The following is a 57161-nucleotide window of genomic DNA, read 5'->3' as shown; positions in this document are numbered from 1 at the left end:
TGGTGCTCCTCGGTGGCGACGTCGAGCTCGCCGGTGCGCTCCCAGCAGCAGTCGATGTCATAGCGGTCGATGGTGTCGCCGATCGCGGCGAGGTTCTCGGCGCCGAGCCGTTCGAGCGTGCGCAGCTCCTCGGGCCAGCGGGCCAGCCCGTTGTGGAACCCGTGCGTGAGCGACGACGCCGCGAACCCGCCGTTGCGGCCCGAGGCCTGCCAACCACACTCCCCCGCCTCCAGCACCACCACGTCGCGCGCGGGGTCGCGCTCCTTGGCCCGCAGCGCGGTCCACAGCCCGGTGTAGCCGCCGCCCACGACCACCAGGTCGGCCATCGTCGAGCCCGGCAGCGGCTCGGTGGCGACCGGCCGGGCAGGGTCGTCCAGCCAGAGCACGCCCGGCGCCGCGTCCGCCAGCGACCGGCGTACGACGTCGGCTGAGGGCATCGCTCAGCCGGCCAGTGCCCTGCGCTGGCGGCTGTTGCGCCACTCGCCCAGCAGCACGATGGTGATCGAGATCAGCAGCATCAGGGTGCCGACCACGTTGATCTGCATCGGCACGGTCTTGCGCGAGACGCCCCAGACGTACATCGGGAAGGTCGTGGTGTTGCCGGCGTTGAGGTTGGTGATGATGAAGTCGTCGAACGACAGCGAGAACGCCAACAGCGCCGCACCCAGGATGCCGGGGAACACCAGCGGGAAGGTGACCTTCCAGAAGGTCTGCTGAGGCGTGGCATAGAGATCCATGGCAGCCTGCTCGAGGGTGTCGTTGAGGCCGGCCAGCCTGGCCCGCACCGTGACCACGACGAACGACAGACAGAACATGATGTGGGCGATCAGGATCGTCCAGAAGCCGAGCTGACCGGCGAAGCCGGCGGCCACGAAGAGCGCCAGCAGCGAGGAGCCCATCACGATCTCCGGCGACGCCATCGGCAGGAAGATCAGCAGGTTCATCGCCGACCGGCCGGTGAAGTCGTGGCGCACCAGCGCGAAGGCCAGCAGCGTCCCGAGGATCGTGGACACCAGGGTCGCGGCCAGACCGATGCCGATGCTGCGCCCGAGGGCGTCGCACATGCTCGGGTCGGCGCACGGGTGGAGCCAGTTGTCGAGGGTGAACTGGTTGAACTTGTAGAGCTTGGACTGCTCGCTCGGCGGCTGGTTGAAGCTCATCATCACGACCACGAAGATCGGGATGAAGGTGTAGACCAGGACCGCCAGGCCGAGGATCAGGACGAGGTTCTTGCGCAACCAGGTCACAGCAGCTCCTCCGTCCCCGCGCGGCGCACATAGAACAGCACCATCGCGATGATCATCAGCATCAGCATCACGGACAGGGCACCCGCCGCCGGGTAGTCGTTGGCGTCGGTGAACAGGCTCTGGATCACCGAGCCGATCACCCGGGTGTTGGTCGAGCCCAGCAGCTCGGCGTTGATGTAGTCACCCACCGCGGGGATGAAGGTGAGGAGCGTGCCCGACACCACGCCGGGCAGCGACAACGGCCAGGTCACCTTGAAGAAGCCGGTGATCGGGTTGGCGTAGAGGTCGTTGGAGGCCTCGATCAGCCGGTAGTCGATCTTGTCGATGCTGGCGAACAGGGGCAGCACCATGAACGGCAGGAAGTTGTAGGTCAGACCGGCGATCACCGCCACCGGGGTCGCCAGGATGTGGCCGTCCGGGCCCAGCAGGTGCAGGGTCTTGAGGGTGTTGACGATCAGGCTGTCATCACCCAGCAGCAGCTTCCACGACAGCGTGCGGACCAGGAAGCTGGTGAAGAACGGTGCGATCACCAGCACCAGCATCAGGTTCTTCCAGCGGCCCGCCTTGAAGGCGATGGCATAGGCCAGCACGTAGCCCAGCAGCAGGCACAGCAGCGTCGCGATGCCGCCGTAGACGAGCGCCCGCACCATCGGCCGCCAGTAGTTCTGCAGCGCGTCGGTGTAGTTCTCGAAGTGGTAGGTCATCGAGTAGCCCTTGACGTCCGACCCGCTCGGGTCGAACAGACTCGCCGCCACCAGGGAGTAGAACGGGATCAGGAAGAAGATGACCAGCCAGGCGACGCCGGGCAGCAGCAGGAGATAGCCGGTCCTGCCGCGTTTGCGGACCAGGTCGCTCACGACGCGTCGACCTTCTGTGCGCCGGCGTCGGCCGACTGGCTGTGGTCGAGGAGGAAGGCGTACTCAGGCCGCCACGACAGCTCGACCGGGTCGCCGGCGCGGAACATCTTGCGGTGGCCGGTGTTCTGCTGGAACACCTGCAGCTCCTGTCCCCAGGGCATCCGCACGAGGTACTGCGTGCTGACGCCCACGAAGCTGGCATCGGTGACGACGCCGCCGGGGATGCTGTTGCCGGGTGCGTCGAGCTCCTCGCCGGGATCGCCGATCAGCACCTTCTCGGGACGGATGCCCACCCAGCCGAGCTCTCCGTCGGCATGCGACCGGTCGGCCGGGATCGACACCGAGATGCCCTGCATGTCGACCGTCACCAGGTCGGCGCTGCGACCGGTGAGGCGCCCCTCGATCAGGTTGGACTGCCCGAGGAAGTTGGCCACGAAGGTGGTGCGCGGGTTCTCGTAGAGCTCGGACGGCGAGCCCATCTGCTCGATCACCCCCTGGTTCATCACCGCGACGGTGTCGGCCATCGTCATGGCCTCCTCCTGGTCGTGGGTGACGTGGATGAAGGTGAGCCCGACCTCGGTCTGGATGCGCTTGATCTCGATCTGCATCGAACGCCGGAGCTTGAGGTCGAGGGCGCCCAGCGGCTCGTCGAGCAGCAGCACCTCGGGGCGGTTGATCAGGGCCCGCGCCAGTGCCACCCGCTGCTGCTGACCACCGGACAGCTGCGCCGGCTTCTTGCGGGCCTGGGTGGTGAGCTCGACGAGGTCGAGCATGTCGCTCACCTGCTGCTCGACGCCTGACTGCTTGCGGCGGCGCAGCCCGAAGGCGACGTTCTCGAAGATGTCGAGGTGCGGGAACAGCGCGTAGTTCTGGAACACCGTGTTGACCGGCCGTTGGTAGGGCTTGTCGTGGGTGATGTCCTTGCCCGACAGCGTGATGGTCCCGCCGGTCGGCGCCTCCAGCCCGGCCACCATCCGCAGCGTGGTGGTCTTGCCGCAGCCGGACGGACCCAGCAGGGCGAAGAACGACCCGGTGGGTACGTCGAGATCGAGTGACTTCACCGCGGTGAAGCTCGCGAACTCCTTGGTGAGCGCCCGGAGCCGGAGCCCGTCGAACGCGCCGGAGTCGGGAGTCGCGGTCATTTCCTCAGCCGCCTTGGACATCGGCCCAGTCCCTTTCGTACGCAGTGGCTGTTGCTTCGTCGAGCGACATGAAGCTGAACGTGTTGGCGAGCGTGTCGGCGTCGGGGAACACCAGCTGGTTGCCGACCAGGCTCGGGTCGACCTTCTCCATCGCCTTCTCGGCACCCTCGACGGGGCAGATGTACCAGTTCCAGGCGGCCAGCTTCGCGGCCACCTCCGGCTCGTAGTAGTAGTTCATCCAGAGCTCGGCGTTGGTCTGGTGGGTGGCGAGGTTGGGCACCAGCATGTTGTCGCTCCACAGCGACAGCCCCTCCTCGGGCACGACCCACTTGATGTCGGGGCTCTCCAGCGAGGCCTGGATGACGTCGCCCGACCACGCCTCGCAGGCAGCGATGTTGCCGGAGGCCAGGTCGTTGAGGTAGTCGTTGCCGTTGAAGGACCGGATGTGCCCGTCGTTGACGGCCTGGCGGAGCCGGTCGATCGCGCTCTCCCACTCGCTCTGGTCGAACTCGTCGGGGTCGGCGCCGACGACCTTGAGCATGAACGCCATGGTGTCGCGCATCTCGGTGAGCAGCGTGACCCGGCCCTTGAGGTCGTCGCGGCTGATCAGCTCCTCGAACGAGCCGACCTCGCCGGTCACCTTCGCGTTGTAGGCGATGCCGGTCAGGCCGCTCTGCCAGGGCACGTGGTAGGTCAGGTCGGGGTCCCAGGCCCGGTCCCGGAGCGGCTGGATCAGCCGCTCGGTCACGTTGGGGATGTTGGCGGCGTTGAGGGGCTGGATCCAGCCGAGGCCGATCATCTTGGCGGCCATCCAGTCGGTGAGCACCATGATGTCGCGGTTGATGGGCTGGCAGGCGGCCAGCTGGTTCTTGACCTTGGCGTAGAACTCGGCGTTGTCGTTGACGTCGTCGGTGTAGTCGACGGTGATGCCGTAGCGCTCCTGGAAGACGTTGAACGTCGACGTCTTCTTCTTGCGCGGGTCGATGTACGCCGGCCAGTTGGAGATGATCAGCCGCTTGTCGGTCTCGGAGACGTCGGTCCCCAGGCACTGCCCGGCCTCCTGGATCGCCGGTGCGACGCCGAAGAACGGCAGCTTGAGAGCCGCCACACTCAGCCCCGCGAAGGCCGCACCGCCGGCCACCTTGAGCACGCCTCGCCGACTCGGCCCGATGGGTGAGTCCGCCACCACAACCTCCCCTGCCACTCGGATCGCACGCAGCCTGACATGACCGATGGGTGAATCACAAGGAAATCGCTTGCCCAAACCTCGATGAACGACGAAATCCGCGCGTAACGGGGCTCACATCTTTGACCTACCCCCGTCCGGCTGCCACGATCCACCCATGACCAGGTCATCTCGCGGGGACCGCACACGTGCGCCACTCGACGACGTCTCGAAGGCGATCATCGAGCAGCTGCAGCAGGACGGGCGGCGCTCCTATGCCGCCATCGGCAAGGTCGTCGGGCTCTCCGAGGCCGCCGTACGCCAGCGGGTGCAGCGGCTGATCGAGGCGGGCGTGATGCAGGTCGTGGCGGTCACCGACCCGCTCGAGCTCGGCTTCGCGCGGCAGGCGATGATCGGCGTCCGGATCAACGGCCCTCTCGAGGACATCGCCGAACGGCTCGCCTGCCTGGAGGAGGTCGACTACGTCGTGATCACGGCCGGCTCCTTCGACCTGCTGGTGGAGGCGGTGTGCGAGAGCGACGACCACCTGCTGGAGCTGATCTCCCAGAAGATCCGCACCGTGCCGGGCGTGGAGTCGACCGAGACGTTCATGTACCTCAAGCTGAAGAAGCAGACCTACTCGTGGGGTGTGCGCTGACGAGCCAGGGGCACTACGCGCGACTGAGCCTCTGGCACGAGGCGCCCGACCGGTCGTGGACCCCGCGTGCGCCGCTGCCCGGCGACCGCGAGGCCGACGTGGCCATCGTCGGTGGCGGCTTCACCGGCCTGTGGACCGCCTACTACCTGGCCCGCGCCGACCCGTCGTTGCGGATCGTGGTGCTGGAGGCGGAGGTCGCCGGGTTCGGCGCCTCCGGCCGCAACGGCGGCTGGTGCTCGGCGCTGTTCCCGGCATCCGCCGACCGGCTGGCCACGGTCTCCGCGGCCGGGCGCGACGGGGCGATCGCACTGCACGAGGCGATGCGCGACACCGTCGACGAGGTCGGCCGGGTGGCTGCGGCGGAGTCGATCGCTTGTGACTACGCCAAGGGCGGGACCCTCGTGGTGGCCCGCAGCGCGACCCAGCTGCAGACGGCCCGGGCCGAGGTCGAGCACGCCCGGTCCTGGGGGCGCGGCGAGGACCAGCTGAGGCTCCTCGACGGTCCTGCCGCACGGCAACGGCTCGCGGCCGAGGGGACGCTGGGCGCGACCTTCACCCCTGACTGTGCCGCGCTGCACCCCGCCCGTCTGGTGCGTGGGCTGGCGGAGACCGTCGAGCGTCTCGGCGTGAGCATCCACGAACAGACCAGGGTGCAGGCCATCGAGCCGGGCCGCGCCGTCACCGAGCACGGCGTGGTGCGGGCCGACGTGGTGGTCCGCGCGACCGAGGGCTACACCGCGTCACTGGCGGGCCAGCGGCGAGCCGTGGCACCGGTCTACTCGCTGGTCGTGGCCACCGAGCCGCTGCCGGCCGAGACCTGGGAGCAGATCGGGCTGCGCGAGCGCGAGACCTTCTCCGACCACCGGCACCTGATCATCTACGGCCAGCGGACCGCCGACGACCGACTCGTGTTCGGCGGCCGCGGAGCGCCGTACCACTACGGCTCGCGGACCCGGCCCGGATTCGACCACGACGAGACGGTCCATGCAGCCATCAGGCAGACCCTGGTCGAGCTGTTCCCGGTGCTGCACGACGCCCGCTTCACCCACGCGTGGGGCGGCGCGCTCGGCGTCGCCCGCGACTGGATGGCCTCGGTCGGGCTCGACCGGAGCACGGGCCTCGGCTGGGCTGGCGGGTACGTCGGCGACGGCGTCGCCACCACCAACCTGGCCGGCCGGACCCTGCGCGACCTGGTGCTCGGCGAGGACACCGAGCTGACCCGGCTGCCGTGGGTCGGACACCGGTCCCGCCGCTGGGAGCCGGAGCCGCTCCGCTGGCTCGGCGCCAACGCGGGGCTGCGGGCGATGACCCTCGCCGACACCGAGGAGCGGGTCACCGGACGCCCGAGCCTGATCGCGCGGGCGATGGCACCGCTGCTGGGCGGTCACTGAGCACGCGGAGCGGACCGCCAGACCGCTCGAAAACCGGTTGCCCTCGCGCCCGACGCGCCGCGACGATGGCCGGGAGGCGCCCGCGGCGGCGCCCAGGTGAGAGGAGGGGACATGACCATCGCTGTCCTTGGCCTGCCTTCGCAGCCCACCCCTCTCTCACCTTCCAGGAGCACCCGCGATGACCTCGCCCTGGGGGCGCCAGCCCTCACCCCTCGACCCGGCACAGCTGTCGGGCCTCTTCCCTGACCTTCCGCCCGACGAGCCCGGTCCCGTCGCCCCGGGCTTCGCCTTCGACTATCGGGCCTACGACGACCTCGACGACCCGTCCCAGCGGTGGTCGACCTGGCTGCAGGTCGAGCCGCTCTCCCGTGGTCCCGAGCCCCGTCCCGACTGGGTGGTGACCTCGCAAGGAGCGATCGACACCGAGCTCGGGATCCTCAAGACCGGCAAGGAGGCCGACGTCTTCCTGCTCGAACGGGCCGACCCACACGACCCCGACGGCGGTGTCGTGATGGCGGCGAAGCGCTACCGGTCGCCGGAGCACCGCGCGTTCCACCGGTCGGCGACCTACACGGAGGGCCGCTCGATGAAGCGCTCCCGCGACGAGCGCGCCCTGAAGCGCAAGAGCACCTGGGGCCGCGTCGTCGCCGCCGGGGAGTGGGCCGTCTCGGAGTGGGACGCGCTCAAGCGACTCTGGACGCTGGGGCTTCCGGTGCCCTACCCGGTCCAGATCGACGGCACCGAGATCCTGATGGAGTGGATCACCCACGACGACGAGACCGCGCCCCGGCTCGCCCAGACCCGCCCGTCGGCTCCCCTGCTCGGGTCCTACTTCGAGCAGCTGCGCGACGCAATGGGCCTGATGGTCGGCGCCGGACTGGTCCACGGTGACCTGTCGCCGTACAACATCCTGGCGGCGGGTGACCGGCTGGTGCTGATCGACCTGCCTCAGGTGGTCGACCTGGCCGGCAACCCCAGCGGCCTGGACTTCCTGATGCGCGACTGCGCCAACGTGGTGCGCTGGTTCCGCGCGCGGGGACTGGACGTCGACGAGCACGAGCTGTTCGGCGACCTGGTGGCGCGGGCGTTCTGACGGGTTGGCGCTTCACCATGTGAAGCAGGTGAACCGTCGCTTCTCGTGGTGAACAGGCCGTGTGAAGCGGCGCTTCGCCCACATAACATGATGAACCTCCACCCACCGGAAGGGAGCGCGCGTGCGGCTGCTGGTGGCGACCGGCCGGACCAACGGCCGCGTCGAGGACGACCTCGACGGCTGCGTCGAGGGTGAGCTGGTGCTGATCGAGGAGCCGGGCGAGGGCCACCTGCACCTCGACGACGACTGCGCCTGCCTCCGGACCTTCACCGGCCTCGGGTCCGGCGCCGCGACCACGACCGCGTTGGTCGTCGACAGCGCACTGGCGGAGTCCGACGCCCGCCTGGCGGTGCGGGGCGCCCTGGAGGACCGTGGCCGGATCGACCCCGACCGCACCACCCGCGACGACGCCGAGCGACATGTCGACGAGGCCCTCGCCCGGGTGGTCGCGGTCGCGGAGCACTTCCCGGTCGACACCGTCGTGGGGCGCCGCGGCGAGCGGGTCTTCCCGCGGATCGGCCGCTAGCTAGCGGTTGGCCCCCGCGAGGTAGGTTGCCGCCATGCGACGCACCCGGGGGCGCTCGATCGAGGTCGAGACGCTGGCGGAGTTCGACCGTCGGGTCGCCGCCGGCGCCGGCTCGCTCTCCGGGTGGCACCTGCAGAACCTCGACCTTCGCGAGCGCGGCGCCGTCCTGCGCGACCTGTCGGTCGGAGGGGCGCTGTTCCTCGGCTGCCGGCTCGAGCCCGCCGACGAGGAGTCGGTGCGCGCCCGCGGCGCGGTCGTGTTCCCCGAGGTGCCCGGCTCACCGGTCGACGTCTACCGCGCCTCGCTGTACTCACCCGAGGACCTCTATGACACCGAGCGCTACGCCGACTCCCTCGACGCCCGCGCCTACGCGTGGTCCCGGCAGCCCTCGACGGTCGACCTGACGCTCGCCCAGGCCCTGCACGACCACGCGGTCGACGACGCCCTGACCGCCTGGGTGCGCGGGCGCCGGCTGGTCGGCGTGATGGGTGGACACGCGGTTCGCCGCGGCGAGCCGGCGTACGCCGACGCGGCGAGGCTGGGCCGCAGGCTCGGCGCGGCCCGCGTCGTCGCCACCGGCGGCGGACCGGGGGCGATGGAGGCGGCCAACCTGGGCGCCTACCTCGCCGGGCGGCCCGCCGACGACCTGGCCGACGCGCTCGGTGTGGTGGCCGGCGTACCCGAGTTCCGGCCGGTCGACGCCTGGGTCGGCGCGGCCTTCGAGGTGCTCCGGCGGTGGCCCGACGGGGATGAGTCCCTCGGCATCCCCACCTGGCACTACGGACACGAGCCACCCAACGCGTTCGCGACCTCGGTGGCGAAGTACTTCCGCAACGCCACCCGCGAGGCGATCCTGCTCGAGGTGTGCGACGCCGGGATCGTGTTCCTCCCGGGCGCGGCCGGCACGGTGCAGGAGATCTTCCAGGACGCCTGCGAGAACTACTACGCCGACGAGTCGTCGGTGGCGCCGATGGTGCTGGTGGGTCGCGAGCACTGGACCCACGACGTGCCGGCCTGGCCGGCGCTGCGCCGGATGGCCACCGGCCTCCCGATGGAGCGGCACGTCCACCTCGTCGACTCCGTCGACGAGGCCGCGGACCTGGTCCTGCGCTGACCGGCCCGCCCAGCAGGTCGGCCCAGCGGGTCGGCCCAGCGGGTCCAGCCCAGCAGGCCGGGAACCTCGGGGGCCGGCTGCTCCAGCCCGCTGCCTCGGCGGATCACCGACTGGTCGGTGATCTGACCGGTGTGCACGAAGCCACGCAGCTGGACCCAGTCGTAGGGACCGTAGGGCTGACCGTCGACCACGACGAAGAACGCCTCCGGCTCGGGCGCCGAAGCGGCGGCCGCGGCCGGACTCGGGCTGCCACGCAGCCGCGGCCGGCTCCGGCTGCCACGCAGCCGCGGCGGGCTCGGGCTGCCACGCAGCCGCGGCGGGCTCGGGCTGCCACGCGGCCGCGGCCGGGATGGACCGTGGAGCGACCCCGCTCGCGGCGGCGCTCGGGCCACCCCCGGGATGAACGCCAGCACCGCCACGACCAGCCCGACGACGACGAAGCCGACATCGAGCGGGAAGCCGAACGGCCAGCTGACGTAGGTGAGCGAGTCCATGTCGAGATAGCCGTTCGACTGGGCGACCGACAGATAGACGACGTTCGCCGCGACGACCAGGAGGCAGCTCACCAGAGCCGCCGCCGCCAGCGCCACGCCCGCCGTGCGGCGCCGTGCGGCCAGGACGACGACACCGGCCACACCGCCGAGGACCGCGATGGCCAGGCCGGCGTACCACATCACGTCGGCCGCGAGGAACGCCGGCGTCTGGTCGCCGAGGTAGCTCCACTGTCGGCGGAGCGCGAACACCGTCGTGAGGAGCGCGTAGACCGCCCAGGCGAGGGCAAGGGCGGCGGCGACCATCGTCGCCGTGCCGGTGGGACGTGCGGTGGACATGGGAGGAGGGTAGCGATGCTCAGCGGGCCGCGGACCAGGCGGGGCGCGGCTCAGCGTGCGGTGGCCGCAAGCTGCCCGCAGGCGCCGTCGATCTCCCGCCCCGGGTGTCGCGGACCGTGGTCGGGACTCCCTTGGCCTCGAGCCGGCGGACGAACTCCCGCTCGTCACGCGGGTCGGAGGCGGTCCACTTCGAGCCGGGCGTGGGGTTCAGCGGGATCAGGTTGACGTGCACCCACCCACGCGGCCCGGCCGCGAGGAGTACGTCGGCCAGCAGGTCGGCCCGCCACCCGTGGTCGTTGATGTCCCGGATCAGGGCGTACTCGATCGACACCCGCCGGCCCGTGGTCGCGAAGTAGTGGGCAGCCGCGTCGACCGCCTCACCGACCGTCCATCGCGTGTTGATCGGCACCAGCTCGTTGCGCAGCTCGTCGTCGGGCGCATGCAGCGACAGTGCGAGGGTGACCGGGATGCCCTCCTCGGCGAGCTGGCGGATGCGCGGCACCAGACCGACCGTCGAGACGGTGATGCCGCGGGCCGACATGCCGAGCCCGTCGGGTGCCGCGTCGGTGAGCCGGCGGACGGCGCCGAGCACCGCCTTGTAGTTGGCCAGCGGCTCGCCCATCCCCATGAAGACGACGTTGGACACCCGGGCGGCCCGCCGGGCACCTCGCCCCGAGCCAGCGAGCGGGCGCCCGCGACGACCTGCTCGACGATCTCGGCGGTCGACATGTTGCGCTGCAGCCCGCCCTGCCCGGTCGCGCAGAACGGGCAGGCCATGCCGCACCCCGCCTGCGAGGAGACGCACATGGTCACCCGGTCCGGATAGCGCATCAGCACCGACTCGACCAGCGAGCCGTCACCGAGCCGCCACAGGGTCTTGCGGGTGGTCCCGGCGTCGGCCTCCAGCGTGTGCACCGGGGTCATCAACGCCGGCAGCAGCGAGGCCACCAGCTCCTCGCGGCCGGCCGCGGGCAGGTCGGTCATCTCGGCAGGGTCGTCGGTGAGCCGGGTGAAGTAGTGGCGGGACAGCTGGCCCGCCCGGAACGCCGGCAGCCCGAGGTCGGCCACGACGGCGGCGCGCTCCTCGGCGGTCAGGTCGGCGAGGTGACGTGGTGGCTTCGTGCGGCCGCGCGGCTCGTCGAAGACCAGCGGCAGGGGTGGACGCTCGCTCATGGTCAGGAGGCGTACTTGATCATCAGCCAGAACACGAACGTGCCGACGCCGACGACCACGGCCAGGGCCACCACGATCCCGAAGATCATGTAGCTGCCGAAGCGGCGCGACTGCGGGAACACGATCATCCCGATCGGGATCACCAGGAACAGCAGCACGAACGGGAAGGCCTCCTCGGCCGTCCGCTCCGCGGTGCTGTCGTCGGCGAAGAAGCGGATGGTCGCCATGAACAGGCCGGGGACCACGGTCGCGAAGGCCAGCCCGGAGAAGAAGCCGGCGATCGCGGTGAACGTCGGGTGGTCGCGGTGCCACCAGTCGGGGTGGGCGGCCGGCTCCGCCGCGTCGGGCTCCTCGCCGACGGTGACGGCCAGCGGCGCCTCGGAGTACGCCGGGGCCTCGGCGTCGTCGGCGACGACGAGCGGGCCCTCGGGCTCGGTGGCGGGACTGCGGTCCATGCCGTCCATCGTAGGTGCCCGGGGGCCGCTGACGGCGAATCCGGACGACGGCGCGGCCGACGCCGACCGGTCGCTCAGAACACCAGGTAGTGCAGCGTCAGCCAGACGGGAGCGACCGTGGCCAGCAGCGAGTCGAGCCGGTCCATCAGGCCACCGTGGCCGGGGACGATCTGGCTCATGTCCTTGATGCCGAGGTCGCGCTTGATCACCGACTCGCACAGGTCGCCCAGGGTGGCCATGCAGACCGCGATCGCTCCGAGCAGCAGGCCCACCCACCAGTCACCATCGAGGAGATAGACCACGCACAGCCAGCCGACCACCAGGCAGGCGACCGCCGACCCGGCGAAGCCCTCCCAGGACTTCTTCGGGGAGATCACCGGGGCCATCGGGTGCTTGCCGAACAGGACGCCCGCGGCGTAGCCGCCGATGTCGGAGGCGATGGTCACCAGGATGAAGGTGAGGATCCCCCGGACCCCGTCGTCCCAGCGGTCGAAGTCGACGGCGCCCCCCTCGGCGAGCAGCAGCCCGACGAAGGAGCCCAGGAACGGCACATAGATCAGCGTGAACACCGACGCGGTGGCGTTCTTGACGTAGCCGTCGACCCCGCGGCGCAGCAGCCAGAGCATGATCACCAACGCGGCCACGCCGGTGGCGGTGACCAGCGCGGGGGCACCGAAGAAGTAGGCGACGAAGACCATCGCCACACCGCCGATCATCAGCGGCTGCTCGGGCAGGTCGATGTCCTTGGCCGCCATGCCCTGGCGCAGCTCCCAGACGGCCACGACCACGGCGGCGGCCACGATCAGCATGAACGCGGTCTTCCAGAACGCCAGCGACGCCGCGATCGCGGCGAGCAGCACCACGGCGGAGCCGACCGCGGCCGGCAGGTTGCGGCCCGCGCGTCCGTGGTCGGTCGCGGGCGGGGTGGCGGTCATCTCGGGGCCTCAGACCTCGAGGAGCTCGGCTTCCTTGTGCTTGAGCAGGTCGTCGATCTTGTCGGTGTGCTGCTTGGTCATCCCCTCGAGCCGCTTCTCGGCCGCGGCGACCTCGTCCTGGCCCGCCTCGCCCTCCTTGTCGAGCTGCTCGAGGTCGTGCTTGGCGTGCCGGCGTACGTTGCGGATCGAGACCCGCCCCTCCTCGGCCTTGTGCTTGGCGACCTTGATGAACTCCTTGCGGCGCTCCTCGGTCAGGTCGGGGAAGACACAGCGGAGCACCCTGCCGTCGTTGGCGGGGTTGACGCCCAGGTCGGAGTCTCGGATGGCCTTCTCGATGGCACCGATCGCGGTCATGTCGAACGGCGCGACCAGGATGATCCGCGGCTCCGGCGAGGTGAACGACGCCAGCTGCTGCAGCGGCGTGGGGGTGCCGTAGTACTCCGCCGTGAGCTTGTTGAACATGCTCGGGTGGGCGCGGCCCGCCCGGATCGCCGCGAACTCCTCACGGGTCGCCTCGACCGACTTGTCCATCTTCTCGTCGGCCTCGTTGAGGATCTCGTTGATCACGACTGCTCCTGCTCTCGTCTCGCCGCCCGGTCAGCCGGCGCTGACCCGCGTCCCGATCTTCTCACCCTGCACCACCCGGAGGATGTTGCCCTCCGGCTCCATGCCGAACACGACCATCGGCAGCTTGTTCTCCCCGCAGAGCGCGAACGCCGTCTGGTCCATGATCCGCAGGCCCCGGGCGATCGCCTCGTCGTAGGTCAGCTCGTCGAACTTGGTGGCGCTCGGGTCCTTCTTGGGGTCGGCGCTGTAGACCCCGTCGACGCCGTTCTTGGCGACCAGGACGACGTCGCACCGGCTCTCCAGGGCCCGCTGCACGGCCACCGTGTCGGTGGAGAAGAACGGCATCCCCATGCCGGCGCCGAAGATGACGACCCGGCCCTTCTCCATGTGCCGGATCGCGCGCCTCGGGACGTAGGGCTCGGCGACCTGCCCCATGGTGATCGCGGTCTGCACCCGCGTCTCGACGCCCTCCTTCTCCAGGAAGTCCTGGAGCGCCAGGCAGTTCATCACGATGCCGAGCATGCCCATGTAGTCGGCCCGCGCCCGGTCCATGCCGCGCTGCTGGAGCTCGGCGCCGCGGAAGAAGTTGCCGCCGCCGGTGACCACCGCGATCTGGACGCCGGACCGGGCGACCGTGGCGATCTCCTTCGCGATCTTCTGGACCACGTCGGGGTCGACCCCGATGCTGCCGCCGCCGAACACCTCTCCCGAGAGCTTGAGGAGGACGCGATGGTAGGTGGTCACGCAGGTTCCCTTCTGGTTGCCGGGGCGGGTGCGGTGGAGGGGTACGCCGTCAGCCGAGAGCGGCCCGTCCGGAGGTAGCGGAAGGGGCCGGCCCGGCAATGATGGTCATCGTCGAACCGGCCCCCTCACGTGGCTAGCGAAGTCTTGCGTGCACCCTACTGGGTCAGCCGCCGACCTCGAACCGGGCGAACCGCTTCACGGTGGTGCCCGCCTCGTCGAGGACGGCCTGCACCGACTTCTTGCTCTCGGTCACCGACGGCTGGTCGAGCAGCGCGACCTCCTTGAAGAAGCCGTTGAGCCGCCCCTCGGTGATCTTGGCGATCGCCGCCTCGGGCTTGCCCTCCTCGCGGGAGGTGGCCTCGGCGAGCTCGCGCTCCTTGGCCACCACCTCGGCGGGCACCTCGTCACGGGAGAGGTACGTCGGCCGCATGGCCGCGATCTGCTTGGCCGCGCCGTCGGCGCCGCCCTGGCTGCCGTCGTACTCGACGAGGACGCCGATGGCGGGCGGCAGGTCGGCCGCGCGCTTGTGGAGGTAGGAGACGACGGGGCCCTCGAAGTAGGCGACCCGGCCGAGCTCGATCTTCTCACCGATGGTGATGCCGAGGTGCTCCACCAGCTCGGCGACGGTGCGGTCCCCGACCGACGCGGCCTTGACCGCGTCGGGGTCGCCGGCCTTGGCCTGGTCGGCGGCGGTGGCGATCTGCTGGGCGGCGGCCACGAACTCCTCGCCCTTGGCCACGAAGTCGGTCTCGCAGTTGAGCTCCACCATGGCGCCGCCGACGACGGCGACCAGGCCGGCGGCGGCGTCGCGCTCGGCACCTCGCTCGGCCATCTTCTTGCCGAGCTTGACCCGGATGAGCTCCGCGGCCTTCTCGAAGTCGCCCTCGGCCTCGACCAGGGCCTTCTTGCTGTCCATCATGCCGGCGCCGGTCAGCTCACGGAGCTTCTTGACGTCGGCGGCGGTGATGTTCGCCATCTGTCTTCTTTCCTCGCAGGGGACGGGACGCCGGGAAGGCGCCCGGTGGCGGCACGGAGCGGCCCGAGGGCCGCACCGCCCGCCGGGTCAGGCCTTGGTCTCGGCGTTGACGAAGCCGGCCGCCTCGGCGGCCTCGGCGGTGCGGAACCACACCTCGGCCTTGGTGCGGGCGTACCACGGGCTGCTGGGGGCGTGGAACTTCATCGAGTCCTTGTTGCCCTTGATCTCGAAGCCCTCGGGAGCCGAGCCGTCCTCGGGCGCGACCGCCGAGTCGGGGCCGAAGCCACCGTCGGCGGGAGCCTCGTCGGCGGCCTCAGCAGGGGGCTCCTCGGCGGGGGCCTCAGCAGAGGTCTCGGCAGCGGTCTCCTCGGCAGCGGTCTCCTCGACCGGGGCCACGTCGGCGAAGGCCGCGGGGGCCGCGGCGGCCTCGGGGGCGGCCTCGGGGGCGGCCTCGGCGTCGGCAGCCTGCGCGGGAGCCTCGGCGGGCGCCTCGGCGGGGGCCTCGGCCGGGGCCGACTGCTCGAGCAGCTCCCGCTCCCACTCGGCCAGCGGCTCCTCGGCGCCGATGGCGGCCTCACCGTCGCCGGTCTTGGCGCCGGAGCGGGCGATCAGGCCGTCGGCGACGGCGTCGGCGACCACCCGGGTGAGCAGCGCGACGGCGCGGATGGCGTCGTCGTTGCCCGGGATCGGGAAGTCGACCTCGTCCGGGTCGCAGTTGGTGTCGAGGATGCCGATGATCGGGATCCGCAGCTTGCGGGCCTCCTCGACCGCCAGGTGCTCCTTCTTGGTGTCGACGACCCAGACCGCGGCCGGCGTACGGGTCATCTCGCGGATGCCGCCGAGGGTCTTCTCGAGCTTGTCGCGCTCCCGCTTGAGCTGCAGCAGCTCCTTCTTGGTGCGGCCGCTGCCCGCGACGTTGTCGAAGTCGATCTCGTCGAGCTCCTTGAGGCGGCTGATCCGCTGGTGCACGGTCTGGAAGTTGGTGAGCATGCCACCCAGCCAGCGCTGGTTGACGTAGGGCATGCCGACGCGGGTCGCCTGCTCGGCGATCGCCTCCTGGGCCTGCTTCTTGGTGCCGACGAACATCACGGTGCCGCCGCGGGCGACGGTGTCCTTGATGAAGGCGTAGGAGCGGTCGATGTAGGCGAGCGACTGCTGCAGGTCGATGATGTAGATGCCGTTGCGCTCGGTCATGATGAAGCGCTTCATCTTGGGGTTCCAGCGACGGGTCTGGTGCCCGAAGTGAACGCCGCTCTCGAGCAGCTGGCGCATGGTGACGACGGCCATGGGGTCTCTCCTGTGTGGGCGGGCCGGACCGCACGGTGGGCACACCGCCGGGCCGCGTCCGCGGCTTTTCAGTTGCTGCCGGTCAGCGGGTGCTGCCGGCCCTGACGCTCACGCGCGACCCGACCCGACCGAGCTGGCTCGGCCTGGACTGAGGATCGACGCCCACGGGCGGTCGGCTCCGACAGGAGTATCCGCGGAACCGTCGTGGTCTGTGTGCGTGCGAAGTCGGACGCCCGGGGGCGACCGCTCCGGCCATGGTAGTCCAGAGCCCGGCCGGTCGCGAATCGCCCGCGGACCGGCGCCGAGGAGACGTCCTGTGCCGGTTTCCGTCCCGGCGGCCGGGCCGGGAGACGCTGTCCACAGCCCGCGTCCGCGCGGGGTGCCCCCGGAGCACCCGACGCGCAGGCTGAGGACATGTCCCGACGCGCTGCCCTCACCCTGCTGAGCCTGCTGCTCGGCCCCGTGCTGCTCTGGCCGGCGCCGGCCGCCGGGGACGGCGATCCCGAGCCCGTCGGCCAGCCTGCCGGCTGGTCCGGCGGCTGGTCTGCCCCGCCGAGCCGTCAGACGACGGCGGTCGGCGAGTGGCCGCTGCGCCCCGAGCCCGAGGTGGTGCGCCGCTTCGACCCACCGTCGTCGCCCTGGGGTCGCGGCCACCGCGGTGTCGACCTGGCCGGTCACGTGGGGCAGGTCGTGAGGACCGCACTGCCCGGTCGGGTGAGCTACGCCGCGCGTCTCGCCGGGCGGGGCGTGGTCGTGGTCGACCACGGCGACACCCAGACGACCTACGAGCCGGTGGTGGCCGACGTCGAGGTCGGCCAGCGGGTGGCCGGCGGCGAGCGGCTGGGCCGGCTCGAGGCAGTCGGTTCCCACTGCCCACCGCAGGCGTGCCTGCATTGGGGCTGGATCCGCGGTGAGGACTACCTCGACCCGCTGCGCCTCGTCGGGCTCGGCCCGGTGCGGCTGCTGCCGCTGGCGGGGTCGGCCCGCTCCCCCACGGCGCGTCCAGGGTCCCCCTGTCAGGCGCGAGGGTGGGCCTGCTGGTAGGCCCGCCGCAGCCGGTCGGTGCTCACGTGGGTGTAGCGCTGCGTGGTGGCCAGCGACGCGTGGCCGAGCAGCTCCTGCACGCTGCGGAGGTCGGCGCCGCCCTCGAGCAGGTGGGTGGCCGCGGTGTGCCGCAGGCCGTGCGGGCCGATGTCCGGCGCCCCCGGCACCGCGGCCACCCGGGCATGGACCAGCGTCCGGACGGCACGCTGGTCGAGCCGGCGGCCACGCACCCCGAGGAACAGCGCCGGCCCCGAGCCGGCGATGGCCAGCTGCGGCCGCCCCTCGCGCAGCCAGGCCGCCAGCGCCGCCGCCGCGGGCGCGCCGTAGGGCACGGTGCGCTCCTTGCGTCCCTTGCCGAAGACCCGCATCACCCGGCGGTCGTGGTCGACGTCGTCGACGTCGGCGCCCACGAGCTCGCCGACCCGCATGCCCGTGGCATAGAGCAGCTCGAGGACGGCCACGTCGCGCAGCCCGACCGGACCGTCCTCGTCGGCCAGCTCGATGGCGTGCGCGACCAGGTCGGTGGCCTCGTCGACCCGGAGCACCGCGGGCAGCGGGTGCCGCGCCTTCGGTGAGCCCAGCGACGAGCCGGCGTCGGTCGCGGCGCGGCCGGTGCGGACCAGCCACGCGGTGAAGACCCGGGCGGCGGTCGCCCGGCGGGCCAGCGTCGTCCGGGAGTGACCGGTGGTCTGCTGCTTGGCCAGCCAGCTGCGCAGGGTGCGCAGGTCGAGCTCGGAGGGCTCGGCCAGACCCAGCCGGCCGGCGTGGTCGAGCAGGCTGTGGATGTCGCCGACGTAGGCCCGCACCGTGTGCGAGGTCAGGTCGCGCTCGACCCGCAGGTGCCGCTCATAGGCCGCGAGCACCCCGGCCATCGCCTCGGGCAGGTCGGGTGAGGCGGCCGCCTGCTCCTCGGCGGCGCCGGCTGACGTCATGGAGGGAGTCTAGGAAGCGGACGCCTCCTGGCGTGGGACCCGCGCGTCGGGGGCCAGCCGCCATCCCTGCGGAGAGCCCACCACCAGCGTCCGGGCGGCGAGTCGTTCGAGGGTGCTGCGGACCTCCACCAGGCCCAGCCCGGCGGTCCTGGCGATCGCGTCGGTCGCCGCGGCCTGCCTGACCGGGACCGCGTCGAGGACCTGCCGGTCGCGGCGCGGCAGGCGGTCGCGGGCGGTGCTCGGTGCCCGCCTCGCCTCGACCAGGTGCTCACCGGCCGGACCGACCAGCTCGAGCACGTCGGCGGCCCTGGTCACCAGAGTGGCCGCGCCACTGCGGACCAGCTCGTGGACGCCCTCCGAGGGGGCACTGGTGACCGGCCCGGGCACGCCCATCACCGGGCGGTGCAGTCGAGCCGCCCAGTTGGCGGTGTTGAGGGCGCCGCTGCGGACGGCGGCCTCGACCACGACGGTGCCGCCGGTCAGCGCGGCGATCAGCCGGTTGCGAGACAGGAACCGCAGCTGCATCGGGGCACACCCGGGCGGGGTCTCGGCCACCACGGCCGCGTGCTCGGCCAGGTGGTCGAGCAGCGCCCGGTGGGCCGCCGGGTAGGCCCGGTCGACGCCGCACGCCAGCACGGCCACCGTCGCGCCACCACCGCCGAGCGCGCCGCGGTGGGCGGCCTGGTCGATGCCGAAGGCCGCTCCGGACACCACCACCTGACCGTCACGAGCCAGTCCGGCGGCGATCTCGCCGGCCACGTGCGTGCCGTAGGTCGTCGCCGACCGGCTGCCCACGACGGCCACCGAGCGCGCGAGGCCGGTCAGTGGGCAGCGGGCCGCGCACCCACAGCCCGAGTGGTGGCCCGCCGCTGCCCTGCAACGGCTCGGCGGCCGCCAGGGCATCGAGCTGTGCCGGCCACTCGTCGTCGCCGGGGACCACGAACCTGATGCCCTGGCGGGCAGCCCGCTCGAGGTCGGCCGCCGGGTCGAGGAGGCGAGCCGGCCGGCGACGTCGGTGGCCAGACCCTGGAGGTCGCGCTCGGCCAGCAGATGGTCGCGCACCCGGATCGCCCCGAGCTCGGCCACCACGGCCGCCAGCCGAGGGTCACCGGGCTCGGCCAGCCGGTTGAGGGCCGCCCGGGCCAGCCGCTCCTCCTCGAGCGCCGCGGCGGCTGCGGTGGCCTCGGCGGCTGCCGTCGCGTCGGGGCGCCGTCCCCACCCGGCGGCGTCACCCGGCCCTCCGCAAGGAGTCGACCGAGCGGCCTGCCGAGCCGGAGGGCGATCGCGGTCTGCACCTCTCGAGCTCCGGGGCCGGGCAGGCCGGCGAGGTCGGCCACGGTCCAGGCGAGCCGGTGCACCCGGGCGGCGCCGCGGCGGCTCAACCGGCCGTGATAGACCTCGTCGTCGACGGCTGCCTGGGCGTCGGTCGGCAGTGGCCATCGCGCCCGCAGCGCCGGGCCGGGCGCCTGGCTGTTGAGGCGCCAGTGCTCGTCGGCGTAGCGCTCGGCCTGTCGCTCCCGCGCGACCGTCACCCGGGCCCGGACCTGGGCCGAGGTCTCCCTGACGGCAGGGGTCGTTGGTCTCGTGGACCGGCACCGGCTCCAGGTGCCGGGTGATGTCGACCCGGTCGAGCACCGGCCCACCGAGCTTGCGGCGGTAGTCGCGCCGCGCGACCTCCGCGCAGGTGCATCGGCTCACCGCGGCGGAGGGGTGGAAGTTGCCGCACGGGCACGGGTTGGCGGCCAGCACCACCATGCCGCGGGCGGATAGGTGGCGGTGTCGTATCCCCGGGCGATGGTGACCTCGCCGCTCTCCAGCGGCTGCCGCAGCGCCTCGACCACGTCGGCGCGGAACAGCGGGAACTCGTCGAGGAAGAGCACCCCGCAGTGGGCACGGCTGATCTCGCCCGGCCGGACGACGCCGGTGCCGCCACCGAGCAGGCTGGCCTTGCTGGCGTCGTGGTGGGGCGCGGAGTAGGGCGGCCGGACCAGCACCGGGTCGCCCGACTCGAGCGCACCGGCCAGCGAGTGCAGCGCGGTGAGCTCCAGCGCCTCCTCCGGCAGGAGGTCGGGCAGCAGGGTCGGGATCCGCTCGGCGAGCGTCGTCTTGCCCGAGCCCTTGGGACCGGAGAGGAGGAGGTGATGCCCGCCCGCGGCGGCCACCTCGACCGCGAACTTCGCGTCGTCGAGCCCGGCCAGGTCGGCGAGGTCCTGGTCCTCCAGTCGGTCCTGGCCGCGCCAGGCCAGCAGCCGGCTGCCGGACATCGGCGCCACCGGCGGCGCCTCGGGGACGTTGTCGCCGCGGAGCTCGGCCGCCACCTGGGCCAGCGAGCGCATCCCGAGGACCTCCAGCCCCGGCACCATCGCCGCCTCGGCCGCCTGCGGCTCGGGGACGATGATCCGGCGCATCCCGCGTGCCGCCGCGGCCAGCGCCATCGGCAGCACCCCCGGCACCGCGCGCAGGCCGCCGGCCAGCGTCAGCTCACCGACGAACACGGTGCCCGCCAGCGACACCCGGGGCAGCTCGTCGGCCGCCGCCAGCACCGAGACCGCGATCGACAGGTCGAAGTGAGTGCCGCGCTTGACCAGGTCGGCCGGCGACAGCAGCACGGTGACCCGCCGGGTCGACGGCCACGCCAGCTGGCTGTTGAGCACCGCCATCCGGCACCGGTCGCGGGCCTCGTTGAGCGCCACGTCGGCCCGGCCCACCACCGTGGTCCCGACCATGCCGGCGCTCACGTCGGCCTGCACCTCGATCAAGTGGCCCAACGACCCCTGCAGCGCCACGGCGTACGACGTCGCGAAGGGCATCACCCCACCCCCACCACGTGGTCGACCACCGAGGGCCCGCGCCGCGGTCGCAGCACCGCCACCACGTCCACCCGCACCTCCGGCGCCGAGACGTCGTGTGCGCTCAGCCACCGGGCCGCCAGTCGCCGCAGCCGGGCAAGCTTGTCGGGCGTCACCGCCTCGTGCGGCGTGCCGAACGCGACCGAGCTGCGGGTCTTCACCTCGCACACCACCAGCACCCGGCCGTCGCGCAGCACCAGGTCGAGCTCTCCCTCGGGACATCGCCAGTTGCGATCGAGCACCACCATGCCCGCCGCCACCAGCTCCCGCTCGGCCAACCGCTCGCCATAGCGGCCCAGCGCCCGGTTGTGCTCCCCCGACGTCGGGCCCCTCGCGTCCACCTGCTCCACCGCGCACCTCCTGCGACCAGGCTGCCCGCGGCCGGCCGGGCACGCCTCGACCGCGACGCGGCCTGTGGAAGGGGGCCACGCCGGGCACCCCTGTGCGCGGTTCCTGGCACGGACGCCTCGGGCGGGCGCCGCCTCTCCCCTGCCAGCCCGTCTAGACCTCCCGGCCACCCCTCGGGTCCATCACCGCAGGTCAACGCCCATTTCCTGGCCTTTCGGACCAGTTGTCTCGATTCGGCCACGGAGCCGTCGGTGCCGCGGGTACGGTCCCCGCTGGAACGAGTCAGCAGGAAAGGTGTGTCATGTTCAGGACGCGCAGGCGTGGCGAACGGGGAGCCGTGGCGGTCGAGGCCGCCCTGGTGACGCCGATTCTGTTTCTGTTCGTTCTCGGGATCATCGAGATGTCGCTGCTGATGCGCGACACCGTCGCCGTGTCCAGCGCCGTGCGCGTGGGCGGCCGCGTCGCCTCGGTCTCCGCCGGCGCCGGCCCCGGCGTCTGCCAGGCCTCCGCCGACCCCCCGCCCTGCTCCCCGGTCACCACCCCCGCGCTGGCCCAGGCCGCCGCCGACGCCATCCAGCGCGCCGGCTCGGCGATGCCCAAGGACCAGATCGACTACATCCTGGTCTACCGCGCCAACAGCGGCGGCTACCCGATGCCCACCGGCAACACCTCCATCACCTGCTACTCCGACTGCGTGAAGTACGTCTGGGACGAAGGCATCGGCCGGTTCCGCTACGCCGGCGGCACCTGGACCTCCACCACCATCAACGCCTGCGTCAACCACCCCAACCGGATGGCCGTCGGCGTCGCCATGCACGCCCGCCACCCCTGGATCACCGGCCTGTTCGGCAGCGGCATCGACATCGAAGAGCGCACCGTGATGAACTTCGAGCCGCTCCCCAGCGAGCAGTGCATGCCCGGGACCCACCAGTGAACCGCCTCCGGCGCCTCAGCCTCAGCGACCTCGTCCGACGGCCGCGTGACGAGCGCGGCTACGCCGCGATGCTGGTCGCGGCCTTGGCAGCAACGATCCTGCTCCCCCTCTCCGCGATGTCGGTCGACGTCTCCCGCTGGTACGTCGAGATCGAGCGCGTCCAGGCGGCCGCCGACGCCGCCGCCATGGCCGGCGTGACCTACATGCCCAACGACTTCTCCTCCGCGCAGTCCACGGCCCTGGCCGTGGCGGCGCGCAACGGCTACCCCAACAGCGGCGGCACGACGGTCACGGCTGCCGTCGGGCCCAAGCCCACCCAGCTGGTGGTGACCGTGAAGACCACCATCAAGAACAGCCTCGCCTCGTCGTTCAACAAGAAGTGGGCGGTCATCACCCGCTCCGCCACCGCCGACTACAACGGGCCGGCCCCCATGGGCAGCCCCTGCAACACCTTCGGCAACGAACCTGCCGGCACCAACCTCAACGGCCCGGTCGGCAGCCAGCTCGTGGTCCCCGCGGGCGGGGCGCAGTGCTCGACCAACCCGAAGTTCTGGGGCAGCGTGCACGGTCCTTGGGTCTACAAGACCCAGGGCGACCAGATCATGACGCGCTACTGCAAGGGCTACGAGAGCGGCTGCAGCGGCGGCTCCCCCCAGAAGAACGACGAGTTCGAGCCCAACGGCTACTTCTACGTCGTCCGCGTGGGCGCCGCCGCCGTCGGCTCGCCCGTCACGCTGCAGATCTACGACCCGGCCTACGCCCCGGCCGAGAGCAACTGCACCGGTGTGAGTGGCACCGGTCCGTCCTCGTCGACGAGCTACTACAACGACTACACCAACACCGACGCCGGGACGCGCTACAAGGACGGGCTCACCGACTTCTGCGCCGGCGACAGCACCAGCAACGGCAACCGCTACGGCTCCAGCGAGGTCCCGACGGTGACGTCGTTCGGGCTGCGCTCGCCGATCGACACGTTCGTGCCCACCGACGCGGCGCCGGTGGCGGGGTGCGCGAAGCAGTACCCCGGCTACAGCTCGAGCCAGATGACCTTCAACGCGCTGAAGCAGAGCTCGTCGAGCTACAACATCAACCTGGCTCGGGTGTACCACCAGTGGGTCACGATGTGCACCTTCACGCCCACCACGACCGGTGACTACTACCTGCAGGTGCGCACCAACGTGCCGCTGAGCACCTCCAGCCCCGACGGCAAGGGCGGCTACAGCAGCACCTCGGTCTACAACTCCGGCGACAACACCAGCGTTCAGGGCAACGGCACCAACATGTTCAGCCTGCGGGCGATCTCGTCCCAGGCGGGCGCCCTGTCGATCGCCGGCTGGGAGCACATGTCGGTGTTCGCCAACTCCCCGGTGTCCGTGAGCACGTTCAACCTGGTGCGGGTGGTGCCGGCCGCGGCGAGCAAGACCATGGTGTTCCAGTTCTTCGACGCCGGTGACGCCGCCTCCGGTAGCGGGTCGATCCAGATCCTCCCGCCGACCGAGAGCACGCTGTCCCTCAACAACTGCACGGCCTCCGGCCAGTACACCGGCACCCTCACCAACTGCAAGGTCACCGGTGTCTCGGGCAGCAGCGGCTGGAACGGACAGGCGGAGACGATCAAGGTCCCGATCCCGAACGACTACGACTGCAACGTCAACAGCGCCGGTGGCTGCTGGTTCCGCGTCGTGGTCGACTTCGGCTCGGCCTCGAGCGTGACCGACGTGACCACCTGGAGCGCGAAGATCGAGGGCGACCCCGTCCGGCTGATCAAGTAGCCCGGCGCCACCACGCCCTGATCCACCGGCGAGGGCCGGCCCCTGACGAGGGGTCGGCCCCTCCTGCCGTCCGCGGGCAGTCGCCCGCGAGGCTCAGGCCTTGGACGGGTCGATGTCGGCCGGGCTGAGCTCCTCGACGTTGACGTCCTTGAAGGTGAGCACCTTGACGTTCTTGGCGAACCGCGCGGGGCGGTACATGTCCCAGACCCAGGCGTCGCTCATCGACACCTCGAAGAAGACGTCGCCGGCCTCCGTGCGGGCCTTCACGTCGACCTGGTTGCAGAGGTAGAAGCGCCGGTCGGTCTCGACGACGTACTTGAAGATCGAGACCACGTCGCGGTACTCGCGGTAGAGCGTCAGCTCCATCTCGGTCTCGTACTTCTCGAGATCCTCCGCGCTCATCCGCACTCCTCGCTCGCCACCAGGTCCGCCGGCGACGGGGCGGTCGCCTCGGCCTGCTCATTGTGCCCCGGCTCGGGCGGCTCCAGCCCCGCGGCCCGCCGGACGTTGACGAACCGCATCCGGTGCACCGGCGAGGGCCCGTGCCGGCCGAGCGCCTCGTTGTGCACCTCGGTGACGTAGCCCTTGTGCGTCTTGAAGTCGTACGCCGGCCAGTCGGCGTCGAGGTCGGTCATGATCCGGTCGCGGGTGACCTTGGCGAGCACCGACGCCGCGGCGATGCACGCGGCCACCCGGTCGCCCTTCCAGATCGCCAGCCCGGGCACGTCGAAGCCGTCGACCGGGAAGCCGTCGGTGAGCACGTAGGCGGGCCGCAGGTCGAGCAGGGCCACCGCGCGGCGCAGCGCCTCCACGTTGGCGACGTGCATGCCCAGCCGGTCGCACTCCTCGGGCTCGAGGACGACCACCGACCAGGCCAGTGCCCGACGCACGATCTGGTCGTAGGCCCGCTCGCGGGCCCGCTCGGTCAGCAGCTTGGAGTCGGCCAGTCCGGGGACGATCCCCGCCTTGCCGGGCGGGAGGATCGCTGCTCCGGCGACCAGAGGGCCGGCGCACGCGCCGCGCCCGGCCTCGTCCACGCCCGCGATCGGCTCGATCCCCGCGCGGCGCAGTGCGCGCTCGTAGCCGTAGAGGCCGGCGTCGCGGCGGACCGTGAGACCCCGCGGCAGCGCACTCACCGGTCCACCTCAGCCGGCGTCGGGGACGTCCGCGAACGTGTCGGGCCGGTGGATCCAGGTGAAGTGCTGGCGCGGCCAGAGCAGCACGAAGACCTTGCCGACGACCAGGTCGGTGGAGACGTACTCGTGCCCGGGCACGCAGTCGGTCTCGTCCTTGCCGCACAGATGGACCGTGGAGTCGGCAGAGTGCCAGCGGTTGTCGCCCATCACGAAGATGTGGCCCGCCGGCACGGGTCCGGCCGTCCAGTCGCAGGTGCGGGTCATCGGCCCGGCGCAGGTCTTGCGTGGCGTGCCGTTGGGGTTGCGGATGCGGGCGTAGTCCTGCTCGTCGAGCGGCTGGCCGTTGACCTCGAGACGGCCCTGGTCGTCGCAGCAGTGGATGGTGTCGCCCTCGACGCCGATCACCCGCTTCACCAGGTGGCCGCCCTGGGGGTAGAGCCCGATCTTGGCCATCACCTGGGCCACGGGGTTGGTCGGCCCGGCCGACTCGTCGGCGCTCAGCCAGCCGCCGGGGTCCTTGAAGACCACGATGTCACCGCGCTGCGGACCACCGCCGCCCCAGTAGGAGACCTTCTCGACCAGGATCCGGTCGTTGATCTGCAGGCCCGGCTCCATCGACTCCGACGGGATGTAGAAGGCCTGCACGAAGAAGGCCTTGATGACGACGGCGAGCACCAGCGCGATCCCGAGCAACAGGATCGTCTCCTGCCACAGCGGCAGCTGCTTGCGCTCGGCGTCACGGCCGTCGGTGGCGTCCTGGGGCTTGGCAGCGTCGTCGGCCACCGTGCCGGGCTCGGGAGTCACGGGGTGAGGATATCCGTGGGCTGGTCGCCGCCGGCTCAGGCCTCGCGGCGCTCCTTGATCTTCGCGGCCTTGCCCCGCAGGTTGCGGAGGTAGTAGAGCTTCGCGCGACGGACGTCACCGCGGGTGACGACCTCGATGGACTCGAAGATCGGGGAGTGCAGCGGGAAGGTCCGCTCCACGCCGACGCCGAAGGACACCTTGCGCACGGTGAAGGTGCGGCCCACGCCGGAGCCCTGCAGGCGGATCACCACGCCCTGGAAGACCTGGACGCGCGACCGGTTGCCCTCGACGACCTTGACGTGCACCTTGACGGTGTCGCCGGCGCGGAAGTCGGGCAGGTCGGTGCGGAGGGCGGCCAGGCCGATCTCGGTGACGGCGTTGCTCATGTCTGCTCCTCGCGAGTGCCACAGGTCAGCCGCGGAATCGGTGGTTCGTCGGGTGGCCTCCACCCGGTGGCCGGCGGCGCCGCCTCCCCCTGTGGCAGGAGTGGGACGCGGGCTCCCCGGGTGCAACCGGGGCCGCCCTTCGGCCGGTGTGGGCCAAGGACGAATTCTGCCAGAACGGTGGGGCGTGGCGAAATCGTGACACCGCGGGCGCTGCACTCGCCGGTCGGGGCCGACGCTCAGCGCCGGGGCCGCCAGAGCACGACCGGCCCGGACCGCCCGTCGAGCACCTCGCGGACCGAGAACCCGGCACGCTTGTAGCGGCGGAGGTTGGCCTCGCTCTGCTTGCCCGTGAACAGACGGTACGACGTGGCCTGGGGCGGCGCGACGGCCATGATGTGGTCGAGCAGCGCGCGACCCAGCCCGCGGCCGCGCAGGTCGGGAGCGACCATCAGCCGGCCGATGTCCCACTCCCGGTCGTCGAGGCGAGCCCGCACCGACCCCACCAGCCGGCCGGCGACCCGGACGACGTAGACGTCCCATGCCTCGAGCGACGCCTGCACCTCGGGCAGCCCCTCGTGCAGCGCGGGGATCGCGAGGTCGTCGTTGACCAGCGCCTCCTCGACCCAGCAGGCCAGCTGCAGCGTCAGCAGCTCCCCGGCGTCGGCCCGGACCGCCGGCTCGATCGACCACGTCCCCGGCACCTGGCTGGCAGCCACCAGGTCGGGGCGGCGCGCCGCCGTGCGCCGCAGGGCCGCGTCGTGGCGCCAGGCGGCGATGGCCGCGTGGTCGCCGCTGCGCAGCACGTCGGGCACGTCGAGGCCCCGCCACGACGGCGGCTTGGTGTAGGCCGGCGCCTCGAGGAGGCCCTCCTCGTGCGACTCCTCGGCCAGCGACTCGGCGTTGCCCATGAAGCCCGGCAACAGCCGCACCACCGCCTCCGCGATGGCCAGCGCGGCCACCTCGCCGCCGTTGAGGACATAGTCGCCGAGCGAGATCTCACGCACCTCGGTGCGGGACGCGGCGTGGTCGACGACCCGCTGGTCGATGCCTTCGTAGCGCCCACAGGCGAACACCAGGCGCTCCCGGGTGGCCAGGTCGCGGGCCAGCGCCTGCGTGAACGGCTCCCCCGCCGGCGAGGGGACCACCACGGTGGCGTCCTCGATGGCCAGTGCGTCGAAGGCCTCGCCCCACGGCTCGGGGCGCATCACCATGCCGGCGCCGCCGCCCGCGGGCGTGTCGTCGACGGTGCGGTGCCGGTCGTGGGTCCACTGGCGCAGGTCGTGCACGTGGACCTCCAGCAGCCCGCTCTCCCGGGCCTTGCCCGGCAGCGACAGCTCCAGGGGCGCGAGGTAGCCCGGGAAGATGGTGACGATGTCGAGCCGCATCGCCTCAGCCGTCCTCGGCGGCGGGGGCCACCAGGCCGGGCCGGTCAGCGATGACCACCCGGCCGCCGGCCAGGTCGACCTCGGGCACCAGCGCCGCGACGAAGGGCACCAGCGCGTCGCGCCCGTCGACGGTGCGCACCGTGAGCAGGTCCTGGGCGGCCCCGTGGACCACGGCCGTCACCTCGCCGAGACGGGTGCCGTCGAGGTCGTGGGCCGCGAGGCCGACCAGCTGGTGGTCGTAGAACTCCTCGGGGTCCTCGGGAGTCGCGTCGGCCGGGATCTCGGCGTGCAGCAGCACTCCCCTGGCGGCCTCGGCGGCGGTGCGGTCGGTCAGCTCGGCGAAGGTCGCCAGCAGCACCCCCTGGTGCCAGCGGGTGCGGGTGACGGTGAGCGTCGGGTGCGGGAAGGCGGAGCCGCGCGGGTCCTCGACGGCCAACGCCGCCCCGTCGGCGTACCGCCGCTCGGGCTCGTCGGTGCGCACGTCGACGGTGACCTCGCCGCGGACGCCGTGCGGCTTGCCGATCCGGCCCACGACCACGTCGATGACCTCGCGGTCGCTGCTTCCCGGTGACTCCACCCGCTCAGGGTAGAGATCCGGGCCGGGAACGCCGAACCGGGCGCCACCCGTGAGGGTGACGCCCGGTTCGAGGGGTTCGTGCCGGGTCAGCGGCGGTCGACGTCGACGAAGTCGATGCGAGCGCCGTTGCGGCCGGCCAGCGCCGAGATCACGGTGCGGAACGCGGTGGCGGTGCGGCCACCGCGGCCGATCACCTTGCCGAGGTCGTCGGGGTTGACCCGCACCTCGAGCAGGGTGCCGCGACGCAGCCGCTTCTCGCGCACGCTGACGTCGTCGGGGTGCGCGACGATGCCGCGGACGAGGTGCTCGAGCGCGTCGATCAGCACCGCGCTCAGGCCTCCGCCTCGGCGGGCTTGCCGTCCTCGGCGTCGGCGGCCTCCTCGGCCGCCTCGGCGGCGCCCTCGGGGGACTCGTCGGCGGGCACCGGCGCGGCCTCCTCGGCAGCCTCAGCGACCGGCTCGTCGGCGGGCGCCTCGGCGGCCGGCTCCTCGGCCTTCGGCTCCTCCGCGGCCGGGGCGGCCTTGGCCTTCTTGGTCACGGCCTCGGCCTTGGGCTCCCCGTCGGCGTCCTTGAGGGCGTCGTTGAAGATGTCGACCTTCGAGCGGCCGGGCGCCTTGACCTTGAGGGTGCCCTCCTGGCCCGGCAGGCCCTTGAACGTCTGCCAGTCGCCGGTCAGCCTGAGGATCTTCTCGACGGCCTCGGTCGGCTGCGCGCCGACGCCCAGCCAGTACTGCGCCCGGTCGGACACGACGTCGATGTAGGACGGGTCCTCCTTCGGGTGGTACTTGCCGATCTCCTCGATGACCTTGCCGTCGCGCTTCTTGCGCGAGTCGACGACGACGATGCGGTACTGCGGCACCCGGACCTTGCCCAGGCGCTTCAAACGGATCTTGACGGCCACGTCTGTGGTGTCTCCTCATGACTGGTGGTGGGTGAGGACGCTGCGGCCAGGTGGGGCACCGGTGCCGGTCCTCGTGGGACGCTGCGCCACCGGGTGAGAGGGGCCGGAGGGCGCAGGACTCAGCGGGTCATTCTGCCAGACCTCCGGCGACCCACCGAAATCGGCCGCCCTTGCTCGCGGTCGCCCCACGCGCCGCAACGAAACCCGGCCGGTTCGCGTCCCAACCGGGAGACCACCAGGAGGCCGCATGACATCGCACCCCGGGTCCGCCTCCGGCGACCTGCACGACACCCCGCCACGGCTGCCCACCCGGGTGACCGCGCGTCCGCGCCTGTCGGAGCGGATGCCCTGGCTCTATCCCGTCGCCGTCCGGTTCCACCGTGCAAGGCGCCGGCTCCGCTGGATCACCTCGGGCACCCCCTGGGCGCTCACCCACAGCGAGGTCGACCTGCCCGTGCGCGTCAAGAAGCACGGCTCGCTGCTGAGGCGCGAGCTGTCGGCGGACGAGATGGTGCTCCAGCACGGCAAGGTCACCAACCTGCGGCTCGCCTCCGCCCGCGTCGACGGACTGCTGATCCGACCCGGCGAGACGTTCTCCTTCAACCGGGTGGTCGGCAACTGCACCCGACGAAAGGGCTACGTCGAGGGGATGCGGCTGTCCAACGGCAACGCCCGCGCGGGCGTCGGGGGCGGGATCTGCCAGCTGGCCAACCTGCTGCACTGGATGGTCCTGCACTCCCCGCTGACCGTCGTGGAACGGTCGGAGCACTCGTTCGACCCGTTCCCGGACAAGGGCCGGGTGCTGCCCTGGGGCGTCGGCTGCTCGATCGTCTACAACTACGTCGACCTGATGGTGCGCAACGACACCGACGTCACCTTCCAGCTCCGCGTCGAGGTCGGCGACCGGCACCTGCGCGGACGGCTGCTGGCCGACCGGCCCCTCGCGACGTCCTACCGGGTGGCGGCGCGCCACGAGCGGTTCTACCGGCACCGGGGGCAGGTGTTCCGCGCCAACCAGATCTGGCGCACCTGTCTCGACAGACGCACCGGCGACACCGTCGGCGAGGAGCTGCTGAAGGAGAACTGCGCCCTGGTGAAGTACCGCCCGGAAGGGGTCACCATCCTGGACGTGGACGCCGCCTGACCACCCACCGTCGGGCCGACCGGACCCGAGGTATCTGACCGGAGCGGGGCCCTCCTTCCCGACATCACGCGGGTTCGTCGCGTGCTGACGACGAGGAGAGCCCGATGGCGGTCCTGCTCCCTGCACCGGAGGACCCCGCGACACACGCCCCGGGCGCGCCGCCGCGGACGCCGTACCTCGTGCTCGACGTGGCCCTCGCGCTGCGCAGGTACGCCGACCTGGCCGCCGCGCTGCCCGGGACCCGCATCCACTACGCGGTCAAGGCCAACCCCGAGCCCACCCTGCTCGCCCGGTTGGTGGCCGCCGGATCGGCCTTCGACGTGGCGAGCCCGGCCGAGGTCGCTGCCTGCCTGGCGGCCGGGGCCGACACCGCGGACCTGGTCTACTCCAACCCGGTGACCAGCCGCCACGACCTGGTCGAGGCCGGCGCGCTCGGCGTCCGGCTCTTCGTCGCCGACGGCGAGGGACAGCTGACCAGGCTGGCCGCCGCGGTCCCCGGTGCGCAGGTGCTCATCCGGATCGCCACCTCGGGTCACGGGTCGGACTGGTCGCTGTCGCGCAAGTACGGCTGCGACCCCGCCGACGCGGTGTCGCTGCTCGCGAGCGCACGCCGGCTCGGTCTCGGCGCCGCCGGGGTGTCGTTCCACGTCGGCTCGCAACAGCGCGACCCCGCGGCCTGGGACGCTCCCATCGCGCAGGCGGCGAGGATCTTCGCGGCCGCCCGACAGCGGGGGCTCGACCCCTGGCTGCTCGACCTCGGAGGCGGCTTCCCCGCCGACCTCGACGGCGGCCCCGACCAGGTGACCCCGCGACCCGCGGCCTACGGCGCCGCCATCGAGGCGGCGCTCGGCTCCCACTTCCCCGGCCGCCGTCCCGCCACGCTGGTCGAACCCGGCCGCGGGGTCGTCGGCGACGCCGGCACGCTCGTGGCCTCGGTCATCGGTCTGGCCCGGCGCGGAGGCCGCCGGTGGGTCTTCCTCGACGCCGGGGTCTTCACCGGTCTGGTGGAGACGCTCGACGAGGCCATCCGCTACCGGCTCGAGACCGACCGTGGCGGCCCGCTGGTGCCCTGCGTGCTGGCCGGACCGACCTGCGACAGCGCGGACGTGCTCTACGAGCGCACCCCGGCGATGCTGCCGCGGGACCTGCGTGAGGGCGACCAGGTCCGGCTGCGTGCCGCCGGTGCCTACACGACGTGCTACTCGACGGTGGGCTTCAACGGCTTCCCGCCGTTGGCCACCCGGCTGGCGCCGCAGCCAGGCCGGGCCCGGTGACCAGCCCGAGCGTGCGTCGCGTGCTGGCCAGCCACGCGCTGGCGAGCGCCGCGATGTCTCTGCCGTGGCCGCTGCTGATGCTGCTGGTCTGGCGCTCGACGCACAGCGACCTGTGGCTCGGCGTGACCGCCGCGGCGCGGATGGCTCCCTACGTCGCCCTGTCCTGGTGGGTCCCCCGGCTGGCCGACCGGCTGAGCCGCGACCGGCTGGTGCGCGCGACCCTGGTGCTGCGCTGCGCGCTGCTGCTCGGCGTCACGGTCGCCACCGCGATGGACGCCGTCGTGGTGGCGGTGCTGCTCGCGACCGTGACGGTGGCCGTGGCCACCCCGGCCTACCCCGCCCTGGCGGCCGGCATGCCGCGGCTCGCGGGCGCCGGCTCGACCCGCGCGACGGATCTGCTCGTGACCATCGAGGTGGCCTCGTTCGTTGTCGGGCCGGCCCTGGGCGGGCTGCTGCTCGCGGCACCCGGGCTCGTGGGGCCGCTTGCGGTCGCGTCCAGCCTCGCGGCCTGGGGGTTGTACGCCGGCATCCGGCAGCCGCGACCGGTGCCGACCGGCCCGGTCCCCTGGCCGCGCGAGCCGGAGGGCGGCCAGGTCCCCGCCCGCGGTGGGGGCACCCGGCTGGCGCTGGCGCTGCTGGTCGTGGTCAACCTGGTCGTGGCCGCCACCGGCGTCTCGCTGATCCACCTGGCCGAGGCGCAGTGGGTCGACGCTCCGTGGGGGTGGAACGACGCGACCGCCTACGGCGTCGCGACGGGGGCCCTCGGCTTCGGAGCCCTCGGCGGCCCGCTCCTGGCACGAGGCGGCGGACCTCTGGGCGCCCGGCTCCGGCGCGGGCTGCTGCTGGTGACCGCCGGACTGCTCGCGGCCGGCCTCGCGCCCGGGCTGACGTGGGCGGTCGGCCCGCTGGTGCTCGTGGGAGCCGCGGCCGTGGCCGTGGAGGCCGCCGCCACCGAGCTGCTGCAGCGGGCGGTGCCCGACGACCGCCGGGCAGGAGTGCTCGGGGTCGCGGACAGCGCGATGGTGCTGGCCGCCCTCGTGGGCGCCCTGGTCGCTCCGGCGGTGTCGAGCTGGTGGGGCGCCCGGGCGCTGATGCTCCTGCTCGCGCTCGGCTGCCTGGTCGTCGTACCGCTGGCGCGACGGGCGCTGCGCGCCACTCCTCGTCACCGGGGTGGTCTCGTGGCCGGGAGCGCGTCGATGGTCAATACGCTGGCGGAGTGACAGCAGCGACACTCGACCTGGCCTTCTCACGCGGCCGGACCTCTCTCCGGGGACGCCTCGACCGGCTGCGCGACAAGCGCTGGCAGGTCGGCCAGTGCGCGCTCGCGGCCGGCGTGGCCTGGCTGGTGGCCGCCGACCTGCTCGGGCACCCGACGCCGTTCTTCGCGCCGATCGCCGCGGTGGTCAGCCTCGGGACGTCCTACGGCCAACGGCTGCGGCGGGTCGCGGAGGTCACCGCCGGGGTCGCCCTGGGTGTCCTCGCGGGCGACCTGCTCACGCACCTGCTGGGCTCGGGAGCCTGGCAGCTGGCGCTGATCGTGGCGCTGGCGATGACCACCGCGCTGCTCCTCGACGCGGGCGCGATCTTCGTGACCCAGGCGGCCGTGCAGTCCATCGTGGTCGCGGCGTTGGTGCCCGACCCGGGTGCTGCCTTCGTCCGATGGACCGACGCCCTCGTCGGTGGGGCCATCGCCCTGGTCGCGGCGACCGTGGTGCCGCGGGCGCCACTGCGTCGCCCGCGCGAGCAGGCGGCCCGGGTGGTCGAGAAGGTCGCCGACCTGCTCCGGTGCGCGGCCGCGTCGGTCGAGGACGGTGACGTGGACCGGGCGCTCGACTCGCTCCGGGACGCGCGCAGCACCGACGGACTCGTGGTCGAGCTGCGGGCGGCGGCCGACGAGGGACTGTCGGTGGTCGCCTCGTCACCGTTCCGGGTGCGCCACCGCGGCAGCGTGCGGCTGATGGCCGAGCTGGTCGAGCCGCTCGACTTCGCGCTCCGCAACACCCGGGTGCTGGCCCGTCGGGTGGCCGTGGCGGCCTACCGCCACGAGCCCGTGCCACCCGAGTACGCCGGCCTGGTGCGCGAGCTGGCCGACTGTGCCGAGCTGGTGGCCGACGAGCTGCGCGCCGGTCGCCTCGCGTCGGCGGCCCGGCCCGGCCTGCTGGCCCTGGGTGAGGCCTCCGCCCACGCGCCGCGGAGCAGCGACCTGTCCGCGGAGGTGATCCTCGCGCAGGTGCGCTCCATCGTGGCCGACCTGCTGGCCGTCTCGGGCATGGACCCGCTCGAGGCGACGGCGGCGATCCCGCCGCACGAGGAGGGCTGACGACCCACCGGCCAACGCGGTGGGAGTCAGCCGACGCGGCGACCCCGGAGCACGACGGCGGTGGGCTCACGGAGCACGCCGAGGTCGTCGAGCGGGTTGCGCGGGTAGACCACGAAGTCGGCGGGCGCCCCTTCGTCGAGGGTGGCGTTCCAGCCCAGCCACGCCCGGGCCCGCCAGGAGGCCGCGCCCAGCGCGTCGGAGGCGGGCAGGCCCATCTCGTGCATCGCGATCACCTCGCCGGCGATGTTGCCGTGGGCGCTCACCCCGCCGCCGTCGGAGCCGGCGTACATCGCGACGCCGGCGGCGTGGGCGGCCATGATCACCTCCCGGCGACGCCGATAGAGGTCGTCCATGTGCCGGCTGTAGACCGGGAACCGCTCGGCGCCGGCGGCGACGTACTCGGGGAACTTGTCGGTCTGCATGACCGTCGGCACCAGCGCGGTCCCGCGGGCCACCATCTCGTCGATCAGGTCGGTCGAGAGCCCGGTGCCGTGCTCGATGCAGTCGATGCCCGCCCGGATCAGACCGGGCAGCACGTGCTCGCCGAAGCAGTGGGCGGTCACCTTGGCGCCGTGCTCGTGGGCTGCCTCGATCGCCGCCGCGAACGCCTCCGCCGGGAACGACGGCATCAGGTCGCCCTCCTCACGGGAGACCCAGTCACCGACCAGCTTGATCCAGCCGTCGCCGTGCTGCGCCTCCTGCGCGGCGTACGCCGCGAGCTCGGCGGGCTCGACCTCGTGGGCGTAGTTGCGGATGTAGCGCTTGCTCCGCGCGACGTGGCGACCGCACCGGATCAGCCTCGGCAGGTCCTCGCGCTCCTGGACCCACCGGGTGTCCAGCGCCGACCCCGCGTCACGGATCAGGAGGGCGCCACCGTCGCGGTCCGCGATCGCCTGTGCCTCCGCCTGCTCGTCGGTGGTGGCGCCGTGGGCGTCGAGTCCGATGTGACAGTGCGCGTCGACGAGACCGGGCACGATCCACCCCTCGGCGACCGACTCGGCACCGGGTTGGCGCTCGTAGGTCACCTCGCCGCCCACGACGTAGAGCTCGGCGGGCTCGCCTGTGGGCAGGACCGGTCCGGAGAAGCGCAGTGCCGTCACCCGGGAGACGCTACTGGACGCCGACCCCCGCGAGGCGTCGCAGACGGGGACGCGAGGCGTCGCAGACGGGGCGCGAGGCGTCGCAGACGGGGACGCGAGCCGTCGCAGACGGGGCGACCTACTTGAGGTACTTCGAGAAGTCCTTCGGCAGGTCGAGCGCGGCGGCGGCCTTCTCGTAGTCGATCTCCTCGCCGGCGGGGCTGCCGAACGGGTTGGCGGGTGCCGCAGCGGCCTTCTCGGCCTTGGCCTTGGCCTCGGCGGCGGCCTTGGCGGGGTTGCCGGAGACGCGGCGGCCCTTGGCGGGCTTGGCCTTGCCCTTGTTGCGGCGTCCGCCGGCCGCAGCCATGCCGGGCATGCCCGGGACGCCGGGCATCCCGCCACCCTTGGCGAAGGACATCATCATCTTGCGCGCCTCGAAGAACCGGTCGACGAGCTGGTTGACGTCGGAGACCTGACGTCCCGAGCCCTTGGCGATCCGGCTGCGACGGGACCCGTCGATGATCTTGGGGTTGTCGCGCTCGGCCGGGGTCATCGACTGGATGATCGCCTGGATGCGGTCGATCTCGCGCTCGTCGAAGTTCTCGAGCTGGTCGCGGAACTGGCCCATGCCGGGCAGCATCCCCATGATCTTCGACATCGAGCCGAGCTTGCGGACCTGCTGCATCTGCTGCAGGAAGTCGTCGAGGGTGAACTCGCCGCCCTTGCCGGTGAGCTTCTCCGCGGCCTTGAGCGCCTGCTCCTGGTCGAAGGTCTTCTCGGCCTGCTCGATCAGGGTGAGCATGTCGCCCATGTCGAGGATGCGCGAGGCCATCCGGTCGGGGTGGAAGACGTCGAAGTCGGTGAGCTTCTCGCCGTTGGAGGCGAACATCACCGGCTTGCCCGTGATCGACCGGATCGACAACGCCGCACCACCGCGGGCGTCGCCGTCGAGCTTGGTGAGCACCACGCCGTCGTAGCCGACGCCGTCGAGGAAGGCCTGCGCGGTGGTGACGGCATCCTGACCGATCATCGCGTCGACGACGAACAGGATCTCGTCGGGCTGCGTGGCGTCGCGGATGTCACGAGCCTGCTGCATCATCTCCTCGTCGACGCCCAGCCGGCCGGCGGTGTCGATGAGGACGGTGTCGTGGAGGGTCCGCTTGGCCTCCTCCATCGCCTGCCGGGCGACCGCGACGGGGTCGCCGACACCGTTGCCGGGCTCGGGCGCGAAGACGGGTACGCCGACCCGCTCGCCGTTGACCTGCAGCTGGTTGACGGCGTTGGGCCGCTGCAGGTCGGCGGCGACGAGCAGCGGCGTACGCCCCTGGTCCTTGAGCCACAGCGCGAGCTTGGCCGCCAGGGTGGTCTTGCCGGCACCCTGGAGGCCGGCGAGCATGATGACGGTGGGGCCGGTCTTGGCGTAGCGCAGCCGCCGGGTCTCGCCGCCCAGGATCGTGACCAGCTCGTCGTGGACGATCTTGATGACCTGCTGGGCCGGGTTGAGCGCCTGGCTGACCTCCTCGGCGCGGGCGCGCTCCTTGACCGCCGCCACGAACTCCTTGACGACCGGGAGCGCGACGTCGGCCTCGAGCAGCGCGATCCGGATCTCACGCGCCGTCGCGTCGATGTCGGCCTCGGAGAGGCGGCCCTTGCCCCGAAGGTTCTTGAAGGTGTCGGCGAGCCGGTCGGAGAGCGTGGCGAACAAGTCTGGTCCTCGGCGTGGGGATGGGCTGTCGTGGCCGGTGACGGCCGAGGGTCAAGGGTAGCCGCGCGGGAGCGGCCGCACGAACCGATCGGGCATCATGGCAGCCGTGACCGACCACCTCGCCGCCGTGTCCTGGCCGGTGCGGACCGATCGTCTCTGGCTCCGCCGGGCGACCCTCGACGACGTCGACGCGACCTGGACCTTCCGGCAGCTCCCCGAGATCGGGGAGTGGATCTCCCGGGCGCCGACGACGAAGGAGGCCTACGCCGAGCAGTTCGGCCACGAGGGCAGGCTGAGCGGGACGCTGGTCTTCGGCCTCCACGACGGGCCGGTCGTGGGTGACCTGATGCTGCGCGTCGAGGACGCCTGGGCCCAGGCCGAGGTGGCCGAGGCGGCGGTCGCCTCCCAGGCCGAGCTCGGCTGGACCCTCGACCCGTCGTACGGCGGCCGCGGGCTGGCCACCGAGGCCGTCGGCGAGGTCATGCGCGTCTGCTTCGAGGACCTCGGCCTGCGGCGGGTGGTCGCCAACTGCTTCGCCGACAACGTCGCCTCGTGGCGCCTGATGGAACGGCTCGGCATGCGCCGCGAGGCCCACAACGTCGCCGAGTCGCTGCACCGCTCACGCGGCTGGATCGACGGGTTGACCTACGCGATCCTCGTCGACGAGTGGCGGGCCCGCCGCCCGCAGAATCGCCGCCCCACCTCCCCCTGATCGCGACATGCCGGGAATGGCCCCGCGACATGCGTGAAATGGCTCCGCGACCTGCGTGAAATGGCGCTCCCAGGTGTGCGAAACGGCGCCGCCGCGCCCCGAGACGGCACTGGTGGCCTGCCGAAACCGCGATGCTGCTCCGGCCGGCCGGTGCGCGCGTAGGCTCGTCGTATGCCGATCTGGATCCAGGTGGTCATCGCCCTCGGGATCCTCGCGACCACCGCCGTGGCGCTGATCGTGTTCCAGCGCCAGCTCGACCGGCCCGGCGGGCGGCGCGGCCTGGGCGCGATCCACGACGGCCTCGGCAACACCATCGATGTCTTCAACCCGGGTCACGCCCGTGCCGACCGCGAGCTACGACGACACCACGACGCGGGGCCGGTGTCGCGGATCCCCGACGACGAGGACGACGACCCGCTGGTGATCCTGACCCACCCGGACGGCAGCCCGCGGGCTGCCCGGTTCCGGCGTCGCTGACCCGACGACCGGTTCGGGGCACCGTCTCACGGGACACGAGCGCCATCTCGCGCACGTGGGTCCGCCATTTCGCGCATCTCGCGGGGCCATTCCCGGCACGTCGCGGTCAGGAGGGGGTGAGGGCGGCGCGGACGGCGTGGGCGGCGTCGGCGGCACGACGTTCGGACAGGGCGCCGGCGTCGGCCTCCTGCAGGTAGAACACGTCGACGGCCTGAGGTCCGAGGGTGTCGACGTGGGCGGAGCGGACCGTGACGCCCATCCGCGCGAGCGCGGCGAGGACCAGCGTCAGCACACCGGGGCGGTCGGTCGCCCGCACCTCGAGGACGGTGGCGGACGCCGACGCCTCGGGTCGTACGACGACCGTGGGGGCCAGCACGTCGGCCGCGGGCGGCCGCAGCCGCGACCGCGGGTCGAGCCGGCCCTCCACGATCGCCTCGAGCCGCTGGCGCAGCACCGCGACGTCGAGGTGCTCGTCGGCGACGTCCCAGACCGAGAAGCCCAGGTCGTCCTGGTTCCAGGCCCGGGCGCCGCGGATGGAGGCGCGCTGCAGGGCGAGCGAGGCGGCCACGTCGGCGAGCAGGCCGACCCGGTCACCGGAGATCGCGGTGACCCGGCTGCCGTTGTCGGCCGGCTCGATCGTGAGGGCCACGGCGCGCGGGTCCCGGCGTACCTCCGGCGGCACGGGCAGCTCCGGCTCCACCAGCCTCGGCGGGCTGACCCCGGCGGCGGTGGCCAGCAAGGTGGCCAGCGCGCGCTCCGCCAACGCGGCGACCAGGCCGGCACGCCACGAGGTCCACGCCTGCGGCGACGCGGCCTTGGCATCGGCCTCGGTGAGCGCGACCAGCAGCGACAGCGCCTCCGGCGAGCTCACCTTGGAGACCAGCTCCTCGACGGTGGCGGGGTCGTCGGGGTCGCGGGTGGTCGCCAGCGACGCGAGGAGCAGGTGCCAGCGCACCAGCCCGCCGACCAGGTCGACCGAGTCGGGCTCGAAGCCGATCCTGGTCGCGATGGTCCGCGCCATGGGCTCGCCGGCGACGCTGTGCTCGGTCAGCCCACCCTTGCCGATGTCGTGGAGCAACGCCGACACCATCAGGACATCGGGTCGCGACACGTGACGGATCAGCGCCGAGGCCTCGATGCAGGTCTCGACGACGTGCCGGTCCACGGTGAAGCGATGGATCACCGAGGCGTGCGGCAGCAGCCTGATCCGCTCCCACTCGGGAAGGATCCTGGCCAGCGCCCCCGTCTCCTCCAGCGTCTCCCACACCCCGAGCAGACCCCGGCCGGCGGCCAGCAGCCGCACCAGCAGGCGGCGGGCCTCTCGCGGCCACGGCTCCGGCAGCGGCGCGCCGTCACGGACCAGCCGGGCGGCGGTGGCCGGCGCCAGCACGACGTCGCGCTCGGCGGCCTCGGCGGCGGCGCGCAGCAGCAGCAGCGGGTCCTCGGCGGGGTTGGCCCGGGCGTCGAGCACGACCTCGCCCGAGGACAGCGCCACCCCGGGTGCCAGCGGCGTCAGCTGCGGTCGCCGCGGTCCGCGGCCGGAGGCGGGCCCGGCGAGCACCGCCTCGACCCGTCGCCAGGTGAGCCGCGACAGGTGCGTGATCCGGCGACCGAGCTCGCGGACGTGGACCTGGGCGGCTCGTTCGTCGGGCAGGCCGAGGCCGGCGGCCAGCGGCGCCCAGGTCTCCGGCGCCACCCGGTCGGTCGGCCGGCCGACCACCTCATGCAGCACGTCGCGGACGTCGAGCAGCGCCAGCCGGGAGGGCTCCAGGTCGGCATGGGGTACGTCGACCAGCCAGGTCGCCACCAGCGCCTTGAGGACCGTCGCGTCACGCAACCCGCCCTCGGCCTCCTTGAGGTCGGGCACCGAGGCGTGCGCGAGCTCACCCACGATCCGGTGGCGCGACGCGACAAGCTCGCGCAGGGCGGGCAGCCGGTCGCGCGCCTCGCGGCGCCAGGAGGAGAGCAGCGTCGCGCGCAACCGCAGCGTGAGGTTGGGGTCGCCGGCCAGGTGGCGGACGTCGAGCAGCCCGAGCGCCACCTTGAGGTCGGCGGCCGCCGCCTGCTCCATCTGCGCGCACGACCTGACGGAGTGGTCGAGCCGCACCCCCGAGTCCCAGAGGGGGTACCACAGCTTCTCCACCCACTCCCCCGGCGCCGCGTCCTCCTCGTGCACCAGCACCACGTCGAGGTCGGACTGCGGGGCCAGCTCACCGCGGCCGTAGCCGCCGACGGCGACCAGCGCGACGCCCACGAGCGGGCCGCCGGAGACGTCGTAGGTCTCTCCGCACAGGCGGTCGGCCGCACCCGTGCGGTCGGCGCGGCCCGAGGCGGTCACCGTGGGCTCGTCAGATCGCGGCGCGGTCGCGGTCGCCGGTGCGGACCCGCACCACGGACTCGATCGGCACCACCCAGACCTTGCCGTCGCCGATCCGCCCGGTCTGCGCGGCCGTGGCGATCGCCGACACCACCGCGTCGGCGTCGGCCTCGTCGACCACGATCTCCACGCGGATCTTCGGCACCAGCGCGATGTCGTACTCGGCGCCGCGGTAGACCTCCGTGTGGCCCTTCTGACGGCCGTAGCCCGACACCTCGGACACCGTCATCCCGGTGACGCCCACCGACTCCAGGGCGGCGCGGACGTCCTCCCACTTGTGCGGCTTCACGACCGCGGTCACGAGCTTCATGGCTGGTCCTCCTGAAGAGTTCGAACGGGGGCGAGGCGTCGGGACGGACCCGGAGCGAGCGCCCGGCCGTCGCCGGCCCGGACATCTCGATCATGCCGTACGCCGGCGGCCGAGCGCCGCACACCGCGCCGCGCGGGACCTCCCGCGGAGCACGCCCGACGGATATCCGGACAGGCCAACGGGGACGACCCGGCCGCACCCCACGTCGGCCAGGTCGTCACCCGTGGACAGTCGTCCCCGGCGCCGGCACGGAGGATGAGCGGCGGCGCCGGGGACGGGTCTGTCAGAGGGCAGCCTCGTCCTTCTCGCCGGTGCGCACGCGCACCACCGTGTCGACGGGGCTGACCCACACCTTGCCGTCGCCGATCCGACCGGTCTGCGCGGTCTTCGCGACGATCCCGACCACGTCCTCGACATCGGCGTCGTCGACGACGATCTCGATCCGGATCTTCGGCACCAGCGCGATGTCGTACTCGGCGCCGCGGTAGACCTCGGTGTGGCCCTTCTGACGGCCGTAGCCCGACACCTCGGACACCGTCATGCCGGTCACGCCGAAGGTCTCCAGGGCCTCGCGGACGTCCTCCCACTTGTGCGGCTTGATGACCGCGGTGATCAGCTTCATGCGTTTGCTCCCTCGGAGACGGTCTGCTTGGCCAGGACGGAGCCGGAACCGCTGCCACCGCCGAGCCCTGACTGCAGGTTGTACGCCGACTCACCGTGCTGGTCGCTGTCGATCCCGTCGACCTCGGCCTCCTCGGTGACCCGCCAGCCGATCGTGTACTTGATCGCGTAGGCGATGATCGCGGTGAAGACACCGCTCCACAGGATCGCGATCAGCGCGGCCATCACCTGGTTGCCGAGCGAGGCGAAGCCGCCGCCGTACAGGAGACCGTCGACGGCGCCCGGCGCCGAGGCCGTGGAGAAGACACCGATCAGCACGGTCCCGACCACGCCACCGACGAGGTGGACGCCCACCACGTCGAGCGAGTCGTCGAGGTTGAACTTGAACTTCAGGCCCACGGCGTAGGCACACAGTGCACCGGCGATCGCGCCGATGGCGATGGCTCCGACGACGTTCACGGCGCCACACGACGGCGTGATCGCGACGAGTCCGGCCACGATGCCCGAGGCGGCACCCAGGGCACTGGCCTTGCCGTGCAGCATGCGTTCGACCAGGAGCCACGCCAGCATCGCGGCCATGGTGGCGACGGTGGTGTTGACGAAGGTCACGCCGGTCTCGGTCATGAACTGCTGGATGTCAGCAGCCTCGTCCTCGCCTCCGAGGACGATGGAGCCGACGTTGAAGCCGTACCAGCCGAACCACAGCAGGCCCGCGCCGATCATGGTGAGCGGCAGGTTGTGCGGCTTCATCGGCTCGCTCGGCCACGAGGCACGGCGGCCGATGATCAGGGCCAGGATGCCGCCCGCGACACCGGCGTTGATGTGCACCACGGTGCCGCCGGCGTAGTCCTGTGCGGGGAAGTGGCTGGAGATCCAGCCGCCGCCCCACACCATGTGGGCGATCGGGAAGTAGCTCAGCGTCACCCAGAGCGGCAGGAACACCACCCAGGACGACAGCTTGACGCGGTCGGCGATCGCGCCCGAGATCAGCGCCGCGGTGATGACCGCGAAGGTCATCTGGAACATCACCGCGATGTACGAGTCCCAGCCCACGTCCTTCAGACCGAAGAGCTCGAACGGATTGGCGAAGAAGCCACCGGCAACACTCGTCGAGAAGGACTCCGACCATCCCCAGAGCACGTAGACGATGCCGACGACGCCCATGGCGACGTACGACATCATCATCATGTTGAGCACGGACTTGGAGCGCGACATGCCGCCGTAGAACAGCGCGAGCGCGGGAGTGGTCATCATCAGGACGAGTGCCGTCGCCACGATCATCCAGGCGTAGTAGCCGTCCACAGAACCTCCAGGGGTCAGGGGGTTTTCACACGGGCGGGTCCGCGCCGACGGCACTGTCGGCGTGGGGGCTCGCCCCATCGCGTCCCACCCTCTCCGGGCGGTGTTACCTGGTACGTCGCGACATGTTGCGCGCAGGCAACGGATGGCGGGCCCGTGTTACGAGCGTGTGAACAGCAGGTGCTGGGCGGTTCACCAGGTGACCATGGTGAAGCGACAACCCCGACGCGCCCGGGCCGACCCCTGCCGGGCCGACCCCTGCCGGGCCCGCGGCCCGCTCGGTCGGGTCAGCCGAGCAGCGCGTCGACGAAGGCGCCCGGGTCGAACGGCGCCAGATCGTCGGGGCCCTCGCCGAGGCCCACCAGCTTGACGGGGACGCCGAGCTGCTGCTGGACGGCGACCACGATGCCGCCCTTGGCGGTGCCGTCGAGCTTGGTGAGCACCAGTCCGGTGACGTCGACGACCTCGGAGAAGACCTTCGCCTGGACCAGGCCGTTCTGGCCGGTGGTCGCGTCGAGCACCAGCAGCACCTCGGTGACCGGGGCCTGCTTCTCGATCACCCGCTTCACCTTGCCGAGCTCGTCCATCAGGCCGGCCTTGTTCTGCAGCCGGCCGGCGGTGTCGACGATGACGGTGTCGACCTGACGCTCGACGCCCTCCTTGACCGCCTCGAACGCCACCGAGGCCGGGTCGCCGCCCTCGGGGCCGCGCACCACCTCGACGCCGACCCGCTCCCCCCAGGTGGCGAGCTGGTCGACCGCCGCGGCCCGGAACGTGTCGGCCGCGCCGAGCACGACGGTGTGGTCCTCGGCGACCAGGATCCGGGCGAGCTTGCCGACCGTGGTGGTCTTGCCGGTGCCGTTGACCCCGACCACGAGGACGACGCCGGGGTGGCCGTCGGCGCCGCTCACCTGGAGCCGCCGGTCGGCGTCGGGGTCGAGCAGACCGACGAGCTCCTCGCGGAGCACGGTGCGCGGGTCGGGCGACTCGCCACCCTCGACGCGCAGCCGGGTGCGCAGGTTGCCGACGACCTGCTGCGTCGGTGCGACTCCGAGGTCGGCGGTGAGCAGGGTGTCCTCGATCGACTCCCACGTGTCCTCGTCGAGCCGGTCGCGCGAGAGCAGGCCCAACAGCCCGCGGCCGAGCGCCCCCTGCGAGCCGGCCAGCCGCTGCCGCAGCCGGACCAGTCGCGACGCCGTCCCCTCGGGTCGCTCGATGGTCGGCGCGGCCGGGCCGGCCGCCTCCGCGGTCTCGGGAGCCTCCTCGCGCTGAGGGGCGAGGACGTCGGCTCCAGCATCACGACCGACCGCGGGCGGCGTACGACGGCCGCGGGTGAGCAGGCCGGCGATCGCGACGACCGCCACGACGGCGATCGCGAGGACGAGATAGATCCACTCGGGCATGCCCACATCCAACCATCGGCGCGATGCGGCCGGCGGCCGGCGTCCGCGCGGGACTCAGTCGCCGGCGCGGCGCCCGGGCCGCACCCGGGCCGCGACCCGGCCCACGGCCCGACGGCCGGCGCCCAGCACCGAAGCGCTCTGCCTCTCCCGGAGCTGGGCGTTCTGCCGGGTCAGCTCCTCGTTGCGCTGCCGGGCGGCCAGCAGCTTGCCGTGCTGAGAGGCCAGCTCCCCCAGCGCCGCGTCGAGGGTGCTCGTCAGCGAGGTGGCCGTCGGCTCCGGGAACGAGGGCACCGCCGCACCGTCGCCAGGTCGCACGAGCCACACCGCCTCGTCGGGGCTCAACCGCAGCCAGGTGACCATGTCGGGGCCGAGCAGCCCCAGGGGCGTGATCCGCCGGATCGCCAGCCCCGCCTCGACCAGCCGGTCCTCGAAGTCGTCGCCGTAGAAGCGGACGTGGTCGTGGCGGCCGAACCGCTCGATCCGCTCCTCCTTGCCGGCCGAGGGGTCCTCGTCGGTGGGGCTGCCGGCGTTGAACGGGACCTGCAGCAGGCCGAGCCCCTCCGGCTTCAGGACCCGCGCGATCTCCGCCATCGCCTGCCGGTCCTCCGGGATGTGCTCGAGCACGTGGTAGCAGACCAGCAGGTCGGCCGCGTCGGTGCGGTAGGGCAGCGCGGTCAGGCTTCCCATCGTGTCGACCCTGCGGTCGTCGAAGCCGATGTCGACCCGGGTGTGGAGGCGCGGCTCGAGCCGTTCGAACAGCTCCGTCGTCTGCGGGGTGGGCGCGACGTCGACCAGGATGTCGACGTCGGGGAGCATCGGCTCCAGCACGTCGAGCAGCACGGCCAGGAAGCGGTGCCGCTCCAGGCTGCCGCACTTGGGGCAGCGGGCGTCCGGACGGCCGCGCGGGCCGGGCTTGAACTTCTTCACGACCACGGACCGGCACACGGAGCAGTAGCGCCGGGGGTAGTCCGAGATCGTGGTCATGGGGGCCCGTTCCTCTGCCGCGGAGTCCGCTCGCCGTCGGGGAGAACGGCCAAGACGACTAGAGACTACCGAGCCGCGGCGGATCGGCGCCGGACCGACGCTCCCGCAGCGGGACTCGGCTCAGTGCTGCTGCAGCAGCTGCTGCTCGTCCTCGTCGAGGTCGGGCAGCGCGCGACGGGCACTGAACATCGCCTCGCCGAGCCACGGGGCTCCGGGCACCGCCTGGCCGCGGTGCGGGAAGGCGACGTAGGCCACGACGGCACCGGCCATCGCCAGCACCACCAGCATCGCGAACACGATCATCAGCACGCGTGGTCACCCCGTCTGTCGAAACTGGAACCGAGTCACCTCCATGCTGCCAAAGGCACCAAGGAAACCAACAATCGGCGCGGTCCCGCGGGCGTGACATCGCCCACGGCCACCCCGCCTCACCGCAGCAACGGCTCGACGGCGGCCCGGATCTCGGCGGGGACGGGCACCACCGGCCGGTCGACGCGGGTGTTGTCGACGTAGACGTGCACGAACCGCCCCTCGGCCGCGGCCTCGTCGCCGTCTCCCTGGAACAGCCCGATCCGATAGACGACAGACGACGTGCCCAACCGCTCGACCACCAACCCGGTGTCGATGGGCGCGGGGAACCCCAGCTCGCGGAAGTAGCGGCAGGAGGTCTCCGCGACGATCCCGATCGAGGGCAGGGCCCGGACGTCGAGCCCGGTGGCGTCGTAGAGATGTGCGTTGACCGCGGTGTCGAACAGCTCGTAGTAGGTCGCGTTGTTGAGGTGACCGTAGGCGTCGTCGTCGCGCCAGCGCGTCGTCACCTGGCGCCAGGCGACGTAGTCGTCACGGGTCGGGCGCGGCGGTCGAGTGGTCACGGGGCCAGTGTGGCCGATCCGCCGACGGCGCGACGGGTACGCCGCTCGAGAGCGACGCCGAGGACCACGACGAGGGCCAGGTAGGCGGTGTTCTGGCCGATCTTCTCCGCCCAGCTCGTGTGCGCCGGCAGCGGCGCCAGGAAGCCCACCAGCGTCCGTGACAACAACCCGCCGAACGCCAGCCCCGCGACGTGCCGCTCACTCCAGGCGGACGTGACGCTCCAGCGCGCCACCAGCAGCCCGCCGACGGCGAGCAACGCGACATCGACCGCCACTCCCAGCCACGAGATCGGCACCAGGTCGAAGGCGGCCACGACCACGAACGCGGCCACGGCGCACCAGACCGGCGCCGGCGCGCTGCCGGTACGCCGGCCGAGCGGCCGACCCCACCGGGTGAAGGCCAGCCCGCCGACCCCGGCGACCAGCACGGCGGACACCAGCAGGTCGACGGTGGACACCCGCACGCCGCCGCCGTCCCGGGCATCCAGATGCAGCGCCACCGCGACGGCCACCATCAGCACGGCCGTGACGGCGAGCCCCGGGCGGCCCAGCCAGGGCCGCGGCTCCTGCGCCAGGGTCTCCACGACGGCCAGCGGCAGAGCGATGCTCATCACCACGTGGCCGGTCACCCACGCCACCAGCGCGAACACGCTGAACCGGCCGACCGCCGTGGTGGACATCAGGTCGTCCCAGTAGGCGATGTCGGGGTTGCTCCGGGTGAAGGTCGAGAGGTCGACCAGCGTCGTCATCGCCAGACCGAAGGCCGCGCCCAGGATCAACCTCCCCGGCCAGCCCAGTCCACGTCGGACCGCCACCTCGCGGACCAGCAGCGCGGCGCCGCCGTACAGCGGCGCGAGGAAGGCGACGAAGAACGCCAGCCCGACCACCCCGCCGAGGTCACCGAGGTAGGCCTGCAGCAGCTCGGCCGTCACCGGTGCGAGCAGCCCGACCCCCAGGACCGCCGCCGCACGCACCCGCGCAGGCGGGCGCGGCGTCACGCCGTCTCGCGCAACCGCTGGCTGATCACCGCGGAGACGCCGTCGCCGCGCATCGAGACGCCGTAGAGGGCGTCGCCCACCTCCATGGTGCGCTTCTGGTGGGTGATGACGAGCAGCTGGGAGTTCTCGCGGAGCTCCTCGTAGATCTCCAGCAACCGGCCCAGGTTGGTGTCGTCGAGCGCGGCCTCCACCTCGTCGAGGATGTAGAACGGCGACGGCCGGGCCTTGAACAGCGCCACCAGGAACGCGACCGCCACGAGCGACCGCTCGCCGCCGGAGAGCAGCGAGAGCCGCTTGACCTTTTTGCCGGGCGGCCGGGCCTCGACCTCGACGCCAGTGGCCAGCATGTCGGACGGGTCGGTCAGCACCAGCCGACCCTCACCGCCCGGGAACAGCCGGGAGAACGTCGCCTCGAAGGCCTTCTCCACGTCGGCGTAGGCCTCGGTGAACACCTGCTCCACCCGCGCATCGACCTCGCGAACGATGTCGAGGAGGTCGCGACGGGTGCGCTTGAGGTCCTCCATCTGCTCGGTGAGGAACTTGTGCCGCTCCTCCATCGCGCTGAACTCCTCCAGCGCCAGCGGGTTGACCCGGCCCAGCATCGACAGCGCCCGCTCCGCGGCGCGCAGCCGCTTCTGCTGCTCCTCGCGGACATAGGCGGTGGGCTCGGGCGCCTCCTCGCCGTCGGGGACCTCGCCGGTGAACGGCACCAGCTGGTCGGGGCCGTAGTCGGCCATCAGCCCGTCGGCGTCGAGACCCAGCTCCTCGAGGGCCCGCTCCTCGAGCTGCTCGATGCGCATCCGCTGCTGGGTGCGGGCCATCTCGTCGCGATGGACGGAGTTGACCAGCTCGTCGTGCTCGCGGGCGAGGTCGCGCAGCCTCGCGCGCACGGTGATCAGCTCCTGCTCCCGTCCCTGCCGGGACTGCTCGACCTGCTCGCGGGCCTCGCCGGCCAGGCTCACCGACCGCTCCAGGCGGTCGAGCACCACCACGACGGCGGCGCCGACGGCCTCGGCGGCCCGACCCTCGCGGATCAGCCGCTCACGACGCTCGGCGGCCTTGGCCCGCGAGTCGCGCTCGGCCTGGGCGGCCCGCAGCAGCCCATCGGCCCGGCCATGCAGGGCGCGGGCGCGCTCCTCGGCGGTGCGCAGCGCGAGCCGCGCGTCCATCTCGGCCTGCCGAGCGGCCCGGGCCTCCTCGACCAGCCGCTCCCGCTCGGTGGTGTCGGGCTCGTCGTCGGGCGCCTCCTCGGCCGCGGTCAGCCGGGTCTCGAGGTCGGACAGCCCCGCCAGGTCGCGGGTGCGGGCCTCCTCCGCCTCGGCGATCGCCGCCGCCAGTCGCTCGGCCTCGCCGCGGGCGGCCCGGCTCTGCGAGCCGTACTGGCCGAGCTCCTCGGCCACCGCCGCGAGCGTCGCGTCGGACTCGTGGAGCTTGGCCAGCGCGACGTCGACGCGCTGCTGGGCCTCCAGCCTCTCGGCCTCCAGCCGGGAGGTCTCGAAGCCCAGCCGCTCGGCGGCGGCGGTGGCCTCCGCGAGCTGCTCGGCGGCCTCGTCGACGGCGGCCTGGATCTCGATCAGGCTGGGCTGGCTGGAGGACCCACCGGACACGAAGTGGGCGCCGAAGACGTCGCCGTCGCGGGTCACCGCGGTCACGTCGGGCAGGTCGCGGACCAGCGCCCGCGCGGAGTCGAGGTCGTCGACGACCGCGACCTTGAACAGCAGCCGACCCAGGGCGCCACGCAGGTCGTCGGGAGCCTCCACCGCGTCGACGGCGTACGACGCGTGGCCGGGCAGACCGGGCCAGGACGCGTCGTCGGCGGGCGCTCCGCCGAGGACCAGCCCGGCCCGACCGAGGTCATCGGCCTTGAGGTGGGCGAGCGCCTCGACCGCCACCTCGGCGTCGCGGACGGCGACCGCGTCGGCGGCCTGACCCAGCGCCGCGGCGACCGCGGTCTCGTAGCCCGCACGCACCGACAGCAGCGCCGCCACCGAGCCCAGCAGCCCCGACACCGAGTCGGAGGCCGCCAGCAGCGCGCCGGCGCCGTCCTTGCGGGCCAGGCCGAGCTCGAGGGCGTCCTTGCGGGCCGAGAGCGACACCCGGTCGCGGTCGGCCTGCTGCGCCTCCTCGCGGATCTTGGCCAGCCGGTCCTCGAGGTCGGCGAGCTGGGCCGACGCCGCCTCGTGCTCCGCGTCGAGGCCCTCCTCGCCGGCGTCGAGGCCGGCGACCCGGGTCTCCAGGGCGGTGAAGTCGCGCTGCGCGCGGTCGGCCCGGGCGACCGCCTCCTCACGGGCCAGGGAGAGCCGACCGAGCTCCTCGTCGGCGGCCGTGGCGCGGGATCTGAGAGCGTTGACCTGGCCGTGCAGCCGAGCCAGTCCCTCGCGACGGTCGGCGGCGGCCCGCTGCAGGCCGGCGACCCGGCGCTCCTCGTCGGCGGCGGCGTCCTCGGTGGCGCGGCGGGCGGCGACCGCCTGCTCGAGGGCCCCTCGACCCTGCTCCACCTCGACCCCGATGGCCCGCTCCTGCTCCTGCACCCGCTCGGCCTCGGCCTCGAGCGTCTCGGGGTCGCGGCCGGACTCGAACTCGAGCTCGGTGGTGCCGGCGGCGTTGCGGACCCGCTCGGCGGCCAGCGACTGGGTGCCCCGCAGCCGCTCGCGCAGCCCGGACAGCGCGAACCAGGTCTCCTGGGCCTTGGCCAGCGCCGGCAGGTCGTCGCGCAGCGCGGCCTCGAGCGCGGCCTCGCGCTGGCGCGCCTGCTCGACCGCCGCCTCCACCTCCTCACGACGCTCGACCAGGATCGACTCGTCGGCCAGCTCCTGCTCCAGCGAGGTGCGGGCCGTCACCAGGTCGTCGGCCATCAGCCGGGCCCGGGCGTCGCGGACGTCGGCCTGGACGGCGGCCGCCTTGCGGGCCACCTCGGCCTGCCGGCCCAGCGGCTTGAGCTGGCGGCGGATCTCGCTGAGCAGGTCGTTCAGCCGGGTCAGGTTGCCCTCGGTGGAGTCGAGCTTGCGGAGCGCCTTCTCCTTGCGCTTGCGGTGCTTGAGGACGCCGGCCGCCTCCTCGATGAAGCCGCGCCGGTCCTCGGGCGTCGCGTGCAGGATCGAGTCGAGCTGGCCCTGGCCGACGATGACGTGCATCTCGCGGCCGATGCCGGAGTCGCTCAGCAGCTCCTGCACGTCGAGCAGCCGGCACGGGTTGCCGTTGATGGCGTACTCCGACCCGCCGCTGCGGAACATGGTCCGCGAGATCGTCACCTCGGAGTAGTCGATCGGGAGCGCGCCGTCACTGTTGTCGATGGTGAGCAGCACCTCGGCGCGCCCGAGCGGCGCCCGGCCCGCGGTGCCGGCGAAGATGACGTCCTCCATCTTGCCGCCGCGCAGCGACTTCGCGCCCTGCTCCCCCATCACCCACGCCAGCGCGTCGACGACGTTGGACTTGCCGGAGCCGTTGGGGCCGACGATGCAGGTGATGCCGGGCTCGAGCTGGAGCGTCGTCGAGGAGGCGAAGGACTTGAACCCCTTGAGGGTCAGGCTCTTCAGGTACAACGGGGCTCCTCACTCCGGGCGGTCACGGCGTCGTGGCCGGGGCATCCTCGCAGATGCCCGCTCGGGGGAAGAACGGCTCTCCTACCCTACGGGGAGCCGCTCCCCGGGCCGTCATTGCGGGCGCGTGTCGGACGGCCGGGGCCGACCACCTCCCTGTGCCCGAGACGCGCTCCGGCCGGCCCGCGGGGCGGACCGGCCCGGAGTGCTGGGCGGCAGACGGCCGGCGTACGGCCCGCGAGACCTCAGCCGAGGAAGCGCCGCCAGGGGCCGGTGATCGCGAACGTGTAGCCGGGCTCCTGGACGTTGGCGAAGAGGATCTTCCCGTCGGGGCTGAAGTTCGGGCCGGTCATCTCGCTGTACACATTGCCGCCGTCGCCGCTGGTCTTCTGGACGATGTTGTTGCGGGCGATCGCCTGGGCACCCGTCTCGCGGGTCCAGGCGAGCACGTGGTTGGCGGTGTTGCCGTCCTCGGTGAGGATCACCGCGCCGTACGGCGACACGTGGCAGCCGTCCGGACCGTCGAAGGCCAGGTCGAGGCTCGGCCCGAGGCCGGACTCCCAGTCCGGGGTCTCCGCGTGCAGCAGCGCGTTGTAGGGGAAGTAGGCCATCAGCGTGAGGGTCTGGGCACGGAAGTCGTAGAACCACAGCTGCCCGTCGTGGGGCGTCGCGTTGGCCGGCAGGTCACCGGCGGCGAAGGCGAAGCTGGCCACGAAGTACATCCCGTGCTGGTCGCCCCAGGCACCCTCGAGCTTCTTGGAGTGGGTGACCGCACCATCGGCGAACTGCTTGCGCAGCGAGGTGTCGGTGGCCTGCCGGTCCGGCACCTCGACCCATGACGTGCGGAACGGGCGGCCGATCTCGGCGGCGGTGACGTAGGCCAGGTCGGGCAGCACGCTGCCGTCGTTGGTCAGCACCGCCAGCGCCTCCAGGGTGCCGGCGTGGTCACCGAGCCGGTGCGCGATGCCGGGGCCGATCTTGGGGCCGGTCCAGCGGTAGAGCAGGCCGGTCGGCTTGGAGGCGTCCTCGGTGAGGTAGACCCGGCGCCGGTTCGGCTCCACCACGACGGCCTCGTGAGGCGCCCGGCCCCAGGCCTTGATCGGCAGCGGCACCTGGTCGTCGGGACCGCCGGCGAAGACCTCGAACACGTAGCCGTGGTCCTGCGCGAGCGTCGTCCCGTCGGCCTTGGCCTCGGTCTCCTCGCACGTGAGCCAACTGCCCCACGGGGTGGGTCCGCCGGCGCAGTTGCCGACCGTGCCGGAGAGGCCGACCCACTGGGAGAGGCGGCGGCCCGAGCGGTTGACCTCGATCACGGTGCAGCCGCCGCCCTCGGTGGCGAGCTCGTCGTAGACGGTGCCGGCGACGTGCGGCACCACCGGGGTGTCACCGTAGCCCGGGGTCACCTCGTGGTTCTGGATCAGCCGGTAGCCGTTGCGCGAGCGCACCGACAGGGTCCCGTCGGGGCGGCACGGCGTCTGGCCGATGACCGTGCCCGCGCCGTCCTCGAGGTCGGTCTCGCCGGAGACCGCGACCACCTGGTAGCTGAAGCCCTGCGGCAGGGCCAGCAGGTCGCCGGACGCTGCCGACAGGGGGCCGAAGAGCTCCCGGACGGCCCCGTGGCGGCCGCTCGCCCTGCCGGTGGGCGCCGAGGCTGCGGCCGCCGGGTCGCTGAGTCCAAGCAGCCCCGCGGCGGCCACCGCTCCCCCGGCCGCGCCGGTGCCGATCATCTGACGACGAGTGACGTCCATCCCCTGCTCCTCTTTCGCGCGTGAGTGTCCGGCCGGCGATCTCCCGGCCCCGACCCACCCTGGCGAGCGTCGGGGGGCGCGGCGCGACCCTGGGGTGAACAGTCGGCGACGAGACAGCGAAACTGCGTCGGAAGCCCTGTGGAGCCCGCCACTACGCTGATCGTCATGGCCGAACCCAACTTCCAGATCAGCGTCCCGGAGTCCGTGTCGGGAGGGGTGTGGGCCAACTTCGCGGCCGTGTCGCACTCCCCCTACGAGTTCACCATCGACTTCGTCCGGCTCGACTTCGCGCACGGCACCGACTCGACCATGCCCGGCCAGGTGGTCGCCCGGGTCAACCTGTCGCCACTGATGGTGAGCCAGCTGATGGATGCGCTGCAGACCAACTGGGAGAAGTACGCCGACCACGCGCTCCCCAAGGACCTCGACGGGCCGGGCGACTGACGGGTCCGCGATGGCCCTCGCCGAGCACCGGCTGCCCCCGGCGCTGACGCCGTACGTCACGAGCTGCGTGGGCTACCACGAGCGACTCGACCCCGCGGCCGTCCACCACGGACTGCCCTCGCCCGAGGCGACGCTCATCCTCGCGTTCGACGAGCCGCTCGACTCCGGCTGGCTCGCCGAGGGACGCACCCACCGGCTGTGGACGCTGGTCGGCGGTCTGCACGTCGAGCCGGCGCTGATCCGCACCCACGGGCACCTCCACGGCATCCAGCTCGGCCTGACGCCGCGGGGGGTGCGGGCGCTCACCGGTGCCCCCGTCGGCGCGCTGTGCGGCGTCATCACCGAGGCCACCGACCTGGTGCCGGGGCTGGGTCGGCTGCACGGGCAGCTGGCGGAGACGGCCGGCTGGCCGGCACGGTTCGCGCTGGTGGAGAGGTTCCTCGTCGACGTGTTGGCTCGACGTGACCGGGCCACCCACCCGCCCGAGATTGCCGAGGCCTGGCACCGGCTCGACGTCACCTCCGGTCGGGTCCGTCGCCGAGCTCGCCGCCGATCTCGGGTGGAGCCGACGCCGCGTTCTCGCAGCGCTTCGGGCCGAGTTCGGGCTCAGCCCGAAGCAGGGGGCGCGGGTCTTCCGCTTCAGCCACGCGCAGACGTTGGCGCTGCAGCACCCGATGGCCGAGGTCGCCGCTCGCGCCGGCTACGCCGACCAGGCCCACCTGTGCCGCGAGTGGCGCCGGCTGTCCGGACGGACCCCCGGAGTCTGCCGCCGGCGACTACTACGTCGCCTGACCGGGCCCGGCACCGCCGCGCCCATTCGTCCAAGACCGCGCCCGCCTCCGGATGCGACCGTGGCGCCATGAGCGACCGACAGCTGTTCCTGACCCTGCGATATCGAGACGTCGAGGCGGGCCTGGCCTTCCTGCGCGCCGTCGGGTTCTCCGAGACCCTGGTCGTGCGCAGCGAGCACGACCCGACCGTCGTCGAGCACGCGCAGCTCGACTGGCGCGACACCGGCGGGGTGATGGCGGGCTCCGCCGACCGGCCGGGCGCCGAGCGGTTCCCGATCCAGCCGGGTACGGCGCGGGGCTACCTCGTCGTCGGCTCCGACGCGGAGGTCGACCGGGTCTATGCGGCCGCGCTCGCGGCGGGCGGCACCCCCCTGATCGAACCGGTCGACGAGGACTACGGCGGCCGCGGCTGCGCGGTCGCCGACCCCGAGGGCAACCTCTGGAGCTTCGGCTCCTACGCCGGCGAGTAGCCGCCGCCGGCCCGGCGGGCCATCATGGGGCGATGGCGAGCTGGGGAGACCTCGAGGCTGCGGAACCGGCGTTCGCCGAGCGGGTGCGAGCGCTCCTCGACGCTCACCGGCACAAGACGATCGCCACCCTGCGGGCCGACGGGTCGCCGCGGATCTCCGGGATCGAGGCCACCATCGCCGATGGCGAGCTGACCTTCGGGTCGATGCCCGGCGCCCGCAAGGGTGCCGACCTGAGACGTGACCCGCGCTTCGGCCTGCACGGCGCCACGGTCGACCCGGTGGTCGGCCAGGAGGCCGCCTGGCCCGGCGAGGTCAAGGTCGCCGGGCGGGCGGTCCTGGTGGGGGCGCTGCCGGGTGGCGGACCGGAGGGAGACCTGTTCCGCGCCGACCTCGCCGAGGTGGTGCACACCCACCTCGACGACGCGGCCACCATGCTGGTCGTCGACTGGTGGACGCCCGAGCGCGGGCTGCGCCGGGTCGAGCGGTCCTGAGCCTCAGTCCACCGATGCTGAGTCTCAGAGGATCGCGCCGGGGTTGAGGATGCCGTCGGGGTCGAGCGCGTCCTTGACCCGGCGGGTCAGCGCCATCACGTCGGGGCCGAGCTGGTCGGGCAGCGCGCCCTTCTTGGCCCGCCCCACGCCGTGCTCACCGGTGATGGTGCCGCCCAGCGCGATCGCGGCGGCCATCACGTCGTCGAAGGCCGCGCGGGCCCGGGCGGTCGAGTCTGCGTCGGCGGCGTCGTAGACCACGATCGGGTGGGTGTTGCCGTCGCCGGCGTGGGCCACGGTCGGGATCTCGACGCCGTGTCGCTCGGCGATCGCGGCGACCTCGGCCAACAGCTCGGGCAGCAGCGGCACCGGCGCACCGACGTCCTCCAGCAGGATCGAGCCACGGGCCTCGATCGCGTGGAACGACATCCGCCGTGCCGCGACGAACATCTCGCCCTCCTCGGGGTCGTCGGTGAGGAACACTCCCGTGGCGCCGGCATCGAGGAACGCCTGTTCCATCAGGGCCGCCTCCTCGACCCGCGCGGCGCCCGGGGCGTCGGACTGCGCCACCAGCAGCGCACCGGCGTCGCGGTCGAGGCCCATCGGCCTGAAGTCCTCGACGGCGTTGACCGACGCGCGGTCCATCAGCTCCATCATCGAGGGTCGGATCTGCCGCCCGACCGCGACCACGGCCGCCGCGGCCGCCGCCACGGTGGGGAACGTCGCGACCAGCGTGGAGGTCGGCCCGGGCGCCGGCACCAGCCGCAGGATCGCCCGGGTGACGATCCCGAGGGTGCCCTCGCTGCCCACGAACAGCTTGAGCAGCGACAGACCCGCCACGTCCTTGATCCGCTTGCCGCCGAGGGTGACCAGTGTCCCGTCGGCCAGCACCACGTCGATGCCGAGGACGTAGTCGGTGGTGACGCCGTACTTCACGCAGCACAGGCCGCCGGCGTTGGTCGCGACGTTGCCGCCGATCGAGCAGATCTCGTACGACGACGGGTCGGGCGGATAGAACAGCCCGTGCTCGGCCGCCGCCCGCTTCACCTCGAGGTTGAACGCGCCGGGCTCCACGACCGCGACCCGGGTCGCGGTGTCGATCTCGACGGCGTTCATCCGCTCCAGGGAGAGGGTCAGGCAGCCGTCGACCGCGTTGGAGCCGCCGGAGAGACCGGAGCCGGCGCCGCGGGGCACGACCGGGACCCCGTGGGCGGCCGCCCAGCGGACCGCCGCCTGCACCTGCGCGGCGTTCTCGGCGCGGACGACCGCGAGCGGCATCCCGGCGGGCGGGTTGCGCGACCAGTCGTGGCGGTACTTCTCCATCGCGTCGGGCTCGGTCAGCACCACGCCCGAGGGGAGGCTGCTCCGGAGCTCCTCGAGGGCGTGCGTGGTCGTCGTCATGGGGCCATGCAACCATTCGGGCGTGAGCGAGGGCAGCACCCCGGCGGGCGATCGTGAGGGGGAGACCGCGCCGCAGCCCCGGTGGTTCGCGGAGCGGACACCCGACGAACGGGCCGGCTACGCGCAGTACTTCCGCGGGCTCGAGGCTCGCGGCGACGACGTCGACGGCGAGGCGCGGTTCGTGCACGCGATGCTGCCGCGAGGGGCGACCGTGCTCGATGCCGGCTGCGGGGTGGGTCGGGTCGCCGCGGCGCTGGCCCGCTGGGGTCACCGGGCGGCCGGCGTCGATGCGGACCCCGTGCTGGTCGAGGCGGGTCGCGGCTTCTACCCCGACCTTCCGCTGGCCACCGTCGACCTGTGCGGCCTCTCGCCGGCGCGGCTGGAGTCGGTCGGGCTGCCGGCGGACTACGACGTGGTGGTGGCCGCCGGCAACGTGATGCTCTTCGTCGCCGAGGGCACCGAGTGCCGGGTCCTCGACGCGGTGGCGAGGGTGCTGCGCCCCGGTGGCCGCGCGGTCTTCGGCTTCCGCACCGGCGCGGCGTACACCCACGACGACCTCGACCGCGACGCCGCGTCGGTCGGCTGGACCCGCGAGCACCGCTTCGCCACCTGGCAGCTGGACGCCTGGCACGACGGCGCCGACTGGGCGGTCTCGGTCTACCGGGGCTGAGGGCGGTGGAGGTTCATCATGTGAACCTCCAACCACGTCACGCCGGCTCCCCCACCGGCTCCTCGGCGTGGGCGATCTGCGGGAGCTGGCGCCAGATCAGCGCCAGGATGAGCGCCGAGCCGACGCCGGCGAACCAGAACGGCGCGGTCACGCCGAAGTGCCGCGCGATCAGCCCGCCCAGGGCGCTGCCGACCACCATCCCGCCGAAGACGCCGACGTTGTAGACGCTGGTCACCCGCCCCTGGAAGGCCATGGGTACGGCGCGCTGCCGGACGGCGCTGGACAGCGTCCCCCAGACGAAGGCGTAGGCCCCGAAGACGACCATGATCACCATCGCCACCCAGGGCGCGGGTGCCACGGCCAGCGCGAGATGCGTCGCCACCTCCAGGGTCAGGCACACCCGCATCAGGGTGCCCAGCTCGACCCGGCGCTCGAGCCAGCCGTAGCTCGCCGTGCCGACCAGCCCGCCGATCGCGATGGCCGTGGTCAGCAGCCCGAACCCCACCTCCGACATGCCGAGGTGCACGGTCGCATAGAGCACGAGCACCGACCAGGCCGCGCCCCAGGTGACGTTGAAGCTGACGATGGTGAGCGCCAGGGTCCGCACCGGCGGGTGCCGCCACAGCCAGCGCAGCCCCTCCGCGATGTCGGCGCGGACGTGAGAGCGCTCGGTGCGGGCCAGGCCGTGCGCGGGCAGTCGCATCCGCGAGATCAGCACCACCCCGAACACCATCAGCACCGACTGCGCGGCGAACGGCCACGCCAGCCCGGCCGCGAACAGCGCCGCGCCGACCGGGGGTCCGGCGA

At 72.7% G+C, this 57161-nt stretch carries 56 protein-coding genes and 4 pseudogenes (1 of these 60 running past the window's edge); 19 read left to right on the top strand and 41 right to left on the bottom strand.

The features are described from left to right. The 5 genes in view from R2740_RS05650 to R2740_RS05630 are tightly spaced (at most 4 nt apart) and all read right to left on the bottom strand, a layout consistent with a single transcriptional unit that may run on beyond the window. Positions 1-437 carry the 5' end (the start) of an NAD(P)/FAD-dependent oxidoreductase gene (locus R2740_RS05650; protein WP_371301721.1) on the bottom strand. The gene continues 970 nt to the left of window position 1, outside the view, so the window shows 437 of its 1407 coding nt (coding positions 1-437); its start codon is at positions 435-437; the stop codon falls past the left edge of the window. Between the two features lie 3 nt (positions 438-440). Then, a complete protein-coding gene (locus R2740_RS05645) occupies positions 441-1247 on the bottom strand; it encodes an ABC transporter permease (protein ID WP_371301720.1) in 807 nt (268 codons plus the stop codon). Then, positions 1244-2104 (bottom strand): ABC transporter permease, encoded by an 861-nt coding sequence (locus R2740_RS05640; protein WP_371301719.1) that lies wholly within the window; start codon positions 2102-2104, stop codon positions 1244-1246. Before R2740_RS05640 ends, R2740_RS05645 begins: the two co-directional genes overlap by 4 nt. Next, entirely contained in the window at positions 2101-3246 is a 1146-nt protein-coding gene (locus R2740_RS05635) for an ABC transporter ATP-binding protein (protein WP_371301718.1), read from the bottom strand. Before R2740_RS05635 ends, R2740_RS05640 begins: the two co-directional genes overlap by 4 nt. A 4-nt stretch (positions 3247-3250) precedes the next feature. Further along, complete coding sequence (locus R2740_RS05630; RefSeq protein ID WP_371301717.1) at positions 3251-4432, bottom strand: spermidine/putrescine ABC transporter substrate-binding protein; 1182 nt, start codon at positions 4430-4432, stop codon at positions 3251-3253. Between the two features lie 157 nt (positions 4433-4589). Here R2740_RS05630 and R2740_RS05625 point away from each other — a divergent pair, with 157 nt between their 5' ends. From R2740_RS05625 to R2740_RS05605, 5 genes are all read left to right on the top strand, one after another. After that, on the top strand, positions 4590-5069 hold the full coding sequence (locus R2740_RS05625; protein WP_371301716.1) for an Lrp/AsnC family transcriptional regulator: 480 nt from the start codon (positions 4590-4592) through the stop codon (positions 5067-5069). Further along, positions 5054-6460 (top strand): NAD(P)/FAD-dependent oxidoreductase, encoded by a 1407-nt coding sequence (locus tag R2740_RS05620; RefSeq protein WP_371301715.1) that lies wholly within the window; start codon positions 5054-5056, stop codon positions 6458-6460. Before R2740_RS05625 ends, R2740_RS05620 begins: the two co-directional genes overlap by 16 nt. 178 nt (positions 6461-6638) lie before the next feature. Further along, positions 6639-7553, top strand: coding sequence for a serine protein kinase RIO (locus tag R2740_RS05615; protein ID WP_371301714.1), 915 nt, complete (start codon positions 6639-6641; stop codon positions 7551-7553). A gap of 121 nt (positions 7554-7674) precedes the next feature. Continuing rightward, positions 7675-8079, top strand: coding sequence for a hypothetical protein (locus R2740_RS05610; RefSeq protein ID WP_371301713.1), 405 nt, complete (start codon positions 7675-7677; stop codon positions 8077-8079). Between the two features lie 34 nt (positions 8080-8113). Next, positions 8114-9193 (top strand): LOG family protein, encoded by a 1080-nt coding sequence (locus R2740_RS05605; protein ID WP_371301712.1) that lies wholly within the window; start codon positions 8114-8116, stop codon positions 9191-9193. An 880-nt stretch (positions 9194-10073) separates the two neighbouring features. Here the strand turns inward: R2740_RS05605 and rlmN are convergent. From rlmN to rpsB, 7 genes and pseudogenes are all read right to left on the bottom strand, one after another. Then, positions 10074-11196 (bottom strand): annotated as a pseudogene (gene rlmN / locus R2740_RS05600) (23S rRNA (adenine(2503)-C(2))-methyltransferase RlmN). 2 nt (positions 11197-11198) lie between these two features. Continuing rightward, positions 11199-11651, bottom strand: coding sequence for a hypothetical protein (locus tag R2740_RS05595; protein WP_371301711.1), 453 nt, complete (start codon positions 11649-11651; stop codon positions 11199-11201). Between the two features lie 74 nt (positions 11652-11725). Next, a complete protein-coding gene (locus R2740_RS05590; protein ID WP_371301710.1) occupies positions 11726-12586 on the bottom strand; it encodes a phosphatidate cytidylyltransferase in 861 nt (286 codons plus the stop codon). 9 nt (positions 12587-12595) lie between these two features. Continuing rightward, a complete protein-coding gene (gene frr, locus R2740_RS05585) occupies positions 12596-13150 on the bottom strand; it encodes a ribosome recycling factor (protein ID WP_371301985.1) in 555 nt (184 codons plus the stop codon). A gap of 33 nt (positions 13151-13183) precedes the next feature. Further along, the gene (pyrH, locus tag R2740_RS05580) at positions 13184-13897 is read right to left on the bottom strand and encodes a UMP kinase (RefSeq protein ID WP_371301709.1); all 714 of its coding nucleotides are present in this window, start codon (positions 13895-13897) and stop codon (positions 13184-13186) included. 163 nt (positions 13898-14060) lie between these two features. Beyond that, positions 14061-14873 carry a translation elongation factor Ts gene (tsf, locus tag R2740_RS05575; protein ID WP_371301708.1) on the bottom strand — a complete coding sequence of 271 codons (813 nt, stop codon included), beginning with the start codon at positions 14871-14873 and terminating at the stop codon, positions 14061-14063. Positions 14874-14960: 87 nt separating this feature from the next. Further along, positions 14961-16160 (bottom strand): 30S ribosomal protein S2, encoded by a 1200-nt coding sequence (rpsB, locus tag R2740_RS05570; RefSeq protein ID WP_371301707.1) that lies wholly within the window; start codon positions 16158-16160, stop codon positions 14961-14963. A 414-nt stretch (positions 16161-16574) separates the two neighbouring features. Here rpsB and R2740_RS05565 point away from each other — a divergent pair, with 414 nt between their 5' ends. Further along, entirely contained in the window at positions 16575-17204 is a 630-nt protein-coding gene (locus R2740_RS05565) for a M23 family metallopeptidase (RefSeq protein WP_371301706.1), read from the top strand. Here R2740_RS05565 and R2740_RS05560 read toward each other — a convergent pair. The 5 genes and pseudogenes from R2740_RS05560 to R2740_RS05540 form a co-directional block, all read right to left on the bottom strand. Then, positions 17177-18136: a tyrosine recombinase XerC gene (locus R2740_RS05560; protein ID WP_371301705.1), complete on the bottom strand. Its 960-nt coding sequence runs from the start codon at positions 18134-18136 to the stop codon at positions 17177-17179. The genes R2740_RS05565 and R2740_RS05560 overlap by 28 nt on opposite strands. Before the next feature lie 9 nt (positions 18137-18145). After that, a complete protein-coding gene (locus R2740_RS05555; protein ID WP_371301984.1) occupies positions 18146-19225 on the bottom strand; it encodes a DNA-processing protein DprA in 1080 nt (359 codons plus the stop codon). Between the two features lie 194 nt (positions 19226-19419). Beyond that, a pseudogene (locus R2740_RS05550) lies at positions 19420-19779 on the bottom strand (hypothetical protein); the annotation flags it as partial. 7 nt (positions 19780-19786) lie between these two features. Continuing rightward, positions 19787-20946, bottom strand: a pseudogene (locus R2740_RS05545) (YifB family Mg chelatase-like AAA ATPase); the annotation flags it as partial. Beyond that, positions 20946-21335, bottom strand: a complete 390-nt coding sequence (locus R2740_RS05540; RefSeq protein ID WP_371301704.1) for a YraN family protein — start codon at positions 21333-21335, stop codon at positions 20946-20948. The gene R2740_RS05540 and the pseudogene R2740_RS05545, both read right to left, overlap by 1 nt. Positions 21336-21670: 335 nt before the next feature. On the opposite strand from R2740_RS05540, the gene R2740_RS05535 reads away from it, so the two are divergent. Both R2740_RS05535 and R2740_RS05530 read left to right on the top strand, forming a co-directional pair. Next, entirely contained in the window at positions 21671-22267 is a 597-nt protein-coding gene (locus R2740_RS05535; protein WP_371301703.1) for a TadE/TadG family type IV pilus assembly protein, read from the top strand. Next, the gene (locus R2740_RS05530; protein ID WP_371301702.1) at positions 22264-24039 is read left to right on the top strand and encodes a pilus assembly protein TadG-related protein; all 1776 of its coding nucleotides are present in this window, start codon (positions 22264-22266) and stop codon (positions 24037-24039) included. Before R2740_RS05535 ends, R2740_RS05530 begins: the two co-directional genes overlap by 4 nt. Positions 24040-24132: 93 nt before the next feature. Here the strand turns inward: R2740_RS05530 and R2740_RS05525 are convergent, their stop codons facing one another. From R2740_RS05525 to rpsP, 9 genes and pseudogenes are all read right to left on the bottom strand, one after another. Continuing rightward, complete coding sequence (locus tag R2740_RS05525) at positions 24133-24441, bottom strand: DUF2469 domain-containing protein (protein ID WP_371301701.1); 309 nt, start codon at positions 24439-24441, stop codon at positions 24133-24135. Continuing rightward, positions 24438-25175: a ribonuclease HII gene (locus R2740_RS05520; protein WP_371301700.1), complete on the bottom strand. Its 738-nt coding sequence runs from the start codon at positions 25173-25175 to the stop codon at positions 24438-24440. The genes R2740_RS05525 and R2740_RS05520 overlap by 4 nt, the downstream gene beginning before the upstream one ends. 9 nt (positions 25176-25184) lie before the next feature. Further along, complete coding sequence (gene lepB / locus R2740_RS05515) at positions 25185-25979, bottom strand: signal peptidase I (RefSeq protein ID WP_371301699.1); 795 nt, start codon at positions 25977-25979, stop codon at positions 25185-25187. Positions 25980-26014: 35 nt separating this feature from the next. Continuing rightward, positions 26015-26365, bottom strand: a complete 351-nt coding sequence (rplS, locus tag R2740_RS05510; RefSeq protein ID WP_371301698.1) for a 50S ribosomal protein L19 — start codon at positions 26363-26365, stop codon at positions 26015-26017. Positions 26366-26601: 236 nt separating this feature from the next. Beyond that, positions 26602-26925: a GNAT family N-acetyltransferase gene (locus R2740_RS05505; protein ID WP_371301983.1), complete on the bottom strand. Its 324-nt coding sequence runs from the start codon at positions 26923-26925 to the stop codon at positions 26602-26604. A 156-nt stretch (positions 26926-27081) separates the two neighbouring features. Beyond that, a pseudogene (gene trmD, locus R2740_RS05500) lies at positions 27082-27750 on the bottom strand (tRNA (guanosine(37)-N1)-methyltransferase TrmD); the annotation flags it as partial. Between the two features lie 4 nt (positions 27751-27754). Next, on the bottom strand, positions 27755-28327 hold the full coding sequence (gene rimM / locus R2740_RS05495) for a ribosome maturation factor RimM (RefSeq protein WP_371301696.1): 573 nt from the start codon (positions 28325-28327) through the stop codon (positions 27755-27757). 86 nt (positions 28328-28413) lie between these two features. Further along, positions 28414-28653, bottom strand: coding sequence for an RNA-binding protein (locus tag R2740_RS05490; RefSeq protein WP_371301694.1), 240 nt, complete (start codon positions 28651-28653; stop codon positions 28414-28416). A gap of 5 nt (positions 28654-28658) precedes the next feature. Further along, on the bottom strand, positions 28659-29228 hold the full coding sequence (gene rpsP / locus R2740_RS05485; protein ID WP_371301693.1) for a 30S ribosomal protein S16: 570 nt from the start codon (positions 29226-29228) through the stop codon (positions 28659-28661). A 247-nt stretch (positions 29229-29475) separates the two neighbouring features. On the opposite strand from rpsP, the gene R2740_RS05480 reads away from it, so the two are divergent. From R2740_RS05480 to R2740_RS05465, 4 genes are all read left to right on the top strand, one after another. Beyond that, the gene (locus R2740_RS05480) at positions 29476-30372 is read left to right on the top strand and encodes a VanW family protein (RefSeq protein WP_371301692.1); all 897 of its coding nucleotides are present in this window, start codon (positions 29476-29478) and stop codon (positions 30370-30372) included. Positions 30373-30476: 104 nt separating this feature from the next. Further along, entirely contained in the window at positions 30477-31646 is a 1170-nt protein-coding gene (locus tag R2740_RS05475) for a type III PLP-dependent enzyme (protein WP_371301691.1), read from the top strand. Beyond that, positions 31643-32866 carry a hypothetical protein gene (locus tag R2740_RS05470; protein WP_371301690.1) on the top strand — a complete coding sequence of 408 codons (1224 nt, stop codon included), beginning with the start codon at positions 31643-31645 and terminating at the stop codon, positions 32864-32866. Before R2740_RS05475 ends, R2740_RS05470 begins: the two co-directional genes overlap by 4 nt. Next, positions 32863-33966 carry an aromatic acid exporter family protein gene (locus tag R2740_RS05465; protein WP_371301689.1) on the top strand — a complete coding sequence of 368 codons (1104 nt, stop codon included), beginning with the start codon at positions 32863-32865 and terminating at the stop codon, positions 33964-33966. The genes R2740_RS05470 and R2740_RS05465 overlap by 4 nt, the downstream gene beginning before the upstream one ends. A gap of 26 nt (positions 33967-33992) precedes the next feature. On the opposite strand, the gene R2740_RS05460 is transcribed toward R2740_RS05465, so the two are convergent. Both R2740_RS05460 and ffh read right to left on the bottom strand, forming a co-directional pair. Further along, the gene (locus R2740_RS05460) at positions 33993-35066 is read right to left on the bottom strand and encodes an amidohydrolase family protein (protein WP_371301688.1); all 1074 of its coding nucleotides are present in this window, start codon (positions 35064-35066) and stop codon (positions 33993-33995) included. Positions 35067-35184: 118 nt separating this feature from the next. Continuing rightward, positions 35185-36750 carry a signal recognition particle protein gene (gene ffh, locus R2740_RS05455; protein WP_371301687.1) on the bottom strand — a complete coding sequence of 522 codons (1566 nt, stop codon included), beginning with the start codon at positions 36748-36750 and terminating at the stop codon, positions 35185-35187. Positions 36751-36856: 106 nt separating this feature from the next. Between ffh and R2740_RS05450 the strand changes: the two genes are divergently transcribed. Both R2740_RS05450 and R2740_RS05445 read left to right on the top strand, forming a co-directional pair. After that, positions 36857-37462, top strand: coding sequence for a GNAT family N-acetyltransferase (locus R2740_RS05450; protein ID WP_371301686.1), 606 nt, complete (start codon positions 36857-36859; stop codon positions 37460-37462). A 171-nt stretch (positions 37463-37633) separates the two neighbouring features. After that, a complete protein-coding gene (locus tag R2740_RS05445) occupies positions 37634-37939 on the top strand; it encodes a hypothetical protein (protein WP_371301685.1) in 306 nt (101 codons plus the stop codon). Positions 37940-38045: 106 nt separating this feature from the next. On the opposite strand, the gene R2740_RS05440 is transcribed toward R2740_RS05445, so the two are convergent. From R2740_RS05440 to R2740_RS05390, 11 genes are all read right to left on the bottom strand, one after another. Continuing rightward, complete coding sequence (locus R2740_RS05440) at positions 38046-40277, bottom strand: [protein-PII] uridylyltransferase (protein WP_371301684.1); 2232 nt, start codon at positions 40275-40277, stop codon at positions 38046-38048. 10 nt (positions 40278-40287) lie between these two features. Continuing rightward, positions 40288-40626 carry a P-II family nitrogen regulator gene (locus R2740_RS05435; RefSeq protein ID WP_371301683.1) on the bottom strand — a complete coding sequence of 113 codons (339 nt, stop codon included), beginning with the start codon at positions 40624-40626 and terminating at the stop codon, positions 40288-40290. A 283-nt stretch (positions 40627-40909) separates the two neighbouring features. Then, complete coding sequence (locus R2740_RS05430; protein WP_371301682.1) at positions 40910-41248, bottom strand: P-II family nitrogen regulator; 339 nt, start codon at positions 41246-41248, stop codon at positions 40910-40912. Beyond that, positions 41245-42549 (bottom strand): ammonium transporter, encoded by a 1305-nt coding sequence (locus R2740_RS05425; RefSeq protein ID WP_371301681.1) that lies wholly within the window; start codon positions 42547-42549, stop codon positions 41245-41247. Before R2740_RS05425 ends, R2740_RS05430 begins: the two co-directional genes overlap by 4 nt. 284 nt (positions 42550-42833) lie before the next feature. Continuing rightward, on the bottom strand, positions 42834-43949 hold the full coding sequence (gene ftsY, locus R2740_RS05420) for a signal recognition particle-docking protein FtsY (RefSeq protein ID WP_371301680.1): 1116 nt from the start codon (positions 43947-43949) through the stop codon (positions 42834-42836). A gap of 54 nt (positions 43950-44003) precedes the next feature. Continuing rightward, complete coding sequence (locus tag R2740_RS05415; protein ID WP_371301679.1) at positions 44004-44933, bottom strand: methyltransferase domain-containing protein; 930 nt, start codon at positions 44931-44933, stop codon at positions 44004-44006. Between the two features lie 120 nt (positions 44934-45053). Beyond that, a complete protein-coding gene (locus R2740_RS05410; protein WP_371301677.1) occupies positions 45054-45242 on the bottom strand; it encodes a hypothetical protein in 189 nt (62 codons plus the stop codon). 119 nt (positions 45243-45361) lie between these two features. Beyond that, the gene (locus tag R2740_RS05405) at positions 45362-45805 is read right to left on the bottom strand and encodes an acyl-CoA thioesterase (protein ID WP_371301676.1); all 444 of its coding nucleotides are present in this window, start codon (positions 45803-45805) and stop codon (positions 45362-45364) included. Next, positions 45802-46779 carry a hypothetical protein gene (locus R2740_RS05400; protein WP_371301675.1) on the bottom strand — a complete coding sequence of 326 codons (978 nt, stop codon included), beginning with the start codon at positions 46777-46779 and terminating at the stop codon, positions 45802-45804. Before R2740_RS05400 ends, R2740_RS05405 begins: the two co-directional genes overlap by 4 nt. Positions 46780-46799: 20 nt before the next feature. Next, positions 46800-50345 carry a chromosome segregation protein SMC gene (gene smc / locus R2740_RS05395; RefSeq protein ID WP_371301674.1) on the bottom strand — a complete coding sequence of 1182 codons (3546 nt, stop codon included), beginning with the start codon at positions 50343-50345 and terminating at the stop codon, positions 46800-46802. Positions 50346-50587: 242 nt separating this feature from the next. Beyond that, positions 50588-52090 (bottom strand): alkaline phosphatase PhoX, encoded by a 1503-nt coding sequence (locus R2740_RS05390; protein WP_371301673.1) that lies wholly within the window; start codon positions 52088-52090, stop codon positions 50588-50590. 165 nt (positions 52091-52255) lie between these two features. Between R2740_RS05390 and R2740_RS05385 the strand changes: the two genes are divergently transcribed. The 4 genes from R2740_RS05385 (at position 52256) to R2740_RS05370 (ending at position 54286) form a co-directional block, all read left to right on the top strand. Next, positions 52256-52534: a DUF3467 domain-containing protein gene (locus R2740_RS05385; protein WP_371301671.1), complete on the top strand. Its 279-nt coding sequence runs from the start codon at positions 52256-52258 to the stop codon at positions 52532-52534. Between the two features lie 308 nt (positions 52535-52842). Further along, positions 52843-53397: a helix-turn-helix domain-containing protein gene (locus R2740_RS05380; RefSeq protein WP_371301670.1), complete on the top strand. Its 555-nt coding sequence runs from the start codon at positions 52843-52845 to the stop codon at positions 53395-53397. Beyond that, positions 53394-53795 (top strand): VOC family protein, encoded by a 402-nt coding sequence (locus tag R2740_RS05375; RefSeq protein WP_371301669.1) that lies wholly within the window; start codon positions 53394-53396, stop codon positions 53793-53795. The genes R2740_RS05380 and R2740_RS05375 overlap by 4 nt, the downstream gene beginning before the upstream one ends. Before the next feature lie 32 nt (positions 53796-53827). Further along, the gene (locus tag R2740_RS05370) at positions 53828-54286 is read left to right on the top strand and encodes a pyridoxamine 5'-phosphate oxidase family protein (protein WP_371301668.1); all 459 of its coding nucleotides are present in this window, start codon (positions 53828-53830) and stop codon (positions 54284-54286) included. A gap of 24 nt (positions 54287-54310) precedes the next feature. Here the strand turns inward: R2740_RS05370 and R2740_RS05365 are convergent, their stop codons facing one another. Beyond that, positions 54311-55684: an FAD-binding oxidoreductase gene (locus tag R2740_RS05365; RefSeq protein WP_371301667.1), complete on the bottom strand. Its 1374-nt coding sequence runs from the start codon at positions 55682-55684 to the stop codon at positions 54311-54313. Between the two features lie 22 nt (positions 55685-55706). Here R2740_RS05365 and R2740_RS05360 point away from each other — a divergent pair, with 22 nt between their 5' ends. After that, positions 55707-56354: a class I SAM-dependent methyltransferase gene (locus R2740_RS05360; RefSeq protein WP_371301666.1), complete on the top strand. Its 648-nt coding sequence runs from the start codon at positions 55707-55709 to the stop codon at positions 56352-56354. Between the two features lie 37 nt (positions 56355-56391). On the opposite strand, the gene R2740_RS05355 is transcribed toward R2740_RS05360, so the two are convergent. Further along, on the bottom strand, positions 56392-57161 hold a 770-nt coding region (locus R2740_RS05355; protein WP_371301664.1), incomplete at its 5' end, for an MFS transporter.

Origin of the sequence: Nocardioides sp., assembly GCF_041393715.1 — a bacterium.
Taxonomy (GTDB): Bacteria; Actinomycetota; Actinomycetes; order Propionibacteriales; family Nocardioidaceae; genus Nocardioides.
The sequence above is the reverse complement of the archived record's forward strand: the minus strand, read 5'-3'. Positions and strand labels throughout refer to the sequence as shown.

Bases quoted from the DNA above. Each gene is read 5' to 3' on its own strand.
- R2740_RS05635 (WP_371301718.1), bottom strand. From the start codon at position 3,246: ATGACCGCGACTCCCGACTCCGGCGCGTTCGACGGGCTCCGGCTCCGG.
- R2740_RS05625 (WP_371301716.1), top strand. From the start codon at position 4,590: ATGACCAGGTCATCTCGCGGGGACCGCACACGTGCGCCACTCGACGAC.
- R2740_RS05615 (WP_371301714.1), top strand. From the start codon at position 6,639: ATGACCTCGCCCTGGGGGCGCCAGCCCTCACCCCTCGACCCGGCACAG.
- R2740_RS05605 (WP_371301712.1), top strand. From the start codon at position 8,114: ATGCGACGCACCCGGGGGCGCTCGATCGAGGTCGAGACGCTGGCGGAG.
- R2740_RS05595 (WP_371301711.1), bottom strand. From the start codon at position 11,651: ATGGACCGCAGTCCCGCCACCGAGCCCGAGGGCCCGCTCGTCGTCGCC.
- R2740_RS05590 (WP_371301710.1), bottom strand. From the start codon at position 12,586: ATGACCGCCACCCCGCCCGCGACCGACCACGGACGCGCGGGCCGCAAC.
- tsf (WP_371301708.1), bottom strand. From the start codon at position 14,873: ATGGCGAACATCACCGCCGCCGACGTCAAGAAGCTCCGTGAGCTGACC.
- rpsB (WP_371301707.1), bottom strand. From the start codon at position 16,160: ATGGCCGTCGTCACCATGCGCCAGCTGCTCGAGAGCGGCGTTCACTTC.
- R2740_RS05565 (WP_371301706.1), top strand. From the start codon at position 16,575: ATGTCCCGACGCGCTGCCCTCACCCTGCTGAGCCTGCTGCTCGGCCCC.
- R2740_RS05560 (WP_371301705.1), bottom strand. From the start codon at position 18,136: ATGACGTCAGCCGGCGCCGCCGAGGAGCAGGCGGCCGCCTCACCCGAC.
- R2740_RS05525 (WP_371301701.1), bottom strand. From the start codon at position 24,441: ATGAGCGCGGAGGATCTCGAGAAGTACGAGACCGAGATGGAGCTGACG.
- rplS (WP_371301698.1), bottom strand. From the start codon at position 26,365: ATGAGCAACGCCGTCACCGAGATCGGCCTGGCCGCCCTCCGCACCGAC.
- R2740_RS05480 (WP_371301692.1), top strand. From the start codon at position 29,476: ATGACATCGCACCCCGGGTCCGCCTCCGGCGACCTGCACGACACCCCG.
- R2740_RS05475 (WP_371301691.1), top strand. From the start codon at position 30,477: ATGGCGGTCCTGCTCCCTGCACCGGAGGACCCCGCGACACACGCCCCG.
- R2740_RS05445 (WP_371301685.1), top strand. From the start codon at position 37,634: ATGCCGATCTGGATCCAGGTGGTCATCGCCCTCGGGATCCTCGCGACC.
- R2740_RS05435 (WP_371301683.1), bottom strand. From the start codon at position 40,626: ATGAAGCTCGTGACCGCGGTCGTGAAGCCGCACAAGTGGGAGGACGTC.
- R2740_RS05430 (WP_371301682.1), bottom strand. From the start codon at position 41,248: ATGAAGCTGATCACCGCGGTCATCAAGCCGCACAAGTGGGAGGACGTC.
- ftsY (WP_371301680.1), bottom strand. From the start codon at position 43,949: ATGCCCGAGTGGATCTATCTCGTCCTCGCGATCGCCGTCGTGGCGGTC.
- R2740_RS05415 (WP_371301679.1), bottom strand. From the start codon at position 44,933: ATGACCACGATCTCGGACTACCCCCGGCGCTACTGCTCCGTGTGCCGG.
- R2740_RS05390 (WP_371301673.1), bottom strand. From the start codon at position 52,090: ATGGACGTCACTCGTCGTCAGATGATCGGCACCGGCGCGGCCGGGGGA.
- R2740_RS05385 (WP_371301671.1), top strand. From the start codon at position 52,256: ATGGCCGAACCCAACTTCCAGATCAGCGTCCCGGAGTCCGTGTCGGGA.
- R2740_RS05375 (WP_371301669.1), top strand. From the start codon at position 53,394: ATGAGCGACCGACAGCTGTTCCTGACCCTGCGATATCGAGACGTCGAG.
- R2740_RS05370 (WP_371301668.1), top strand. From the start codon at position 53,828: ATGGCGAGCTGGGGAGACCTCGAGGCTGCGGAACCGGCGTTCGCCGAG.
- R2740_RS05365 (WP_371301667.1), bottom strand. From the start codon at position 55,684: ATGACGACGACCACGCACGCCCTCGAGGAGCTCCGGAGCAGCCTCCCC.